Here is a 56,331-nt window from a genome sequence, read left to right on the forward strand (position 1 = left end):
GTGCCTCGCCGGGGTACGCGAGGTCGTACGCCATCGTCTCGCCCACCCCCATGCCGCAGGAGCCGTGCCGGTCGGCTCCCCGGGCGACCTCGCGGGCCCGGTTCGCGGCCCGGTGGTACGGCGTGGTCAGCAGCGCCGCCCCGTCCACGGTGAGCCGGTCGAGCGCGTCCGGCACCCCGACGGCGGCGAGGTGGTCGGCCTCGACGGCCAGCGCCAGCGGGTCGACCACCATGAACCGGGACAGGTGGGTTCGCACACCGGGTCGGAACGTGCCCGCTCCGAACTGCGCGAAGGTGTGCCAGCGGCCGTCGGGCAGGACGACGTTGTGCGCCGCCTGCCCGCCCCCGTTGAAGCGGACCACCGCGTGGACCGGCCGTGTCGCACACAGCCAGTCCACGACGGTGCCCTTGCCGGCGTCCCCGTACCCGAGGTCGACCACGATCACATGGCTCACAGCCGGGTGATCCGATCCGCGTCGGCCCGGACGGCGGGCAGCGGTGACACCGTGGTCGCCCGCCGGTTGGTACCCACCCGGGCGAGTGCCTTCGACACCGTCCTGGTGGTGGCCGAGCCCGCCTCGTCGAGGTCGTGCAGGCCGGTGTCGAGGTCGACGGCACCCTCGGCGAGGCCGATGGTGAGCGCGATCGTCTCGCAGACCGCGTTCAGGTCGTCCAGTTCGAGGACGTTCTGACCGAGCAGGTCCCGCCAGAAGTCCAGCACCCGCGCGTCCCCGGCGTACCCGGTTCCGGCCGGCAGCAGGTAGTAGGTGTCGTACCTACGGGTCACCTCGTGGATCAGGTGGGCCAGCGGAACGGCCTCGGTCAACTCGTCGCCGATCAGCCTGCTCACCTCGCGCGGCTTGACCTCCGGGTAGGCCAGTTCGTCGCCGATGATGAACAGGTAGCCGCGGTGTCCCCGCCGCTCGAAACAGTCGATCGAGGTGTGCCGGGCCATGAAGTACAGGGCCAGCTCGTACGACTCGGTCATCTGCCCGCCGCCGCCGCCCTCCAGCACGATCCGGCCGAGGTCGTCGTCCATCCGGTTGTCGGACTCGAACTGCCCGACCTGGAGCGGTACCCGGTCGCAGGTGGCGTCGCCGATCGCGCCGAACATGATCTGCGGATCGCGGGCGTACCCCTTGCGTTGCAGCAGGCCGAGCAGTTGCGGGAGCTTGGTCTGGAGCACCCGGGGTATGCGACGCATCGAGCCGGTGACGTCGAAGAGGACGGCGATCGCCAACGACTCGGGGTGTTCGGCCGAGTCACGGCTCTCCCGTGCCGCGCCGGACGGGTCGAGCGCCGGGTGGACCGTACGCGCCCCGCTGTCGCTGTAGGCGAAGGCGCTGGTGCCGGTCGACCGCCGATAGCGGTCGGCCGCGTCGTACACGTCGGTGGACCAGGTTCCACTACCCATGTCAGCCTCCAGGTCGGGTTGGGAAGGATCGAATCCAGCGGACTCGAAGTCAGTGGGACGAGTCGGTGGTCAGGGAGAAGGGACGGAAGACGCGCGGTCCGTACAGGCGCTCGAGCACGTCGTCCAGCTCGCCGAGCAGCCGCCAGGCGTCGTCGGGTCGGGCGCGCAGCGCCCGTTGGGTGCAGCCGTCGGCGAAGGCCCGCAGCGCCCGAGGGATGCGGTCGCCCATCAGGTACGTCATGCAGCGCGTCGCCATGGCGATGTCGGTGCCCGGACCGGGCCGGTGTCGCGCCGGCACCTCGGGCGGGTACCAGTCGGCGTACGCCGGTACCAGCGCCGGGACGGTGTCCTCGCCGATCACCGAGTAGCACCAGTCGACGAGCACCACACCGTGCTCGGTGGGCTCGATGAGTACGTGGTCGGGCAGCACCGCGCCGTGCACCACGCCGGCCCGGTGAGCGAGACCGAGCGCGACCAGCAGCCGCCGCCACATCCAGGCCGCGTCCCGGGGGTCGAGTCCGTTCGGGTAGGCCCGGTGGACCTCGGCGAGGCTGTGCAGGTCGGGCGCGGTGGCGACCACGTTGATCACGCGTCGGGCGGCGGTCGCCGGGTCCCGGTGCCGGAACGTCTCGACCAGCCGGGGCACGTACGGCAGATAGCGGGGGTCGCCCCGCTCGGCCAGCGTGCGCAGGGCGGTGGCCTCGCGTTCCATCAGGTCGTTGTTGGTCGGGTCGCGGGGGAGTTTGAGCCAGCGGCCCGACCCGACGTCGTACAGGTCGGTCAGGTCGCCGACGTGTACGACGGCACCGAGGCGGTACGTCCCGACGATGGTGACCGCGTGCCGGGCCCGCCAGCGGGTGGTGACCCGGATGAACGCTTCGGTGGCGGCGGCCCGGTCGGCTGCGGTGGCGGTGCCGAGCCGATCCGGGTGCAGGGCGGTGACCAGCCGGCGGTACTGGCGGTCCGGCGCGACGCCGCCGAACAGTTCCTCGTCGGTGCGGGCCGTCGTGACGTGGCGTAGCGCCTCGACGAGGTTCACCGGATCGTCTCCTCCCGCGCCGGGCGCAGCAGCGCCGGATGCAGGAGTCGGGCGTCGCCGGCCCGGTAGAGCCGGGCCCGGGGGCCGCCGCGCGCCCCACCGCGTTCGGTGGTCACGCCGGTGCTCTCCACGAAGCCGGGCACCGAGAGCACCTTCCGGTGGAAGTTGCCGGCGTGCAGCGCATGCCCCCACACCGTCTCGTAGACGGCCCGCAGCTCACCGATGGTGAACTCGTCACCGAGGAAACGGGTGGCCAACGGGGTGTACTCCAGCTTGGACCGGGCCCGCTCCAGGCCGTCGGCGACGATTCGCTCATGGTCGAAGGCGAGTTGCCGGGTGGGCAGGTCGGCCACGGGTAGCCAGGCCGCGTCCTCGGCGTCGGTGCCGGCGGCGGGATCGGGCAGGTCGGGTGCGAACGCGAGATGGGCGACCGACACCACCCGCATCCGTGGGTCGCGGTCAGGTGCGCTGTAACTGGCCAACTGCTCCAGGTGTACGCGTCGCAGCCGCTCGCCGCCGAGCCCGGTCTCCTCGGCCAACTCGCGCCGTGCGCAGGCGGCCAGGTCCTCGTCCGGCCGTACGAAGCCGCCGGGCAGCGCCCAGAAACCCGAGTACGGCGGTTCGGCGCGACGGATCAGTAGCAGGTGCAGCGCGTCGTCACGGATGGTCAGCGCGACCACGTCGGCGGTCACCGCGACCGGGGGAAACGCCTGTGGGTCGTACGCGGCGAGGAAGTCCTCTTCGGTCACAGCGCCAGTTCTCCTCGTTCTGAGAAAATCTCAAGAAGAGAATAACTGGTGATCGTTTCGGCCACCAGTCCCCGGTACGGTCGACTACCTCGTGAACGGAGACCTCGGAAGCTGCGGCAGGGGTGGCCGATCACCCGCCTCGTCGATGACGGTGATCTGCCACCGGACGACCGGGGCTGCCAGCATCCGGCCGGCGTACCAGCCGAGGGTGCCGGCGGCGATGAGGATCGCCCCGGAGAGGTAGTAGACGGTCAGGTCGCCGAGGTCGACGGTATGGGCGACCCGGTTCAAGATGATCAGCAGCCCATCCCGATCCAGACAGTGCGGACCGCGGACCTCATACCGTCCGAAGTGTGTCAATGCAACCCCCAGGCTGGCACCGGTGCCAGCCTGGGGAAACGCATCCTCAGCGAGGCAGTGGTTCGAGCGCCTCGCCGGCCGACTCTGCTCGCCAGCCGCCAGGGGCCCGTGCCCCGGCACGAGGATGTCGAACACCTCGGACCGCATGCGTGAGCAGACCGAGGGCGGCGCATCCGGGTCGACGGTGCCGCTCCGCCAGCCCTGCCACATTCCGAAGGCCGCGACGATCAGGGCACCGGCGGTCAGCACGGCCAGCCGGGTCCTGCTCTCCGTTCCCATGTCGCCAGTGTCGGAGAGGAAGGCAAGTGTCGATGGAGGGCCGGATCACTCCGTCACTGGCAGGTCGTCCTGACGGATCGAGCCGATCAGGTGCGGTTTGCCGGAGGTCTCGTCGTACAGGGTGAAGTCGCGGTCGGCCGTCGTGCTGAACGCGACCGTGCCGGGCAACGTGATCGGCGTCTTGAACGACACGTCGACCGTGTACGCGTCGGGCAGCCGGCCGGCGAACGCCGCCAGGCACCGGGCCTTGCTCCACATGCCGTGCGCGATCGGGCGCGGGAAACCGAACATCCGGGCTCCCAGCCGGGAGGTGTGGATCGGGTTGTGGTCGCCGGAGACCCGGGCGTAGTCCGTACCCACCCGGCGATCCACCTGCCACCGGGCGGTAGCCGCCGGCGGTGCCGGTCGGTCCGCCGCCGCTGGCCGCTGGCCGTCCGTCGTCCGCTGCTCCCGGCTCAGGTACGTCGACACGCCCAGCCAGGCCACCACCCCGTCGATCGCTGCCGTGGCCACGACGTCGAACTGCTGTCCCCGGTCGTGCGGGCGCAGGTCGACGGCGCGTACCGACAGGTCGACGGGTTGTCCGGCGTCGATCGGCCAGTCCAGACTGATCCGGTTGGCCACATGGACCAGGCCGACCAGCGGGACGGGGAAGTCCGGCGCGGACATCAGTTGCAGGGCGAGGGGAAACGCCATCACGTGCAGGTACGTGGCCGGCAGCGTGTCGGTCAGCCGGAAACCACACACCCGGTCGTACGCGGCCAACCGGTCCCGGTCGACGGTGACGTTCCGGAGCAGGAGTTCGGAGTCGGGCAGGGTTTCGGGCCGGGGTGCCCGACCCGGCCAGGGGAGCAGCCCGACGGCCGCCCGACGGTGGAACGGCCCGGTTGCCGGCATTCTGGTCAGTTCGACAGTGGACATCTAAGCCCCCAGGAGGCTCTGGCCGCAGACGCGGACGACGTTGCCGGTCACGCCCCCGGACGCGGGCGAGGCGAACCAGGCGACGGTCTCAGCCACATCGACCGGCCGCCCGCCCTGCGCCATGCTGTTCATCCGTCGCCCGGCCTGCCGCAGCAGCGCCGGCATCCGGGCGGTCATCGCCGTCTCGATGAATCCGGGCGCGACCGCGTTGATGGTGATGCCCCGACCGACGAGCACCGGGGCCATCGACTGCACCAGCCCGATCACCCCGGCCTTGGAGGTGGCGTAGTTGGTCTGCCCCCGGTTGCCGGCGATGCCCGCGATCGAGGAGACCCCGATCAGCCGGCCGCCCGTCGGGATCAGGTCGCGGGCCAGCAGCACGTCGTTGATCCGCTCCTGGCTGGAGAGGTTGACCTCCAGCACCGAGTCCCACCAGGCCGGGTCCATCCGGGCGATCGTCTTGTCCCGGGTGATGCCGGCGTTGTGGACGACGATGTCCACCCGTCCGTGTCGGCCGGCGAAGTGGTTCGCCAGTCGGGTCGGCGCGTTGGCCGCGGTCAGGTCGAGCTGTAGCGCCGTACCCCGGATGGAGTTCGCGACCTCGGCCAGCGTGTCGCCGACGGGCGGTACGTCCAGCGCGACGACGTGCGCACCGTCGCGGGCCAGCACCCGGGCGATGGCCGCGCCGATTCCCTGCGCCGCGCCGGTGACCAGCGCGATCCTGCCGGCCAGTGGCCGGTCCCAGTCGACGTACGGCTGGTCGGCGGGCTGCCAGCCGACCCGGATCACCTGGCCGGAGACGTAGGCGGACCGGCCGGAGAGCAGGAAGCGCAGCGTCGACTCGATCGCGTACTCCGCGCCCGGGGTGACGTAGACGAGTTGGGCGGTCGTACCGCGCCCGAACTCCTTGCCGATGCTGCGGGTCAGGCCCTCCAGCGCCCGCTGGGCGGTGGCCTCCCGGGGTGACGCGCACACCTCGGGCGGGCTGCCGAGCACGATCACCCGGCCACTCGGTTGCAGGGTACGGGCGTGGGCGTGGAAGAAGTCGTAGAGCGGACGCAGCCCGGTCGAGTCGATGATCCCGGTCGCGTCGAAGATGAGCGCCGCGTTACGCGGCACCTGGTCGGTCCCGGGCTCGGCCGGTGCGATGGCCACCGTGGTTTCCGGACCAGCCGCTGCCGTGGCCTCCGACTCGGCTGATGTCGGTGCCGCCGGATCGGGTGAAGCCGGTGCCGCCGGATCGGTGGGTGTCGTCAGTGGATTCGCGACCGCCATGAGCGGGTCGCGTACCTCGACGCCGGCACCGCCGAGCAGAATGGCGACCGGTGCGCGCATCCGTCCGTTGGGTGCGGCGTCGAGCAGGACCGGGCCGGGGACCAGCGGGTCGCCGGGGCGGTATCGGCGCAGCCGGGGCGGGTCGGGCAAGCCGAGGCGTCTGACCAAGGCACGACCTGATCCGGAGCGGGCAAAGGTCGCGTACCTGTCGCTCATGGGCGTAGCCTACTCGTCAGTAGGGTAGTGGCAACCCGGGTTGGGAAGGGGAAACCGTGCAAACCGTACGTCGTGTCGCGGTCATCGGGGGTAACCGGATCCCGTTCGCCCGCTCGGGTGGACGCTACGCCAACGCATCGAACCAGGACATGCTCGGCGCGGCGCTGGATGGTCTGTTGGCCCGCTTCGGCCTCGCCGATCAGCGGGTCGGTGAGGTGGTTGCCGGGGCAGTGCTCAAACACTCCCGCGACTTTAACCTGACCCGCGAGGTGGTGCTCGGATCGCGGCTCGACCCGCACACCCCGGCGTACGACATCCAGCAGGCCTGCGGCACCGGGCTGGAAGCCGTGATTCTGGTGGCCAACAAGATCGCCCTCGGGCAGATCGAGGTCGGCATCGCCGGTGGCGTGGACACCACATCGGACGCCCCGTTGGCGGTCAACGAGGACTTCCGGCGTGCCCTGCTGAACATCAACCACTCCCGTACGGCCGCTGCCCGGCTCCGGGCCGCCACCCGGTTGCGTCCCACCCACCCGTTCCGGCCGGAGACCCCGCGCAACGCCGAGCCGCGTACCGGACTGTCCATGGGCGAACATGCCGCGATCACCGCCCGACAGTGGGGGATCAGCCGTGAGGCGCAGGACGAGTTCGCGCTGCGCTCGCACCAGCGGCTGGCCGCCGCCTACGATCGCGGCTTCTTCGACGACCTGATGACGCCGTACCTCGGGCTGACCCGGGACCAGAACCTGCGGCCGGACACCAGCCTGGAACGGCTGGCCGCCCTCAAGCCGGTCTTCGGCAACCGGGGGCCGGACGCCGCCCTGGCCACCATGACCGCCGGCAACTCCTCCCCGCTGACCGACGGCGCGTCGACCGTCCTGCTGGCCTCCGAGGAGTGGGCCGCCGAGCACCACTTGCCGGTGCTGGCGTACGTCACCTTCTCCGAGGTGGCTGCCGTCGACTTCGTACACGGCGACGAGGGGTTGCTGATGGCCCCGGCGTACGCCGTACCCCGGATGCTGGCCCGGGCCGGGCTGGCGCTGAGCGACTTCGACTACTACGAGATCCACGAGGCGTTCGCGTCGCAGGTGCTGGCCACCCTCGCCGCCTGGGAGTCGCCCGAGTTCTGCGAGAACCGGCTGGGGCTGGCCGCGCCGCTCGGACCGATCGACCGGAGCCGGCTCAACGTCAACGGCTCCTCCCTGGCCGCCGGGCACCCGTTCGCGGCAACCGGCGGGCGGCTGGTCGCCACCCTGGCCAAGCTGCTGGCCGAGCGGGGCTCGGGTCGCGGACTGATCTCCATCTGTGCCGCCGGTGGCCAGGGCGTGGTGGCGATCCTGGAACGCTGACCCGCGCGGTGGCCCGACTGTCCAACAACTGTTTGACGGTCGCCGGTCGGGCTTCCTAGACTCCCCAACATGTCTTTGGGAGATGGGTCGGCAGAGCGTGATCCGACCGTCGAGTTGCGGGCACTGGCCCATCCTGTCCGGCTGCGGATCCTCTCCCTGCTCACCGCGACGGAGATGACCGCCGCCGAGGTCGCCCGGGAGTTGGACCTCACCCACGCCAACGCCAGCTACCACCTGCGCCACCTGCTCGACGCCGGCGTCATCCAGATCGCTGGCGAGGAGCGCATCCGGGGCGGGGTCGCGAAACGCTACCGGTACGACGCGACGCGCGACTTCGACCGACGCCGGCCGTCGCCGGATGGTGCCGAACCGACCCGCGACCATCGCCTGCTCTACGCGACGCTCGCCACGGAACTGCGCCGTCGCAGCCAGCAGGCCCGCCGTTCGTCGAACAACTTCCTCACCGACGCCGAATTCTGGATCGACCCGGAGACCTGGCAGGCCGTACGGGAACAGATCGCCAACGCCGCCGAGACGTTGCACCGGGCGGCACAACCGCCCCGCGCCCCCGGAGCGGTCCGGGTGAGCGCCACCGTCGCGTTGTTCCAGATGGAGGACTGAGGTGGGCACCATGACATCCACGTTGGCGCCCCTGCGACACAGCGCCTTCCGCTACCTGGCTGCCGGCCGGTTCACCACGATGCTCGGCAACGCGATCGCACCGATCGCCCTGGCCTTCGCCGTACTCGACCTGACCGGCTCCGTACGCGATCTCGGGCTGGTCGTCGGTGCCCGGTCGTTGACCAACGTGCTGTTCCTGCTCTTCGGCGGGGTACTGGCCGACCGGCTGCCCCGGCAGGCGGTGATGGTGGTGGCCTGCACACTGGCCGGGGCCACCCAGGCGGCGGTCGCCACGTTGGTGCTGACCGACACCGCGACGATCCCACTGCTGATCGCGCTCGGTGCGGTCAACGGGGTGGTCACCGCGTTCGCGTTCCCGGCCGCTGCCGCACTGATGCCCCAGACCGTGCCGGCAGACCTGTTGCAGCCGGCCAACGCCCTCAACCGGCTCGGCGTCAACGCGGCCATGATCGGTGGTGCGTCGCTGGGTGGCATCCTGATCGCCGCTGTCGGCCCCGGCTGGGGGCTGGCCGTCGACGCGGCCACCTTCGCCCTGGCCGGGCTGACCTTCGCCCGGATCCGTGTCACCGGTGTCCGGGACCGGTCGACGTCCCGGCCCAGCACCTGGACCCAGTTGCGCGAGGGCTGGACCGAGTTCGCCTCGCACTCCTGGCTCTGGAGCGTGGTGCTCGGCTTCATGCTGATCAACGCGGCGTTGACCAGCGGGGTCAACGTCCTCGGTCCGGCCGTCGCGGACGACACGATCGGCCGACGGTCCTGGGGCATCGTGTTGGCCGTCCAGACCGCGGGCATGGTCGTCGGGGCACTGGTGGCGTTGCGGATCCGGGCCCGCCGACTGCTTCTGCTGGGGGTGGTCTGCATGATTGCCCAGGCGCCGGTGCTGGTGGCGCTGGCCTGGACCCCCCGGCTGGCCGTACTCCTGGTCGTCGGATTCGTCGCCGGCCTGACCATGGAGCAGTTCAGTGTCGCCTGGGAGACCTCGATGCAGCAGCACATCCCGGCTGACCGGCTGGCCCGGGTCTACTCGTACGACGCACTCGGTTCGTTCCTGGCCATTCCGATCGGGCAGATCGCCGTCGGCCCGGTGGCGTTGGCGATCGGCACCGGACCGACCCTGTTGGCCGCCGCTGGTCTCGTGGTACTGGCGGTGCTCGGCATGGTGGCCAGCCCGGGCGTACGTCGGCTGGAGAATGTCGCCCGGCCCAGCGTGACCGATCAGGTGCCGGCAGTAGCGGGAGCCGCCTGATCAGCCCGGCCGTGTCAAGGGTTGGTCACAGGGCGGTTGGTGGGCAGGCGCTGCGAGCAGGGATTTACTACCCTCGTCAGGTGACCACCACGCCACTGCCCCAGCCCGAGCCGGCGTTCATCCCGCCGTCCACCATGGAGCGACCGTCGGCCGTGCCCCGCCCCGGTCTCGGACGGGGCGCGCAGATCGGACTCGGCCTGGCGCTGCTGGCCCCCGCCCTGATCGCCCTGCTCTGGTCGTACGTGATCCCGTCCGTGTCGACCCTGCTCAAGAGCTTCCAGAAGGACAACCTGATCGGGCCGCCGAAATCCGTAGGTACGGCGAACTACGAGCAGTTCGCCGAGATCGGTCTTGGCTCGTTCGGGTTCGGCCTGCTGCTCGGCCTCGTACCGCTGCTGGTGGTGTTGGTCGTCGCGCCGCTACTGGCCTTCGTTGCCGATCGTGCCGGCCGCGTCGGCCGACTGGTCACCCGGGGGCTGCTGGCCGCCCCGCTGGCCTGCTACGCACCCACCGCACTCGCCACTGCGTGGCGGGCGTACCGGCTCGAGCCTGGCGCGTGGATGGAAAGCCCGTACGCCAGCACGCTCAGCATGGCCGCCGCGATGAGCTTCGGCCTGGTGGTCGCGGTCGCCGGCACCCTGTTCCTGAGTGCGGTACGGCGTCGTCCGGCGGGTGGCGGTGGGCGCGGGCTGGCGCTGCTGGCGGTTGGCGCCACCCTCGGCCTCGGGGTCGTCGCCGCTGCGCTGCAGTCCTCCACGTTGCAGTTCACCATCACCGGTGCGGGCACCGAGCGTGAGCTTGCCACGCCCACCTTCCTCGTCATGCAGCACGGCTTCCGGATGCTCAACATCGGACTGGCCGCAGCGGGATCCACCGTGCTCCTCGTGCTGCTGGCGCTACTCGGTCTGGTCGCCGTCGGACTGCTGATCCTCACCCGTACCCGGATCGAGTTCGACGGGTGGCGGGATCGCCCGGCACCGTCGACCGAGGCGGCGGCCGTGCAGCCGGCCGAAACAGCTTCGCAGCCGGCCGGGGTACCGGTGGCGCAGCCGACCGGGATGGTGGCGGTGGGACGCCGGTCCAACCCGGTCGCCCTGGTCCTGCTGGCCCTCGGGCTGGTGGTCTTCCTCGCTGTCGTGGGCTACGCACTGTGGCCGTGGTTGCGAAGTTTCTTCGGTGACACCGCGCCCCTGCCCGACCGGTTCTCGACCGGATCGGTGCTGGTCAACACCTGGGGGCCGACGCTGATCTCGGCGGTGGTCTCGGTGGGCATCGCCGCCCTCGGCGGCTTCGCGATCGGCGGTCTGCGCCCGCTGGGCCGCTTCAGCGAGGCGCTGCTGCTGTTGTTCGCCCCCTGGTTCTTCGTCGGCAGCGGTCCGCTGCTCATCGCCAACTACCTCCGGGCCCGCGATCTCGACCAGATCAACACGTTCATCGGGCTGATCCCGCCAAGCTGGGTGTCCATTCCCGCCCTGGTGGCGTTCACCCTGCTGTTCCGGGGGCAGCAGGCCCGTTGGCGGGCCGGCAGCGGCTTCGTGTCGAGCATGCTGCTGCCCGCGCTGCCGATGCTGGGGCTGGCCGGGCTGCTGACCTGGTTGCTGGCCGCGCAGGACCTGATCTGGCCGTACGCCGTCGCCCAGGCGGCAGAAATGCTGCCGGCACCGGTCGTGCTTCTCCTCACCGGTGGTACGAGTGCGTTCCGTGGTGGCGCGGCATCCGAGGCGATCGGCCTGGCCCTGCCGATTCCGATGGTGCTGTTGCTGTTGGCCGCCTTCGCGGCACTCCAGGTCTTCTACCTGGACCGGCTGGCCATCCGGGCCGGCCGGTCCGAGCAGCGGGCGTAAGGGAACAAGGCCAAGCGGTAACCGGAACGAGGCCAAGTAGTCAGCGGAACGAGGCCGAGACGTAGAAGGATCGACGACGCCAACGGCGAGGCTGCGGCGACGCCGCTATTCGGTGATGCCCCACCACTGTTTGACGTTGATGGCCGCGCCACCGGCGTTGTCCCCGAGGTTCGGGTCGTTGTAGGAGAAGACCAACTGCGAACTCGGGCCGGCACTGGAATAGGACATGCAACCGCTGTCGGTGCCGACCGGGAACCAGGCACCGGCACCGTAGGAGCGGCCGTTGGCGTGCAGCCACACCGATCCTGCGGTGACCTTGGCGATCAGCATGTACCGGGGCTCGCCGGGAGCGGGCCAGCCGCTGCCCGCCACCGGTAGCTCACCCGCGATGTTCTTGGTCGTACCCCAGTAGTCGATCCGGACGGTGCCGGCGGCGGTGATCCGCAGGGCGTCCTCGGTCTCCAGACCGGCCGGTGCCGCCCACGGCGTGTGCAGGTTGCCCGGCGCGAACCACGGTGCCTGGTCGGTGAACTGTGGGGCGAAGCTACGTCGGCAGCGGCCCAACGCCGTCTCGGTTGCCGAAGCTGGTAGGCCACCGCCAACCACAGCCAGTGTGATTGTCAGCGCGGCGGTGGACACCGCCGAGATGGTCGATCTGATCCGCATGGTGCTTCCTCTCGCGTGGGTGGAAGGCAGCCGGTCCTGGTGCCGGACCTGACGCGCTCCTCGCTGTCGGGAGGTAGCGCCCATGCCACATGATGGGGCCCGTGTTCAAGAGGGATCGGGATCGCCGTAGGAAGAAGAAGACGAAGAAGAGCGATGCCTGCGACTACTGCGACTTCTGCGATCCCGGCTGCGGCGACTGCAATCTCGGGCTCTTCGCCGCACTGCTGACCGTGGGATCGGTCACCGCCCGGGTGGCCCCGGTGCCGCTGGCCGACCGGGCCGGCCGGGCCGCGATCCTCGGTTACCGACGGTGGCTGTCCCACCGCTGGCCGGGAACCTGCCGGTTCACCCCGACCTGTAGCGCGTACGGCCTGGCGGCGGTCGAGCGGTACGGGCTGGCCAGGGGCGGACGGTTGGCCGCCGACCGGGTCCGCCGCTGCCGTCCCGAGGTGCCCCGGGGCACCCACGACCCGCTGCCATAGGCGGCCCGAACGGCAGTGGGGAATCCCGGTGGGGAAGAATTCGGTGCGTGACGAGTATCCCGAACGTCCTTGCCAACCGGTACGCCTCGGCAGAACTGGCCGCCCTCTGGTCGCCGGAGGAGAAGATCCGGATGGAACGGCGGCTCTGGCTGGCCGTACTCCGGGCGCAGCGGGATCTCGGCATCGCGCTGCCCGACGGGGTGGTCGAGGCGTACGAGCGGGTGCTCGACCAGGTCGACCTAGCCTCGATCGCGGCCCGGGAGCGGGTCACCCGGCACGACGTGAAGGCGCGGATCGAGGAGTTCAGCGCGCTGGCCGGGCACGAGCACATCCACAAGGGCATGACCTCGCGGGACCTCACCGAGAACGTCGAGCAGCTACAGGTACGCCGCTCGCTGGAGCTGATCCGGGACCGGGTGGTCGCCACCCTGGCCCGGCTGGCCCGCCTGGCCGTGGAGCACTCCGACCTGGTGCTGACCGGCCGGTCGCACAACGTCGCGGCGCAGGCCACCACGCTGGGCAAGCGGTTCGCGTCGGCGGCCGAGGAACTGCTGATCGCGTACGAGCGGCTGGACGACCTGATCGACCGGTACCCGTTGCGTGGCATCAAGGGGCCGGTCGGCACCGCCGCCGACCAGCTCGACCTCTTCGACGGCGACCCGGAGAAGGTCGCCGAGCTTGAGCGCCGGGTCGCCACCCACCTCGGCTTCTCCCGGGTGCTGGACAGCGTCGGCCAGGTCTACCCGCGTTCGATCGATTTCGACGTGGTGTCCGCGTTGGCGCAGACGGCCGCCGCCCCGTCGTCGCTGGCGACGACCATCCGGCTGATGGTTGGCCAGGAGCTGGCCACCGAGGGCTTCAAGCCGGGGCAGGTCGGCTCCAGCGCCATGCCGCACAAGATGAACACCCGGTCCAGCGAGCGGGTCAACGGCTTCGCGGTGATCATCCGGGGTTACCTGTCGATGATCGGCGAGCTGGCCGGTGACCAGTGGAACGAGGGCGACGTCTCCTGCTCGGTGGTCCGCCGGGTGGCGCTACCGGACGCCTTCTTCGCCGCCGACGGGCTGTTCCAGACGTTCCTCACCGTGCTCGACGAGTTCGGCGCGTACCCGGCGGTGATCAACCGCGAGTTGGACCGGTTCCTGCCGTTCCTGGCGACCACGAAGATCCTGGTCGCGGCGGTACGTCGGGGCGTCGGCCGGGAGGTCGCCCACGAGGCGATCAAGGAGCACGCGGTCGGCGTGGCGCTGGCCATGCGGGAGCAGGGGGCGACCGAGAACGACCTGTTCGACCGGCTGGCCGCCGACGAACGGCTGGGCCTGACCCGTACCGAGATCGACAAACTGGTGGCCGACCGGGCCGACTTCGTCGGCGCGGCTCCGGCGCAGGTACGGGCGGTCGCCGGGCGGGTCGCCAACGTGGTCGCGGCGCACCCGGAGGCAGCCGCCTACCAACCCGCCCCGATCCTCTGACCGGGGCCGCCCACCGGGTGGCCGCCAGCTGCGGGGCGTGGGAGTCGGCTGCGCGGTGCGGTCGTCAGCTGCGGGGCGTTGGAGTGGTGGCCGCGCTGCCCAGGTCGGGGGCGCTGGCCGGCTCCGAGATGGCGCCCAGGCTGGAGCTGCTGGCCGGTTGAGCGGTGTCGGTGGCCGCCAGCGGCTGGTCCGGGGGCGGTACGTCCGCCACCGGGTACGCGATCACGGCGGTGCCGTACGCGCACAGCTCCATCCACATCTCGCCGACCTCGCGGTGGTCGAAGCGCATCCCGATCACCGCGTTGGCACCGAGGCGGCGGGCTTCCTCACCGAGTTTGACCACCGAGTCGGTACGCCATCGGGTCAGGTTCTCCGGCGCCTTCGGGTCGTACGCGCCACCGCGTAGGTTCTTGACGCCTTCCCGGTACGGGTTACGCGTCCGAGCCATCGATGACACTACTTCGCCAAGGATCTGGCGGATCTCGTAGCCAGGTAGATGGTCCATCGTCACGACCAGCACGTTGTCGATGTTGTCAGAGAAACTGGTGGCCCATTTGTGAGGTCTGCTCGCGTCGGCGTGTTCTGCGAAACGGCGCGGCGCGGACGCCCGGGGGGTTCCGGGGACGTCCGCGCCGCGACGATCACGAGTGGCTATACGCCGGACACCGAGGTGATCCAGGCCCGGCTGGCGGCGACACTGCCATAGTTCTGGATGCTCTGGCCGTCAGCGGTCGAAGCCACCCCAACCTGCGCACCGTTGTAGAACTCGGGCCCACCCGAGTCGCCCCGCCACGCGTTTCCGTTGATCCGGCTGCTGCGGATGGCCGGCCCGCCGTACGCGTCGGTCGCGCTGGTGCTGGTGACCCGTACGCTGGCGGTCTTGAGCTGGGACGACGCGGAGCAGCCGCTGTAGCAGGTCATGCCCCAGCCGTAGATCGAGTTGGTGGAGCCGATTGGCGGGTTGGCGCTGGCCAGCGTCACGTAGGTGGTGCTGACCGCGCTGTCGAGTTGGAGCAGGGCCAGGTCGTAGCGGGACGACGACGAGACGACGTTGCGGGTCACGCCGCCGGAGGCCCGGTAGACGCTGCCGACGCGTACCGACATGGTTCCGCTGACGCAGTGCCGTGCGGTGAGCACCCAGCGGGACGAGATGATCGTGCCGGAGCAGGTGAACGAGCCGTTGCTGAAGACGGCAGCGGCCCAGGGGGCCGAGGAAACCGTGCCGCCGCCGATGATCGGCTGCGGGCCGGCGGGGGCGGCCGAGGCGGTGGCGGGGGCGGCCAGCACGCCGGCGAGGGCGGTGGCGAACACTGCCGTGACGAAGCGCAAGCGCATGGATGGGCTCCTTCCGAGGGGTGGCACCCGGGGTCTCCGGGTCGGTGAGCCGCCGCAGGCGGTGACTTGTCCGCCGTACGGGTTGACGCAACGGAACGTTCGGCGTGAATGACCGGACGTTCCGACGCCACACGCTAGGACGAGCGCCATCCATTCACAAGTATCAAACAAAAGTTGACCATCCCGGTCGGGTCATACGAGCCGTCGACCGGGTCGTCACCTGGGTCGTCACCTGGGCCGTCGACCGGGCCGTCACCCGGGCTGTCGAGGCGTCGACCGGGTGGCGGAACTGGTGCTTGTTTGGTGGGGAAACAGGCTGTCTGCGTAAAAAGTAGGTAATACTGTTACGGAGGGGCTGGCGTCCCACGTCGCGCTCGTCCCGCACCCGGTCCGGCCGGGAAGGATCCCGATGACGTACGTACTCGTCGCGCTCGGCACGTTCGTCCTGATCCTGCCGGTGGAGCTGCCGGACAAGACCTTCGTCGCCACCCTCGTGCTCAGCACCCGCTATCACCCGTTGCCGGTCTGGCTCGGGGCGGTCACGGCGTTCGGGGTGCAGAGCGTCCTCGCGGTCGCGGCGGGCACCCTGTTCGCCCAACTGCCCCGGCTTCCGGTGGCGCTGGCCGCCGCAGGGCTGTTCGTGATCGGCGGAATGCTGCTGCTGCGCGGCGCGCGACAGGCGGACGCCATGGAGTCCGAGGAGGAACGGCGGTACGCCGACCAGGTTCCCGTGGGCCGGCGGGGCTGGCGGGCGGCCGGCGCGAGTTTTGTGGTGCTGTTCACTGCCGAGTGGGGGGACCTGTCCCAACTGCTCACCGCCGGACTGGTGGCCAGTGGGAAGCCACCGGTGGCCGTGTTCGTCGGATCATGGCTGGCGCTGGCGGTGGTCTCCGGCGCAGCTGTGCTGCTCGGCCGCTGGTTGTTGCGTAGGGTCCGGCTCTCCCTGGTGCGGTATGTCGGGGCCGGACTGTGCTTCGCGCTCGCTATGATCACTGCGTTCGGCGCACTCCGCTGAGCGCGGCGGTGCCCTTCGCCGGGCGCGGTGATGTGACCGATTTGGGGCGACAACCGTACCGCGGAGTAACCGGCTACCTGCCGCGTGCCGGGATGACCGGTGCGTCACCTGCTCTCCCTGCCAGGTACGCTGGCCTTGCTCGCCCCTCGAGGGGCCGGATCCCCAAACTCCGTACACAGTCAGGAGTGCCCCGTGCCTCGCGTCGTCGTCGACGTCATGCTCAAGCCGGAGATTCTTGATCCCCAGGGCCAGGCTGTCGCAAACGCGCTGCCGCGGCTGGGCGTCAACGATGTGTCCTCCGTACGTATCGGCCGCCGGGTCGAGATCGAGTTCTCCGGTGAACCGGACCTCGACCGCGCCCGGGAGATCGCGGACAAGCTGCTGGCCAACCCGGTGATCGAGGACTTCTCGATCCGGTTGGTCGAGGCGGACGACACCGAGGGCGCTCGGTCGTGACCGCCCGCGTCGGTGTGGTGACCTTCCCCGGTTCACTCGACGACGGGGATGCCGCCCGGGCGGTACGGATCGCCGGTGCCGAGGCCGTACGCCTCTGGCACGACGACCCGGACCTGCACGGCGTCGACGCCGTGGTGCTGCCCGGCGGTTTCTCCTACGGCGACTACCTGCGCTGTGGTGCCATCGCCCGGTTCGCCCCGGTCATGCAGACGATCGTGGCCGCCGCCCAGGGCGGAATGCCGGTACTCGGCATCTGCAACGGCTTCCAGATCCTGTGCGAGTCGCACCTGCTGCCCGGCGCGTTGACCCGCAACGAGCACCTGCACTTCCGCAACCGCGACCAGGTGCTACGCATCGAGTCGGCGGGTACGGCGTGGACCAACGTGTTCCAGCCCGGCCAGGAGGTGCTCGTCCCGGTCAAGAACGGTGAGGGGCGCTACGTCGCCGACCAGCGCACCCTGGACGAGCTTGAGGCGACCGGTCGGGTGGTGGCCCGCTACGTGGGCGGCAACCCGAACGGCTCGCAGCGGGACATCGCGGCGATCACCAACGAGGCCGGCAACGTCGTCGGCATCATGCCCCACCCGGAGCACGCCGTGGAGGCGCTGACCGGCCCCTCTCTCGACGGCCTCGGCTTCTTCACCTCGATCCTCAAGCACCTGGCGGGAGCGCCGGCATGACCACTCAGTCCGACATCGGAGCGAGCGAGGCGGCAGAGGTGACCGTGCCGACCGGTGGGCCGGTTCCCACCCCACGAATCCCGGTGCCCACCGGCGAGGCGGCCCCGGTCGCCAACCCGGTCGACGCCGCAGCGGGCGACCTCGCCGACGGCCCGGACACCGTCCAGCGTGCCGTCGGGACGCCTGACGAACTCCAGCCGTACCCGGAGCTGGGTCTCCGCGACGACGAGTACGAACGGATCCGGCAGATCCTCGACCGTCGACCCACCCAGGCCGAACTGGCCATGTACTCGATCATGTGGAGTGAGCACTGCTCCTACAAGTCGAGCAAGGTCCACCTGCGCCAGTTCGGTGAGAAGGCACCGCCCAGCGACCGACTCCTCGCCGGTATCGGGGAGAACGCCGGAGTCGTCCAGATCTCCGACGAGCTGGCCGTGACCTTCAAGGTCGAGTCGCACAACCACCCGAGCTTCGTCGAGCCCTACCAGGGCGCGGCCACCGGCGTCGGCGGCATCGTCCGCGACATCCTGGCGATGGGCGCCCGCCCAGTCGCGGTGATGGACCCGCTGCGCTTCGGTGCGGCCGACCACCCCGACACCGCCCGGGTGCTGCCCGGCGTCGTCGCCGGTGTGGGCGGCTACGGCAACTGCCTGGGCCTGCCCAACATCGGTGGTGAGGTCGTCTTCGACCCCTGCTACCAGGGAAACCCGCTGGTCAACGCGCTCTGCCTCGGGGTGCTGCCGGTCGACCGGCTGCAGAACAAGGCGGCTGCCGGCGCGGGCAACGTCGTCGTGCTGATGGGGGCCAAGACCGGCCGGGACGGCATCGGTGGCGTCTCCGTACTGGCCAGCGCCACCTTCGAGGAGGCCAGCGAGCAGCGGCGTCCATCGGTGCAGGTCGGTGACCCGTTCACCGAGAAGCTGCTGATCGAAGCCTGCCTGGAGCTCTACGACGCCCAACTCGTCGTCGGCATCCAGGACCTTGGCGGTGCCGGCCTGACCTGCGCCCTGACCGAGACCGCCGCCGCAGCCGGCACCGGCATGCGGGTCTGGTTGGAGCGCGTGCCGCTGCGCGAGCCGTCGATGGAGCCGCACGAGATCCTGGCCAGCGAGTCACAGGAGCGGATGCTGCTCGTCGTCGAGCCGGAGAAGCTCGAAGCCGTGCTCAAGACCGCCGAGAAGTGGGGCGTACTGGCCACCGCGATCGGTGAGGTCACCCCGGCCCAGGCCGACGGCCAGCCCGGCCGCCTGCTGGTCACCTGGCGGGGCCACACGGTCGTCGACGTACCACCGGGCTCCCTGGTGGACGACGGACCGGTCTACGCCCGTCCGATGCGGGAGCCAGCGGACCTGATCCTGCTCCAGGCAGACCGGGCCGAGACGCTGCCCCGACCGGCCACTCCGGACGCGCTGCGCGAGACCGTGCTGCGCATGATCGCCTCGCCGAACCTGTGCGACAAGTCCTGGGTGACCGAGCAGTACGACCGCTACGTGCTCGGGAACACCATCCTGGCCCAGCCCGAGGACTCCGGCGTGATCCGGATCGACGAGGAGACCGGCCTCGGGGTCGCGCTCTCCGTCGACGGCAACGGCCGCTACGCCCGGCTCGACCCGTACAACGGGGCGAAGCTGGCGCTGGCCGAGTCGTATCGCAACGTCGCGGTCAGCGGTGCCAAGCCGATCGCCGTCACCAACTGCCTGAACTTCGGCTCGCCCGAGGACCCGGGTGTGATGTGGCAGTTCGCCGAGGCGGTACGCGGCCTCGCCGACGGTTGCGCCGAGCTGGGCATCCCGGTCACCGGTGGCAACGTGAGCTTCTACAACCAGACCGGGGCGGCAGCCATCCACCCGACGCCGGTCGTCGGCGTGCTCGGCGTGCTCGACAACGTCGCGGAGCGGGTGCCGATGGGCTTCGCCCCGACGACCGGTGCGGAGCGCGACCTGATCTTCCTGCTCGGCGAGACCCACGTGGAACTCTCCGGTTCCGAGTGGGCCTGGGTGACGCACCAGCACCTGGGCGGTGTCCCGCCGAAGGTCGACCTCGGCCGGGAGCGGGTGCTGGCCGACACGATCGCCGAGGCGGCCCGCGTCGGTCACCTGCGTTCGGCGCACGACCTTTCCGACGGCGGTCTCGCCCAGGCGCTGGTCGAGTCGACCCTGCGCTACGGCGTTGGCGCCCAGATCGCGCTGCCGGAGGAGTTCAGCAACGGCTCGATGCCGTTCGTCTACCTCTTCAGCGAGACCACCGGCCGGGCGCTGGTGACCGTGCCGCACGGCCGGGAGAAGGCGTTCACGGCGCTGTGCGCCGAGCGGGGCCTGCCCTGGTCGCTGATCGGTGTGACCGACGCCGGCAGCGGTCAGTTGGAGATCCGTGACCAGTTCGCGGTGAGCCTCGACGAACTGCGTACCGCCTTCACGTCGACCATGCCGAACCTTTTCGGAGGTACGGTGACCGGCTCGGTGCCCGAGGTCGAGGTGGCCGAGGTCGAGGTGGCCGAGGCAGCTGAGTCGGCGGATGTCGTCGAGTCGTCGCTACCGGCCGGCTCCGCCGAGGCGGGCACGGCGGACGACGCCGCCGACGCCTGAGGACATGACCGGAACGTCCGCCCGGGGCGAGGGGGTGTACGCCCAGCCCGGGGCGGGCGCTCGGTTCGACTGGGGCCTCGGCGGGGCGGCCGAGCTGGGCCGCGTCTGCGCGGTGCTGGTGGTCGTCGACGTGCTCTCCTTCACCACCGCCGTGCAGGTGGCGGTCGGGCGGGGCATGCGCGTGCACCCGTTCCCGTGGGGTGCCCAGGCCACCGACTATGCCGTACGGGTTGGCGGCGTCGCGGCGGTCGGCCGGAGTGAGGTGACCCGGGACCGACCCTGGTCACTGTCGCCAGCAGCGTTGCAGACCGCCCCGGTGGTGTCGGACCTCGTACTGCCGTCGCCGAACGGCTCAGCGATCTGCGCCGCAGCCGCCGCAACCGGACGCCCGGTGGTCGCGGGCTGCCTCCGTAACGCGTCCGCCGTCGGCCGCTGGCTGAAGCGCCACGGGTACGGCTCACGGGACGCGCCGATCGGCGTGATCGCGGCCGGGGAACGTTGGCCGGACGGCACCCTGCGACCCTCCATCGAGGACCACCTCGGCGCGGCGGCGGTTCTCGACATGTTGTCCGCCGTGCCCGCCGGTCTGTCGGTGGAGGCGGCGATGGCCCTGGCCATGCTGGCCAGCGTCACCGACGTGCCGGCGGCCATCCGAGGGTGTGTCTCCGGGCGGGAACTCGTCGAGCGGGGCTACGCCCAGGACGTCGAGATCGCCGTACGGGTGGACGTCTCGGACGTGGTGCCCGTGCTGCGCCAGGGAGTCTTCGTCGCCGGCTGAGGCCAGTCTGCACAGCCGTACGGGCCAATCTGCACAGCGGTACGGGCCCCGCCCCAAGTGGGCGGTTCCCGACGCCCAAGACGGCCGTGGCGGGCTGATGCCTCACCTGAGGGAGAGACGCCAACCCGCCACCGGGAGTTCTCGTCGGTCACGGGCCAACAGGTCGCCCGTGACCGACGTACTCAGTCGTCCAACCAGTCCAGTGAGCGACGTCCGGACCGGTTCTGCTGCTGCGGCGGACCGTCGATCCGGGTCCGATCATCCTGGGGCGGCTCGTTGTAGTAGCCGCCCTGGTCGTAGCCCCGCGAGTCGTACCCGTCGCCGCGCTGATCAGCCGTCCGGCCGTAGCCGCCCCGATCGTCGTAGCCGCCCCGGTCGTCGTAACCCCGGCCAGCGGTCGGCTGCCCGTAGCCCTCCTGGCCGGAACCGTAGCCCCGCTGGTCGGATCCGCCGGAGCCGTAGCTCTCGGTCGAGTCGTAGCCGCCGCCCGCACTCGGCGCGCCGTAGCCGCCGCCTTGTCCGTAGCCGCCGGCCCGCGGAGCGTCGTACTGACCGGGCTGACCGTAACCGCCGGTCGCCTCGTGACCGCCGCCGGCTCCCGGCTCCCGGCCGTACGACTGGGTCGAACCGTAACCCCGGTCGGCCTCTGCGGACTGACCGAAGGCACCGGTCGCGTAGGGGTCGGCGGGTGCGCCGTATTCGGTGTTGCCGCCGTCGTAGCGGCCGGTCGGCTCGTCGTAGCGCTGCTCGCCGTAGCCGCCGGCCCCACCGCCGTAGCCGCTGCCGGAGGACGGCGCGTTGCCGTAGCCTGCGCCGGACGCCGGGGCGTTGCCATAGCCGCTGCCGGAGGACGGGGCATTGCCGTAGCCCGCGCCGGACGCCGGGGCGTTGCCGTAGGTGCCGCCGTAGCCGCCGGCCCCGGCTTCTGCGCCGTAGCCAGCGGAGGGGGCGTTGCCGTAGCCGCTGCCGGAGGATGGGGCGTTGCCGTAGCCTGCGCCGGACGCCGGGGCGTTGCCGTACGTCCCTGCGCCGTAACCGACCTGGGTGGGCGCGGAGCCGCTGCCGTAGCCGTCGTCGGCCCAGTCCTGCTGCCGGCCAGCACCGTAGCTGGGTGGTTGCGGAGTCTGTTGCGGCAGCGGAGCGCCGTACGGGTCGGGGAACTCGTCGTCGACCAACGGGCGGTTGTGCATCATGGTCGGCGCGTCGGCCAGCGACGGCCGGGCGACCATGGTCGCGTCAGCCCCGGAACGGCTGGCGATCCGAGTCTCGTCAGCATCGCCACGGTAGCCGCCCCGACCGGACGAGCCCCTGCTCGGGCCGTCGTTGTCATCGTCTTCGTCGTCGTCGCTGTTGTCCTTGCGCCGCATCAACAGCAGCACGATCGCGCCGACGCCCAGGGCGACGAGCAGACCGCCGACGATGATCAGCAGCCAGGACACGCCACTGGACTCTTCTTCGTTGCTGGCGGCGTTCTTCTCGCCGGCCTCAGCGTTCTCGGTCGGCTCGGCGCTCTCGTCGGTGCCGGGCTCCTCGGTGGCTTCCTCCGTCGGTGCCGCACTGGGATCTGCCGTTGGCGTCGGTCCGGCCAACCGCAGCTGGATCGTCTGACCCGTCAGTCGCTGTCCGGCGTTGGCGCTGACGTCCTTGGCCTGGCTGATGCCATCCTTGGAGGCGGTGATCCGCATCCGACCGGGGGTGATCGGGTTGCTCTCGCTGCCCGAGAACGAGTACCGACCACTGCTGTTCGTCGTCGTCGTGAAGTTCTTGCCCCGCGCGTCCATGAGGGTGACGTCCGCATCCGCCACGCCACTTCCGCCGGTGGCGGTCACCTTGCCGGAAACCTCGGCCACGGTCTCCACCGCAGGCTTACCGATCAGGGTCACCCGAACGCTGCCCTGCTCGTCCTGGCCGGCGCCGTCGGAGGCTGTGACGGTGATGATCGCCGTCTCGTTGTTCGTGGCGGTGCCAGAGAACCGGAACTTCGCCTCGAAGCTGCCGCTTTCCTCGACGTTGCCCCGGGAGCAGCCGTCGACACAGGTCAGCTTTCCATTGTTGGAGCTGACCGAGATGTTCGCCGATCTTCCCGCGATCGGGTTGAACGAGACGTTGTAACTGACGGTCGTCGTGCCGCCAGCTTCGATCGAGTTCGGGGACGCGGAGACGTTCCCGATCCTCGGCGCGGCCAGGGCGGGTGTGGAGGGGATGGCTAGCAGGGCACTGGCAGCCAGCGCCAGGACCACACCGGCCCGCTTGATCCAGGCTTGTCGGTGTGTTGTCACGTCCACCGCCTTCCGGGCTGGCCTTCCAGCTACGCTGTGCAGCCGGCAGGCGTCACCGTACGAGTACACCGTCGGCAACTATGCCTTGTCCGACTGGATCGGCGCGACCCAGGGGCAGCGTGATTTGCCGCGCCTGTCCGTCGTATTGTCCCGTTGTGTCCTCTCCGCACAAAAATTTTCCAGCCGTGACGACGGCGATGGCGGCGCTCGACTCCGGGTGTACGCCCGATCGGGAAGTGCTACGTGACGCGGTCCGGACGTTGTTGTCGGAGTTGGCTCGACGTGCCCCGGGCCGTTCGGTGGAGGTGCGAGTCCCACCTTACGGTGCAGTTCAATGCGTTGCAGGTCCGCGACACACCCGTGGTACGCCGCCCAACGTGGTCGAGTTGGATCCGGTCACCTGGCTCAGGTTGGCCAGCGGCCGACTGGGGTGGCTGGAGGCCGTGGCGCAGGGGAGCGTCCGGGTCAGTGGTACCCGAGCGGATCTGTCCGACTACCTTCCGCTGCAAATATCGGACAGGTAGCCATTGGAGTCGCGTTAAGTGGTCAAATCGTGACTCTTCGTGCCCGCTGCGGCCTCGCGTACACTGTTGAAGCGACGGCGGCCCCGGTTATGGTGCGGGATTGCGGCCAAATAGACCAGCATGAGGGAGCGGCAGGTGCCCCGAGGCGACGGCCGGTTGAGTCATGAACTAGACCCCCAACGGCCCGGCCCGCAAGATGCGTGCGGCGTGTTCGGAGTCTGGGCACCCGGCGAAGAAGTGGCGAACCTCACCTATTTCGGTCTCTACGCTCTCCAGCACCGAGGCCAGGAGGCGGCGGGGATCGCGGTCAGCGACGGCTCCAGCGTCGTCGTCTACAAGGACCTGGGCCTGGTGGCGCAGGTCTTCGACGAGCCGACCCTGGCGAGCCTGCGTGGGCACCTCGCCATCGGGCACACCCGTTACTCGACGACCGGTGGGTCCACCTGGGAGAACGCCCAGCCGACGATCCGGTCCACGACCGCCGGCACGACCATCGCCCTGGCGCACAACGGCAATCTCGTCAACAGTGCGGACCTTGCCAGGGAGATCAGCGAGCGGGGCCTGGAGGCGGACAGTTCCACCTCCGACACCTCGCTGGTGACCACGCTCCTGGCCAGCCGTCCGGATCTCTCCGTCGAGGCAGCCGCGCTGGAGCTGCTGCCGACGCTGCGTGGCGCGTTCAGCTTCGTCTTCATGGACGAGACGACCCTCTACGCGGCCCGGGACCCCTACGGCGTACGCCCGCTCGTGCTCGGGCGTCTGGAGCGCGGCTGGGTGGTGGCCAGTGAGACCGCCGCCCTCGACATCGTCGGCGCCAGCGTGGTCCGCGAGGTGGAGCCCGGTGAGCTGATCGCCATCGACGAGGACGGTCTGCGTTCGGCCCGGTTCGCCGCGCCGGAGCCGAAGGGCTGCCTCTTCGAATACGTGTACATCGCCCGGCCGGATGCGACCATCGCCGGCCGTAACGTGTACGCCTCCCGGGTGCAGATCGGGCGGCAGCTCGCCAAGGAACACCCGGTCGAGGCCGACCTGGTGATCCCGGTGCCGGAGTCCGGAACGCCCGGCGCGATCGGCTACGCCGAGGAGTCCGGCATCCCCTACGGTGCCGGCCTGATGAAGAACCCGTACGTCGGGCGTACCTTCATCCAGCCCTCGCAGACCCTGCGTCAGCTGGGCATCCGCCTGAAGCTGAACCCGCTGCGGCAGAACGTGCGGGGCAAGCGGATCGTCGTGGTCGACGACTCGATCGTGCGGGGCAACACCCAGCGGGCGATCGTCCGGATGCTCCGCGAGGCCGGTGCACTGGAGGTGCACGTACGCATCTCCTCCCCACCGGTCAGGTGGCCGTGCTTCTACGGCATCGACTTCGCGACCCGGGCGGAACTGCTGGCCAACGGGCTGGACAACGACGGGATCCGCCGGTCCATCGGGGCAGACACGCTGGGATACGTCTCGCTGGCCGGCCTGATCGCGGCCACCGAGCAGCCGAAGACCCGGCTGTGCCGGGCCTGCTTCGACGGGGAGTACCCGATCGACCTGCCGGCCGGGAACCTGATCGGCAAGCACGTGCTCGAAGGCGTGGAACGCCGGGTCTCGGGTCAGTCGTCGGCGGCTGCGGAGCAGGACGCCGGGGCCGGTGCGGACCTTCCTGATTTTGATGACCAATCACTCGTCGCCAGTCCGAGCGGCGCCGATGCCACATCTCGCCGGTAACACCGACCGGTGCGGCCCATTCCCGTGGGCTGCAAGCTCCGCCCGGTCTGCCGGCCGGGCGGTAACCGCAACCAATCGTCGAGCCATCCTCGACCGCTACCCCACGCGGTCCACCGCGTGAAACACAAAAGGGGAGAACCGTGACGCACGTGACTGAGCGCAGTGGCACAGGAAGCGGGCCGGTTGGCGGCTCCGGCTCGACCGGGGAGGCGGGCCACCAGCCATGGACGGCCGGATCCGGCCGCGTCGGCCGCAAGCGCAGTGTGTCGTACGCGGACGCCGGGGTCTCCATCCACGCTGGTGACCGCGCGGTCGAGCTGCTCAAGTCGAAGGTGCGTCAGACCCGTCGTCCCGAGGTGATGGGGGATCTTGGCGGGTTCGCCGGTCTGTTCCGACTGGACACCAAGAAGTACCGCAACCCGATCCTCGCCTCCTCCACCGACGGCGTGGGAACCAAGCTGGTCATCGCCCAGCAGCTCAACATCCACGACACCGTGGGCATCGACCTGGTCGCGATGGTCGTCGACGATCTGGTCGCCTGCGGTGCCGAGCCGCTCTTCCTGCTCGACTACATCGCCACCGGCGAGGTCGTGCCGGAGAAGGTCGCCGAGATCGGTGCGGGTATCGCGGACGGCTGCCGTTACGCCGGCTGCGCGCTGCTCGGCGGTGAGACCGCGGAACACCCGGGCGTGCTGCGCCCGGACGAGTACGACATCTCCGCCACCGGTGTCGGTGTGGTGGAGGAGGAGGACATTCTCAGCCCGGAGCGGGTCGAGGTCGGCGACGTCGTCATCGCGATGCGCTCCTCCGGGTTGCACTCCAACGGCTACTCCCTGGTCCGGCACGTCCTGCTGGGCGCCGGCCGGATGCGGCTGGAGACGGTGATCGAGGAGTTCGGGCACCAGCGCACGCTCGGCGAGGAACTGCTGACGCCGACCAAGATCTACGCTCAGGACTGCCTGAAGCTGATCGCCGAGACCGAGGTACGGGCACTGTCCCACATCACCGGCGGCGGGATCCCCGGCAACCTGGTCCGGGTCCTGCCCGAGAACGTCGACGCGGTGGTCAACCGGGCCACCTGGAAGCCGCAGCCGATCTTCGACCTGATCCAGGCCAAGGGCCGGATCGAGGACCCGGAGATGGAGTCCACCTTCAACATGGGGGTGGGCATGTTCGCGATCGTCTCCGCCGAGGACGCCGACCGGGCGCTGGCGACCCTCACCGGGCGTGGCGTCGAGGCCTGGCAGGCCGGCGAGATCATCGAGGGCACCGGCCAGGTCCAGATGGTCGGTCAGCACACCCGGGGCTGAGCAGCGTGCGGTGATCATCCGCTTACTTGATCAGGTCTTCACCGGAGTGGCCATCGCGACCTAGCCTGGGAACATCCCAGTACGGGAGGAGAGCCGATGGCTGTCCCACGACAGGTGTTCTCCGGAATGCGTGGCATCGCCAAGGTGCCCGGTTACGTCGTCATGCAGCCGACGACGTTGTGCAACCTCGACTGCGCGTACTGCTATCTGCCGTTACGGTCTGCCGACCAGCGGATGCCGGTGTCCGTCGCGACAGCGGTGGCTGCCCCGGTGAACGCCTGGGCGGGCAGTGGACGCTTCTCGGTGGTGTGGCACGGCGGCGAGCCCCTGGCCGCTGGCCGCGACCATCTGGCGGCGCTGCTGGCACCGTTCGAGGAGAGCGTCGAGCACCATGTGCAGACCAACGCGACCCTGATCGACGACGCGTGGTGCGAGTTCTTCGCCACCCATCGGATGCGGGTGAGCGTCAGCGTGGACGGCGCGCGGCCGCGTAACGCGGACCGGGTGACGAGGGGCGGGCGGCCCGCGTACGACCGGATCATGCGGGGCGTCGAGGCCCTGCGACGGAACGGGATCAACTTCTCCGCCCTGTGCGTGGTGACCCGGCCGGAGCCGGGCCTGGCGGCCGAGCTCTACGACTTCTTCCTGGACCTCGGCTGCGACGTGCTCGGCATCAACATCGAGGAGCAGGAGGGAGTAAACACCCGGGACAACGGTCACCCGGCCGCGCCGGTGATCGGCTTCTGGGCCGAACTGGTTGCCGCCTGGCGACGTGAGCCGCGGATCCACCTGCGGGAGATCGAGTGGTCGTTGCGGTACGCGGCGGCCGTCCTCGACGACGTGGCGGACGAGGTCCTGCCCCGCCAGCTCGACCCCATTCCGACCATCGGGTACGACGGCTCGGTGGTCCTGCTGTCTCCGGAGCTGGCAGGTTTCAGCGATCCGCGTTACGGCGACTTCAGTAGCGGAAACGTGCTGACCACACCCTTGGCGGAGATCCTCCGCTCGGCTTCCGGCACCCCGTGGGTCGCCGAGTTCCTCACCGGGGTGGAGGCCTGCCGCGCACATTGCCCCTACTTCGGCTTCTGTGGGGGTGGGCATGCCGCCAACCGCTATTTCGAACATGGGCGCTTCGACGGTACGGAAACCAACCACTGCCGTAACAGCAAGATCCGCCTACTGGAGGGAGTGCTGGAACATGCCCGGAACCAGGAAGGTCCATCGACCTGATCCAGTCGAGGCAACCTGCCCCGACCCGGTCACCGAACGGCTACGTGGGGCCCGAGCCGGCCTGATCACGCTGCTGAGCGAGGCTGAGCGAGCCCGCCGTCAGCGTACGGAGGTGGAATCGTCCGAGGGAGGCGCGGTTTGCGCCTGGAACCACTTCGAGAACATTCCGACGTTCTACAACTGGAACAACCGTCCGCGCTGAGAAACGTCGGTCCCGTCCGTCCCGAGCCTCGGGCAGCGGTCGACCCGTCCGGGTGGGTGATGTGGTCCCGTCGAGCGCCACGTCGAGCGGCGGTCGGCCGCCTGCGGGGCTGCACGGCACACCGCGTCTCCGGGTCGGGACCCGTACGGTGTGCCGGACGGAAGCCGGTACCGACCGGTGGGCTGTCCTTACCAACGCTCCGTGACCGACGGAGACCGATTACACCGGGTAACTGTTCAAGGACCTGCCGCCTGATTTGATCAACCGATCAACTGCGGCAGGTCCTTGAACAGCAATGTGTATCGACGCTCCACGCGCACAGGTCTGCGCACGCGGGGGTAATCCGCGTGCGCAGCTGTGAGCAGTGGTCAGCGGGCTGGAGGCGCCCAGTTACCCGGACGGTCGTCCGCGTCGTGGTCCTCGTCATCGTCGTCGACATACTCTTTGTAGTCGTCGTCGAAGTCGCGGTCCGACTTACCGCTGCCGCCGAGTTCTCGCTGCAAGGCGGCGAGGTCGGTGTTCGGGGAGTGGTACTTCAACTCCCGGGCCACCTTTGTCTGCTTGGCCTTAGCACGGCCGCGCCCCATGGCTCGACCCCCTCGCACAGAATTCGGGGCAGCCCGAAGGCGGGCCCCGATGACGTCAGGCATCTCTCGTGGCTCTTACGGTACATGGGAGTGCCCTGGTTCGGCACCTCGGGTTACCGCCGGACGGGCCAGCGCGTCGCGCGTGACTCCGACCGCGCCAAATTCTACCCGGTAAGGACCACTTGCCTAGCCTGGTCGTGACTCTGAGTAGGCCTTTGTGGCGGCGTGTCCCTTCACCAAGTTACTTCCCGGGAGTTCGGGGACAAAACATGGCGGATTGGTGTGTCGGAAGCGGGCAGGAGGGCAGCTTTCCGGGCGTTCACCCAGCTCCGGATCCTGGCAGAGGACGAGATTGCTGAGGGGTTTGCCACCTTCGTACCCGGAAGTCATTTTGATAAACCGGACCGGAGCCGTCGACCGTAACTGACAGTGATCTGGGTTACGCTGCGCCGCGTCTGCGGTCACGCTCGGCTGAACCGGCTGGGGCAAGAGCGGCAGCGCGGGATGATTCCGACGATCATCCCGCACCACCGCATGGCTCGCAGAGGGTGCGACAAGCAGCCGCTCGACAGGTTCAGAGGTGAATGGTCCGAAGTCGGCCGACCTCGGCCATCCGACGCTCGGCCAGCCGGTCTGCGGCAACCGCCGGAGGCACCCCCTCGGCGTCGGCCAGGCGCAGGATCCGGCGGGTGGTCTGGAAGATCTGGGTGGCCCGTAGCTTGGCCCGCTCGAAGTTGAAGCCCTCGATCTCATCCGCGACCTGGATCACCCCGCCCGCGTTGACGACGTAGTCCGGTGCGTAGAGCACACCCCGGTCGGCCAGCATCTTCTCGATGCCGGGGTGGGCGAGTTGGTTGTTCGCCGCACCGGCCACGACCTTGGCCCGCAGCACGGGCACCGTCTCGTCGTTCAGGGCACCGCCGAGTGCGCACGGCGCGTACACGTCGAGATCGGCGGCGACCAGCGCGGCGTTGTCCGGAACCAGGTCGATCTGCGGGTAGGTAGTCCGGGCCCACTCCAGGGCCTGCTCGTTCACGTCCGTCGCGACCACCGAGGCGCCGTCGTCGATCAGGTGGCCGGTCAGGTACTTACCGACCTTGCCGAGCCCGGAGACCCCGACCCGGCGCCCGGCCAGCGACGGCGTGCCCCAGGCATGCTCCGCCGCGGCCCGCATGCCCTGGAAGACGCCCCATGCGGTGAGGATGGAGGAGTCACCGGCACCGCCGTGCTCCACGCTCCGGCCGGTGACGTAGCGGGTCTCCCGGGCGATGTGGTCCATGTCAGCCACGTACGTGCCGACGTCACAGGCGGTGTAGTAACGGCCGGCCAGGGACTGGACGAACCGTCCGTAAGCCCGCAGGAGGGCCTCGGACTTGATCTGCTCCGGGTCGCCCCAGATGACCGCCTTGCCGCCGCCGAGGTCGAGGCCGGCAATTGCGTTCTTGTACGCCATCCCCCGGGACAGGTCGAGCACGTCGTGCAGCGCGTCAGCCTCGGTGGCGTACGGGTAGAAACGGGTGCCGCCGAGGGCGGGGCCGAGGGCCGTCGAGTAGATCGCGATGATCGCCTTGAGGCCGGACTGCTTGTCCTGGCAGAAGACGACCTGCTCGTGCCCGGTTGTCTCCCGGTCTTCGGTGCTGGCGAATACGCCCATTGCTGCTCCTGAAGCGGTGGGCACCCTTGTGGGATGCGGACCTGCGGTGACCGGCGGGGTGGCGCCGGTAGTGGTGAGCCTAATATCGCTCGCGTTTGCCGCGATCCGCGCGCTCGGCTGCCGTTGTCCCGACTGACGGACGCCCGACCGACTGGCTGGTCCGACCAATGGACGCCGGGCTCCCTGGACCCGCTCGACGCCGTACCGCTGCCCCGCCGGCCCGGTGACCGGCCTGGCGGGGCGTACGCCGATCAGAGATGCTGGCGGAAGCGAGGTTCCGTTTCATGGGAGGATCGCGCCGTGCCGTCGCTCTTCGCTTCGTACCTGCGGGTGTACGAGCCGCTGACCGCCTTCGACCGGGACCGCCAGATCTTCTGGCGGCGTTACTTCCGGGAAGGGCGGGCGGTCGCGCCCCTGGAGGGGCCGGTACGCCAACGCACCTCCGTCATCGAGGCGCTCGGTGCCGGCTGGACCCGGCTACCCGATCTGCCGGACGAGGCCTACGTCCTGGAGACCGACGACACGCTGCTGGTCTGCCCGTGGAATCTGCGTGTCCGGGTGGCCGAGGCGGCGCTGAACGCCCGGGACGGCGTACCACCGGTGCTGGCCGACGCCTTCGTCCCACCGGTGCTGGCTGGCCAGGCGAAGGCGGTGGTCGAGGACTGGCGCAGTGGGGCGAAGGTGCTTGAGCAGGGCGTTCCACGGGTGCACGAGCAGGTCGCGACCTGGGGGGTGCCGCTACGTTGGTTCGTGTTCGTCGAGGCGGGCGAACGTGAGCTGACCACCCGGCCGGATCGACGGGTGCTGCGCTACCGGACGGAGATCTCCAAGGCTCGCCGCCGGGCCTCGCGGGGGTTGTCGGTGTTGCGCAAGTCGGTGGGCGATGCGCCGATCACCGAGGCGGTCGAGGAAGCCGCCCGATGGCTGGAGGAGTTCCACCCCCGCTCCGTCGTCGAACTCGACTACGGCGGTCTGGTCGATCTGTTGCCGGACGAGGCATTGGCAGAGGACGATTCGCCCGGTCTGGTCGCGTCGGGTCTCGCCGGGCTGTCCCGGGGGGACGCGGAGGCCGCCACCGAGGCGTACGAGAAGCTGGTCACCCGCTGGCGCGCGGTGCAACTTCTGGAACGTTGTAACTGATCACAGCCCCGGGGCGGATGTCCGGGCGGCCCGTTCGTGGATCATTGGAAACGTTTCCAAGGTGAAGTCGACTCGTAGTTATCGAGTCACGAAGCGTGAGTATGAGTCCGAATAAGGTAGCTTCTTGGCTATAAAAGCAGTATAAATCGGTCATGCTTCATCCGTCCATCCAGGGACGTTCGGCCGTTCGGCCCATGTCGGACATCGGGGACTAGCCGGACCATGGGAGACGCGTCGGCCGGCGGGACCCCGGCCGATGTCTATAGGTACATGTGGAGGAGTGACCGATGGCATCGCGAACGCACGAACCAGAGCCGCTACTCACACCGGCCGAGGTCGCGTCGATGTTCCGTGTCGACCCGAAAACCGTGACCCGGTGGGCGAAGGCGGGAAAGCTCAGCGCTATTCGGACGTTGGGCGGCCACCGCCGCTACCGTGAGTCGGAGGTTCGCGCTCTGCTGCAGGGGCAGATCCCCCAGCAGCGTCAGGGCGACTGAACAGCCGCTCGTAGTCCGGCCTGACCAGGGGCGGAGGAGGTGCGCAACTGTGCCGCCACCGCCCCTGAATCGTGCCCGGGTCCGGGTGGCCCGGGTCCGGGAACGAGCCGGTACGGCGAAGTCCGTGCCGGTAGCCGGATAGCTTCTGTCACATGACTGGAGAGCCTCGCCTCGGCGACGTGTTCGGTGAAGTGGTACGCGACGCGCTGGCGGTGGCAACCGGTAGTGGCCCACGACCACTCGCCGGTGGTCGGCTGCCCCGACCGGTGATCGAGATCATCGAACGGGACGACGGCCTGGTGAACGGGGCTCCGGCGGACCACTACCTGGCCGGTCCGGCGGACTGGCAGCCGTACGACCGTCGCGCGGTCGACCGGGTCCGGGGCGAGACCCTCGACATCGGGGTCGGTGCCGGCCGGATCGCGCTGGAGTTGCAGGAGCGCGGGGTGCCGGTGACCGGGCTGGATGTTTCACCCGGGGCGCTGGCCGTCTGCCGCAGACGGGGCGTACGGAACCTGGTGTGCCAGACCGTCGATGAACACCCGGCGCACGGTCGTCGGTACGACACCTTTCTTCTTCTGGGCAACAACCTCGGGCTGGTCGAGGGGCGGGACCGGGCGCCGGTCTTCCTGGCCGCCCTGGCCGCCATGGCGCGACCGGGAGCACAGGTCATCGCCCAGGGCACCGACCCGTACGGCACGACGGACCCGGTGCAGACCGCCTATCACGAGCGGAACCGCCGACGTGGCCGACTGGGCGGTCAGCTTCGCCTGCGGCTGCGCTACCGCGAACTGGGCACACCCTGGTTCGACTATCTGGTGTGCACTCCGGACGAACTGGGGGGACTCGTCGCCGGCACGCCCTGGCAGTTGGTCGACGTGGACGACCACGACGCCCCCTACTATCTGGCGACGCTGCGCCTGCGCGACTGACCGCATCTGCCAGCGTGACTGACCACCTGGGCCTGCGCGACTGACCGCCGCCTGGGGATGACCGGTCCACCCGCCCGGCGGTGCTGTACGGCCCGGGCGGGCGGGTGGCCGACACCGGTTCCGGCAGCCGGTGGGGCCGGATACCGGTTCAGGTACACCGGCGGGGCCGGATACCGTTCAGGCAGTCGGTGGCAGGCCGCCGTCGCCGTCCACCACCTCGTCCGGCGTGCCGTCCTCGTCCAGGTCGACCATGGTGATGTCCACTTTGCCGTCACCGTCGGTGTCGAACTGGAACACGTCGGGGGTTCCGTCGCGGTCGGTGTCGACCACCCACACGTCGGTCCTGCCGTCGTTGTTGGCGTCCGCCGTCAACAACTCGACCCGGTCGTCGCCGCGGGTCTCGACGGTCTCGGTCTCCTGGGAGTCGCTCACGTAACCTTCCCCTCCTGTTGGTGAAGTTCGTTGGTAGCCCGTACCCGGGTTCGTCACCGTAGGAAACCCCACAGGTGGGGTGAACCCAACACTCGGCCGCCCCCATGCAAGCAGCCTGCGGCAATCCCGCATAGGGTCGCCCCCATGAGCGAGCGGTTTGTGGTCATCGGAGCAGGAACGATGGGCCTCGGCATCGCCTACTCGGCGGCCGGGGCCGGCTACGCGGTAGATCTGATCGAGGTCGACGCCGGCCGGGCCGAGGCGGCGGTCGGCACCCTGCACGGGCTCTGGGACCGAGCCGTCGAGCGAGGCAAACTCAGCCCGGAGGCGGCGGCCGACAGCCGCGACCGGCTGACCGTACGGCGGGACCTGGGCGAGGTGGCCGAGCAGCCCGACGTGATCGTGGAGGCGGTGCCGGAGCGCGCCGACCTCAAGCGGACCGTGCTGGCCGCCGCCGAGGCCCGGCAGCCGGCCCTGCTGGCCACCAACACCTCCAGCCTGCCGATCGGCGGCCTCGCCCGGGAGTTGGCCCGGCCGCAGCGGTTCCTCGGGCTGCACTTCTTCAACCCCGTCTGGGCGATGCCGCTGCTGGAGATCGTGGTCGGGCCGGACACCGCCGAGGAGACCACCGCGGCAGCGGTCGCGCTGGCCGGTCGGCTGGGCAAGGACCCGATCGTCGTACGGGACATGCCCGGGTTCGCGACCTCGCGGCTGGGCGTGATGCTCGGCCTGGAGGCGATCCGGATGGTCGCCGACGGGGTCGCCAGCCCGGCTGACATCGACAAGGCGATGGTGCTCGGCTACCGGCACCCGGTCGGTCCGTTGGAGTTGACCGACCTGGTTGGACTCGACGTACGGCTGGACATCGCGCGGGCTTTGCAGGAGGCGTACGGGGACCGGTTCGCGCCGCCGCCGCTGCTGGAGTCGATGGTCGCCGAGGGGCGGCTGGGGAAGAAGTCGGGCCACGGCTTCTATCGCTGGGAAGGCGGGGTGAAGCAGTGAGTCTTCGGGTCGAGGAACTGCCCGACCGGCTGGTGGTGACCCTGGACCGGCCGGAGAAGCGCAACGCGGTCGACTCGGATCTGGTGGCCGCGCTGCACGAGGTGTGCGGCCGGCTGGAGCGGGAGCCCCGACTGCTGCTGCTCACCGGCGGTACGGATGGGATCTTCGCGGCCGGCGCGGACATCGGGCAGCTACGTGAGCGGGGCCGACTCGACGCGTTGGCGGCGATCAACTCTGCGCTGTTCGGCCGGATCAGGGCGTTGCCGATGCCCACCGTGGCCGCGATCGACGGTCCGGCGCTGGGCGGTGGGGCCGAGTTGTCGTACGCCTGTGACCTGCGGGTTTGTACGGCCCGGGCGTCCTTCGGTCAGCCGGAGGTACGGCTCGGCATCATCGCCGGCGCCGGGGCCACGCACCGGCTGCCGGCCCTGGTGGGCGAGGCACGGGCCAAGGAACTGCTGTTCACCGGGCGGCGGATCGACGCAGCAGAGGCGTTGCGGATCGGCCTGGTCAACCAGGTCGTGGACGAGCCGGGTGAACTGTTGGCGACCGCCCACGCGCTGTTGGACCAGATCGCGAAGGGCTCGGCGCTGGCACTGCGACTGACCAAACTGGCGGTGGACGCTCCGGCCGCCGCGCATCCACAGCTCGACCTGGTCAGTCAGGCGGTCCTCTTCGAGGACGAGGAGAAGCGGCAACGGATGACCGCTTTCCTCGACCGCAGGAAGTGACGGCCGCCCCGACCGGTGGGTGCCGGCCGCGACAGACGGTCGTCGTTCGCATCGTTCGTGCTGCGTGGCCGTCCGACGGAGGGCGTGCCCGCACGTGAGATGAGGCCTGCGGGCCAACGGCGGCCCGGTGGGGTGGTCGCCGCTGGCCCGCAGGTCCGCTCCGGCCCGAGGGGCCGAGCGGATCAGTGCCGGACGTACGGGTTGGAGTCCGGATCGGAGTAGGTCACCCGGTCCGGAACACCGTCGTAGTCGGTGTCCCGCTCGATCCGGTCGGCGCGGCCGTCCTCGTCCATGTCGACCTTGGTGTAGTCGGCCCGCCCGTCGTGGTTGGTGTCCCGGACCCAGGTGTCCGGCCGACCGTCGTGATCGGTGTCGGAGACGACCAGGTCGAAGCGGCCATCGTTGTTCCGGTCGTACGCGGTGGAGTCGGTCTTGCCGTCCCCGTTGCTGTCGATGAACATCCGGTCGACGGTGCCGTCGTCGTCGTAGTCCCGCAGGATCGTGTCCAGCCGACCGTCCTGGTCCCCGTCGAGGTACACGGTGTCAGGGACCCCGTCGCCATCGTCGTCGTGCCGGACGATGTCAGCCTGCCCGTCGTTGTCGGTGTCGACGATGACGTCTATCGACCCGTCGAGGTTGCGTACGGTGATCGAGTGCGGGTCGTACGGATCCGGCTCGTGTCCCGGGTCGGTTTCCGGACCGAAACCCTCCTCACCGGCCGAGTCGCCCTCGGTCAGGCTCGGGTCGGTGTAGTCCTCACTCATGATCAGTTTTCCCTCCGGATTGCCCTGCGGCTATGGCACGAACCTACGGGGAGATCACGGGCCGGGAATCCCGGAAACGTGCCACACCGGGCAGGGGCGGCCACACCGACACCGGCCAGGGGCGATGCCAGCCAGGGGCGGGCGAGGCCGGTCGGCTCGGACGCCGCGTTCAGTGGCCGAGGCGTACGCCGGCGTCGACGAGCGCTTCGATGGCCTGAGCCGACTCGCCGTAACCGATCACCAACACCGCGTCGACACCGGCTTTCTGGATCTCCCGAGCGCCTGCGGTGAAGTCGATCCGCGTTCCGGGACCGCTCGTCGGCACCTCGTAGGTGAGCAGTCTGATCCGGTCCCCGCTGATGCCGGCCCGCTCCAGTTCGCTTCGGACGTGCCCCTGGAGACCCTCGCCGTACGGATCCCGGCGCGCGACGATGGCGATCCGGCTGGGCCCGTCACGGAGGATCACATCGGCCAACGCCCGGCCCTGGAGGAGGTCGGAGGGGGCGGTACGGAAGTAACGTCCCTGGTCCTCGATCGTGCTCAGGCCGGCGTCGGTGTTGCTCGGGGAGAACAGGACCAGCCCGGCGGCCAGCACGTCGGGCAGCACCGCGCGGGCGATGCCGGAGGCACCACCGGCGATGACGACCTGCACGCCCTGGGCGATGTGCCGGGCGACGACGGCCTTCGCGGTCGCCGGGTCGGTGCCGTCGTCACCGGCGATCCAGACCACCGGCCGGCCGAGCACCCCGCCGGCGGCGTTGACCTCCCTGATCGCCAGCGTCGAGGCGGCGGCCATCGCGGGGTAGCCCAGGGAGAGCGCACCGGTACGGGACAGCAGGCCACCGAGCTTCAGCGGTCCGCCGGTGGTACGGCTGCTGGCCGTGTTGACGGCGGTACGGGGCTTGGGAGGTACGGCGGTGCTGGCGGCCGACTCGTCACCGGCGCCGACGAACTCGGTCTTGCTCGGGTTGAGCAGGCCGTTCCCGTCGAAGTGCAGGGTGGCGTAGGTCGCGGTGGAGGGCTCACCGACGTCGGTGAGCCCGCCCCGGGTGATCGAGACGCCACGGTACTCGATGTCGAGGCCGCTGCGGGCCTGCTGGAGGCAGACCGCGACCGAGCTGCACCGGGCACCGGTGTTGGTGACGCCGACGATCTGTTTGGCGATCTCCCCGGGCTCGGTGGAGCCGGCGAGTTGAGCGGCCAGGGCGGTGATCACGATCGCGTCGTACATCTCACCGGTGTAGAGGAAGTCGTCGAGCTTCGGGTCGACCGAACGCAGCCGGCTCTTGAAGTCGTCGGACAGCGGGGTCTGTGGCGTGGTGCCCTTCATCCCGTCCAGTAGGCCAGCGGGTTTGCTGAACTCCCTGGCGAAGTTGTTCTGCATGTTTCCGTCGGTGCCGTAGAGCCGTACCGGTCGGGTAGCGGGTTCCTTCGGCTGTTCTGATTCGCAGGCGGTAGCCATGCCCAACAGAAGCGCGGCGCAGGCGGCCAGGGCAGCGCTGCGCGAGCCGCGTGATCCGAACATGGGTCGTCCTTTCCTCCCCAAAGATTCGCTGCGGACATTAGTCGCTATCGACGTCTGGTGTGAGGTCACCCGGCCGGACACCTCGGTAGATCATCGGCTGGGCGGGGCCGGACACCTCGGTAGATCATCGGCTGGGCGGGTCGGCGGCGAACCCGGGCGATCCGGTCGGGAACCCGATTTCCGCAGTTGCGGGGACGACGCTTGACCTGGCGGCATACCCTTCCGCACGTGACGGACGTACCGCAGGAGACCCTCGCCGACGCCACCGCAGTGCTGCATTCAGCGCTGGCCGGCGACAGTGATGCCGTTGTCGGTACGTTCGATGCGGTGGTCGACCGGTCGGGTGTGGCCGGGGCGTACGACGTCGCCTGGTGCCTCGCCGCGACGATGGTCGGCGACCGGGTGCCGCGTGGCGCATGGACGCTGGACTTCCCCGGCATCGACGACGCGGCGTATGACGCACGTTGGGTGGCCCGGTTCGTCAGCGCATACGTCAACCGGGACGTCGACACCGGGGAAGCCCTGTTCGGCGCGGCGCTGGCCGACGGACAACTGCCCGACTGCCTACTGACCCTGGCCGGGTCCACCGTCGCGACGTTGCGCCGCCGCGCCGGCTAGGCCCGCTGGGTGGTCCCGACCGTGGTTCGTAACGTCGACACCACTAGGCGGCGGCCCATGAGATCAGCGGGTCGTATTCGAAGAAGCTGTTCGAGAATCGGACCTTGAAACGGACCCCGTCGCGTACGTTGGTGGCGACCACGTACCACGAGGACCGAGCCGGAATGTACGTCCAGTAGTTGCAGTTGCCGGTCTGGTCGATGAAGACCACGCAGGCGTACGTGGCGTACATGCTGTCATTGCGGACGTTGATGTCACGGCACCGGCTGGTGGTCCGGAAGGGCCCGGCATCGCCACCCCAACCACCCATCTGGAAGTACGACCTGAGGGCACCGCTGTAGCACGAGGCCTGGGTTCCGAACTGGTTCTCAATCCCGGCGGGCAGTGTTTCCGTCGGGCTGGCCTGCGCCGGTGACCCGCCCACAGCGCCTGCTGTGACCAGGGCGAGTGCCGTGCCGGCGAGTTGCCGGCCAAGCTTTCGGACCATCTGTACCTCCAACCGTGGCAGTAGCCGCCGGTAGTAGACGGACGACAAACGAGGTGATCGTAACCATCAATGTCTGTCGGTGTTGGCCCGTTGTCCTGGTGAATCCGGCGTACGTGATCGCCGTATTCGGTCGGCCGGCATTGTCGGGGGTTGCCGCATGCGTCGGCGGCGAAACCCACGGCGGTCAGCGGCGGTTGGTGTCGACCGCGAGCGTGTAGCGGGACAACAACTCCTGCCATCCGGCAGTGAGTGCCTGACGATAGCCCTCGGCAGCTTCTCCGTGCCGGTCGAAGTGGCGATGCTCCACCTCGACCCGGGTACGGGCGTCCTCCGGCGTGAACGTTATCTCCACCTCGCTGGCCCTGGCCGGATCCGGTACCGGTGCCCGGTCCGGGCCGATCTGCCAGGCGAACACCAGTCGGGCGGGGGGCTGCCAGTCCAGGACCCGACCCCAGTCACAGCGGAAACCGTGTGGCCCGATCTCGTACGCCAGGCCACCCGCGCGTGGCTCGATGCCGATATCGGCGAGGGCGTCGGGACCGGACCAGGTGTACTCCTTCACCCACCACTCGGCAAGGCCACTGGTGAATACGGTGAATGCGAGTTCCGGCGGTGCGGACACATGCAGGGTGCTGCGTAGGGAGTACCTCGACACGTCCTGCTGGATGCCGTCCGGATTGATGGTCTCCTGTCCCATGAATCGGAACACTACTGGTGGGTGGCTGTTTCCGCAGCCGGGATGATCGCAGTTTCGGCCGTTGAGGCGGGTGGTGTCCGTCCGTAGCCGAACCGCGTCGGCCGGGAAGGTCGACGAACGCTCTCCGGCGTGGTCAGTCAGCGCCACTTCGGTGCGGGTCCTTCGGTATCGCCGACTCGATCCCGTCCAGCAGAACCGTCAGCCCGACCTGGAACGTCTCCCGGGCCTCCTGCTCCATGTACGGCGCGGACTCGTCATCGTGCCGGAACGAACCTTCGGCCGACAGCCAGGCCAGCACCGGGAACCGTTCGGCGAAGTCGGGGGCCACCTCGTCCAACAGGGCCGAACGGGCCAGCCACCACTGATCTTCGGACATCTCGGTGGTGGCCACGGCCTGCCTCGACTCCGTGACCATCCGCGCGGCTCCGCGTACGAGGTGGAAGAGCGTGCTGGCGACGTGATTCAGGGACCGGGCGCTCAGTCCGGTGTCGCGGAGGATGCGGAGCAGCGCCTCGAGGACGGCGTACTCGTTGGGTCCCAGCACCGGCCGCGCCTGCGACACCTGCAGCATCCATGGGTGGCGGAGGTAGAACGTCCACAGATCCTCGGACCAGGCGGTCACGGCCGCCCGCCAGCCCGCGGTCGGTTCGTAGTCGGTGGGTAGTTCGGCCAGCACGTGGTCGTGCATGAGGTCGACCAGCTCGTTCTTGCTGGGGACATAGGTGTAGAGGGCCATTCCCGTACGACCGAGCCGCTGGCCGACCGCGTTCATGGACAGGCCGGCCATGCCCTCGGTGTCGGCCACCACGATCGCCGCCTCCACGATCATCTCGACGGTCAGACCCGGCTTGCGCCCCGGTCCGGTCCGGCTTTCGTCACCGGCGGTACGCCACAGCAGTGTCATCGAGCGACGCGCGTCGCCCTGCCCGGCGAAGACGACCACTTGCAACTCCTTATGACGTAAAGTAATCTCCCCCAGATTACTTTACGTCATAAAGATACGGGGAGGAAGGCATGGGAAGCCAGGCAGCCAGCGGCCCAGCGACGGGTGCTGGCCAAGGTGTCCAGGGGCAGGACCGGACTGCTGCGGACAGCCACGACGTCATCGAGGTTCGAGGTGCCCGGGAGAACAACCTCGCCGACGTGTCGCTCGACGTACCCAAGCGGCGGCTCACGGTCTTCACCGGGGTCTCCGGGTCCGGGAAGTCATCCCTGGTCTTCGGCACCATCGCCGCCGAGTCGCAGCGGCTGATCAACGAGACCTACACCGCCTTCATCCAGTCGTTCATGCCCAGCCTCGGGCGTCCCGACGTCGATGCCCTACGCAACCTCAGCGCGGCGATCGTCGTCGACCAGGAGCGGATGGGAGCCAACTCCCGGTCGACGGTCGGTACGGCGACCGACGCGCAGACCATGCTGCGGATCATCTTCAGCCGGCTCGGCAATCCCCACGTCGGTACGTCGAGCGCCTTCAGCTTCAACAACGCCGAGGGCATGTGCCAGGCGTGCGAAGGACTGGGCCGGGTCTCGGACATCGACATCGACGAGCTGGTGGACCGCGACCGTTCCCTCAACGAGGGAGCGATCACCGTACCCAACTTCACCGTCGGGTCGTGGTACTGGCAGACGATGGTCAACTCGGGCCTGTTCGACCCGGACGTCAAACTGAAGGACTTCAGCCCGGCCCAGTGGGAGGACTTCCTCCACAAGCCGGCCACCACGCTGAAGGTGGGCACCCTCAAGGTCACCTATGAGGGACTGGTGGTCAAGGTCCAGCGGCTCTACCTCGCCAAGGACCGGGAGCCGACGCAGACCCACATCCGGGCCTTCGTCGACCGGGCCGTGACCTTCACCGGTTGTCGGTCCTGCCACGGCACCAGGCTCAATCCCGCCGCGCTGGCTTCGCTGGTCAACGGTCGAAACATCGCGGAATGCTCGGCGATGCAGATCAGCGACCTGGCCGACTTTGTCCGAGGCATCGAGGACCCGTCGGTACGGCCGCTGGTCGACAGCCTGTGCCACACCCTGGACTCACTGGTCGAGATCGGCCTGGGCTATCTGAGCCTGGACCGCGAGTCAGGCACCCTCTCCGGCGGCGAGGCCCAGCGGGTGAAGATGGTCCGGCATCTCGGATCCAGCCTCACCGACGTCACCTACGTCTTCGACGAACCGACCGTCGGGCTGCACCCACACGACATCCAGCGGATGAACAACCTGTTGCTCCGGCTGCGGGACAAGGGCAACACCGTACTCGTCGTCGAGCACAAGCCCGAGACGATCGAGATCGCGGACCATGTGGTCGACCTGGGACCGGGGGCCGGCTCGGCCGGGGGACAGATCTGCTACACCGGGGACGTCGCCGGACTGCGTCGGTCGGGCACGCTGACCGGGCGACACCTCGACCACCGTGCCCGTCTGCGTCCGCAGGTACGCCAGCCGGTGGGACAACTGTCGATCACCGGGGCCAGCCTGCACAACCTCAGGAACGTCGACGTCGACATTCCACTCGGGGTGCTGACCGTGGTCACCGGGGTGGCCGGCTCGGGTAAGAGTTCGCTGATCCACGGCTCGTTGCCCCGTCGGGACGGTGTGGTCGTCGTCGACCAGTCCGCGATCCGTGGTTCCCGGCGCAGCAACCCGGCCACCTACACCGGGCTGCTCGACCCGATCCGTACGGCCTTCGCCAGGGCCAACGGGGTCAAGGCCGCCCTGTTCAGCGCGAACTCCGAGGGGGCGTGCCCGAACTGCAAGGGGATCGGGCTGGTCTACACCGACCTCGCCATGATGGCCGGGGTGGCGTCGGTCTGCGAGCAGTGCGAGGGGAAGCGGTTCACTCCGAAGGTGCTCACGTACAAGTTGCGTGGCAAGGACATCAGCGAGGTCCTGGGGATGTCCGTGGCCGAGGCCCGGGACTTCTTCGCCACCGGTGGAGCCCGGGCCATCCTCGACCGGCTGGCCGACGTGGGACTGGGCTACCTCAGCCTGGGCCAGCCACTGACCACGCTGTCCGGAGGCGAACGGCAGCGGCTCAAGCTGGCCATCCACATGGCCGAGAAGGCCGCGACCTACGTACTGGACGAGCCGACCACCGGTCTGCACCTCGCCGACGTGGACCAGCTGCTGGCGTTGCTGGACCGTCTCGTGGACCACGGCAACACGGTGATCGTCATCGAGCACCACCAGGCCGTGATGGCCCACGCCGACTGGCTCATCGACCTTGGACCCGGGGCAGGCCAGGACGGCGGTCGGGTGGTGTTCACCGGTACGCCAGCCGAGTTGGTCGCCCACGGGGACTCGTTGACCGCCCGCCACCTGAGGACCTACCTCCAGTCGGCCGGGGCTCAGCCCGACCCGGCCGGCAGCTGAGGGGGCACGGTCAGGACGGGCCACCCGGAGGGGCGACTCCGGGTGGCCCGGTGCCGCCGTACCCTCGCCGGACTCGTGGAGCTGACCCGAGTCAGGGCGCGGTCAGGCCCGCCGGCGATCCGGGCGGGAGGACCGTCGGGTGCACGAACGGGGCAGGTCGACAGGAACCGCTCGGCCACCATCTTCGGTGTGGCAGTCTGCGGAAAAACAGAAGCGGTGACCTGTGTTTCCGCAGGTCACCGCTTCTGTAAGCCCGGCGAAAGGCTATGTGGCCAGAGGCGGGGTCGAACCGCCGACCTTCCGATTTTCAGTCGGACGCTCGTACCAACTGAGCTATCTGGCCTGGTACTCGTCTCATGCTACCCGGCTTTTGGCTAGGTCGCCGAGCGGGTGGTCTGAGCCGCAGACGCAGAACGCCGCGCGTTGGTACGCGCGGCGAGCGGCGCTGGCGGTCCTGACGGGACTTGAACCCGCGACCTCCGCCTTGACAGGGCGGCGAGCACTCCAACTGCTCCACAGGACCTTGCTCCGGCTAGGCCGGTCCGTGCGTGCCCCCAACGGGATTCGAACCCGTGCTACCGCCTTGAAAGGGCGGCGTCCTAGGCCGCTAGACGATGAGGGCGGCCCCGCCATCATTACATATCGCAACTTTGGCGGCTGGTGCTCCCATCCGGCCCCGCCGGAGGCATCAGAAGCATACGTGATCCCGCGTCGCAGAACCAAATTGGTATCCCCTCGGGGCTGCCTCGCTGTAAAGGGGCAGCTCAGGAGCCACTTTGAGCTGCCCGGGTCACTTCAGTCGCGCGATGCCGTACTTGCTCTTGAGGGCCGCGATGATCCCCGGACAGGCGGCGACGGTGTTCGTGCGGTCGCCCCCGCCGTCGTGCAGCAGCACGATCGAGCCGGCCCGGGCGTGGTCGACGACGCGGGTACGAATGGTTCCTGCGCTCGGTTTGTCCCAGTCTCGGGGGTCTACGTCCCAATGCAGCGGCGTCATGCCCAGTTCCCGGGAGATCTTGGTCACGCTCGCGGTCCACTTGCCGCCTGGCTGACGGTAGTAGGGGATCTTCGCGTCGGGGATGATCCGACGGATCTCCCGATTCGTACGTTCGAGGTTGGCCCGGATCTCGGCCTCCGACTTCTTGCCGAGTTCGAGGTCGTGCTGCCAACTGTGGTTACACAGTGAGTGACCTTCCCGCACGATCCGGGCGACCAACTCGGGATGCCGCCGGACCTGGGTGCCGACCAGGCAGAACGTGGCCTTCACCTTCGCCGCGCGAAGCTGGTCGAGCACCTTCGGTGTCCAGACCGGGTGTGGTCCGTCGTCGAAGGTGAGCGCGACCGCCTTGACCCCGGTCACGCGTTTGGTGTTCAGCGGCCCGCTCTTTCCACCCGACCCCGGTGATCGCTTCGGGGTCTTCGTGGGGCTCGGCGTGGTCGGCCTGTTCGTGGGTGGCACGGCCGGATCGGTGCCGGGAGCCGGGGCGGTTGGGCTGGGCTCAGGCGGCGAACCGGGCGCGGTGGGTGGCTGAGCTCCTCGCTGGCCGTCGCTGGCGCAGCCGGTGAGCAGGGTGAGCAGGACCAAGAGGGCCGCCGCAGCGGCACGTCCGAACATCGTTCAACTCCCGAGGGGGCACCGGGACAGGAAAGCTCACGCTAGCTGACTTGAGCGACGCTCGCGTTCCTGGAGAAGTCGGATATCGGGGACCGTTGGGGCAATCCCGCGTCATCGGTCGGGCAGTGCCCGTACGGATGTGAGCATGGCCACCGCCTCGCCGAGGCTGGCCGGGCACAGCACCCCGGCCGGGAGTGCCGTGGGCTGCCAGCCCGGTCCAACCGCCAGGGCGAGCAACGGCCGCCGTGGCCCGGCCAGCAGGGCGGTGATCTGGTCCGGATCGGCGGTCGCCGGGGCGTGTGACCAGACGACGACCGCGGCCGGCCCGGTCCGGTTGACCGCGTCGACCAGGGCCCGCGCCGGTACCCGGGCACCGAGTAGCCGGCAGGCCACGCCCACCTCAGCCAGCGCTGCGGCAAGTGCCTCCAACGCCAGGGTGTGCTGCTCTTCGTCGGCGCAGGCCAACAGGATCCGGGGTGGGGCCGTCCCGGCGGGCGGACGGGCCACGGCGGCCAGGGCCTCGGACACGCACCGGGAGACGAGGTGCTCCACTTCGATCAGTCCGGAGGTGGCGGCGTGACGTTCACCGATGCCCACCAGCACCGGCCTGACCATCCCATCCCAGGTCGCGATCACCCCGTCGGTGGCGATCGCCCGGCTGATCGTGTCCCGCAGGCCCACCGGGTCGAGTCGCATCGCCGCCCGGGCCAGACCACGCGCACCCGGTCCGGACCGGCCGACCGGAATCGTGGTGCCGCCACCGGCGCGGGCCGGTGGCGGTTGGCGGCGAGGCGTTCCGGCCGGCTTGCCGACCCGTACGTCGTTCGGCGCCCGGCGCGCCCACCGGGCGGCCTCGGCCGGGGTCACCCCCTCGGCGGTGAGTCGCCGCATGACCTCCAGCCGGGCGAGGTCGTCGGTGGTGTAACGCCGGTGGTGGCCGGGAACGTGCTGGCTCGGTCCCAGGCCGTAGCGCTGATGCCAGGTCCGCAGCGTGGTGACCGCCACACCCAGTCGGCGGGCGACCGCCCCGGCGCTCAGGGCATCATCGCCCACCCGACCGCTCCGCAGCGTTGCCGGCGGACAGTAACCGGTCGAGTACCCCACCGAGCCAGGGCGCGTACCGGAGTGGATCGGCGTCCAGCGCGGCCATCAGGTCCAGCGGCTCGACCCAGCGCAGATCGGCCACCTCGGCCGGGTCCGGGAGTAGCGGATCGTCCGGTGCGAGTTCCCCGCGCAGCACGTGGTCGTACTCGTGCTCGACCCGACCGGTGGCGGGGTCCTCGGCGCGGTAGAGGTACGTGCCGACCTTGGTCAGGATGATCGGGCCGATGCCCAACTCCTCCCGTAGCCGGTCGTTGGCAGCCGCCTCCGGAGTCTGGCCCGGGGCCGGGTGCCCGCAGCAGGCGTTCGCCCAGCGCAGTGGGAACCGGGTCTTCACCGCCGCCCGCTGTTGCAGCAGGAGCCGGCCGTCCGGGGCCAGCAGCAGTACCGAGAAGGCGCGGTGCAGCCGACCGGGGAGTTGGTGTGCGTCGGCCACGGTGGTTTCCCCGATGGCCTGCCCGTTGGAATCGACCAGTTCGACGAGGTGTGTCTCCCGGACCGTCATCGCGCACCTCCGGTCACCCGGGCCGCGGCGAGCTTCCCGGAGATCAGGACCATCGGTACGCCTACGCCTGGCTGCGTACCGGATCCGACGAAAACCACATTGGACAGTGTGCGGTGCAGATTGGTCGGACGGAACGGCCCGGTCTGGAAAAGGTCGTGTGCGGCGGCGAACGGCGTGCCGGCGGCCATCCCCGCATCGGCCCAGTCGGCCGGCGTGACGACCCGCGAGACCTCGATTCCGTCGCCGAAGCCGACGTAACCCCGGCTCTCCAGGGTGCTGACCAGCTCGTCCGCGTACCGGTCGGCCAGGCCGTCGCGCCAGGGCAGGTCGGCCCGGTCGAGGTTGGGCACCGGTGCCAGTACGTAGTAGGAGTGTCGACCGGCCGGTGCCACCGACGGGTCGCTCCGGCTGGGATTGGTCACCAGCAGGGACGGATCGGACATCAGTCTGCCGCGTTTGATGACCTCGTCGAAGGTGCCCTGCCAGGCCCGGCCGAAGTGGATGTTGTGGTGGGCGATCCGGCTGTACGCCTGGCGGGAACCGACGTGCAGCACCACGCAGGACGGCGAGTAACGGATCCGGCGGGTTCGGGTGGGGGGCAGCAGCTCCTGGTAGGCGGTCGGCAGATCGGGGTTGAGCACCACGACGTCGGCGGGGACGCGCTCGCCGTCCGTGGTCCGTACGGCGGCCGCCCGCCCGGCCGAGGTCTCCACCTTGTCGACGGTGGTGCCGTAGCGGATCTGGACCCCGTGTTTCTCGGCGGCCCCGGCCAGTGCCCGGGACACCGCGTGCATGCCACCGCGCGGGAAGTAGACCCCGGCGACCGAGTCGAGGTAGGCGATGACGGTGTAGATGGCGAGGGCGTCGTGCGGGGCGAGCCCGGCGTACATGGCCTGGAAGGAGAAGATCCGGCGGGTGCGGGGATCGGCGAAGAACTGGTCGACCTTGGTCTGCAGCCGACGGAACGCGCCCGCCGCGACCAGTCGTAGCAGGTTGCCGGTGAGCAGGTCGATCGGCGAGTCGAGATTACGGTCGATGAAGTCGCGGCGCTCCAACTGCCACAGGTTGCGGGCGTAGTCGACGAAGCGCAGGTAGCCGTCCGCCTCCCGGGGCCCGCAGACCCGGGAGACCTCGGCGGCCATCCGGGCCGTGTCCGCGATCACATCCAGCGTCGATCCGTCCGGATAGTGCGCCCGGTACGTCGGATCGAGCGGGCTCAGCTCCAGCCAGTCGGTCAGTTCCTCACCGACCGCGCCGAGCGCCTCGGCGATCAGGTCGGGCATGGTCAGGACCGTCGGTCCGGTGTCGAACTCGTATCCCTCGATGCTGAGTCGACCGGCCCGGCCACCCGGCACCGGCTCGCGTTCCAGCACGGTGACCTGCCGACCACTGCCGGCCAGGTGCAGCGCGCAGGCGAGACCACCCAGGCCGGCGCCGACGATCACCACCCGATCGGTGCGTCCGGTTACCGTCCGCACGCGCTCACCTCCACCGTCCTCGTGGTCGCAACCGCTACCGCAGTCGGCTACGACCCGGGCCGAGCGTACCCTAGGCTTACGAGTTGCATCGATTGCTGCGTCGATTATCCGAGGGGGGATGGTGTCCGCCGATCTCACCGCAGCCTATGAACGCTGCCGTGAGCTGCACAAACGGCACGGGCGCAGCTACTATCTCGCGACTCGGCTGCTGCCGGCGTGGAAGCGACGGCACGTGCACGCGCTCTATGGTTTCACCCGCTACGCGGACGAGATCGTGGACCGGACCGGCGACCTGACGCCCGGGGCGCGGAAGGCGCAGCTCACGGAATGGGCCGACCGGTTCACGACCGGCCTGCGCGGTGAGCCGGTGGACGACCCGTTGCTGCCCGCCGTCCTGCACACCATCGCTGTCTTCGACCTCGATCGTCGTGACTTCGTGGCGTTCCTCCAGAGCATGGCGATGGACCTGACCGTCACCTCGTATCCGACCTATGCTGACCTGCTCGACTACATGGAGGGCTCGGCTGCGGTCATCGGCACGATGATGCTGCCGATCCTCGGTAGCCGGGACCCGGAGGCCGCCCGGGAACCGGCTCGACAGCTCGGTTTCGCCTTCCAGCTCACCAACTTCATCCGGGACGTCGCCGAGGACCTCGAACGCGGCCGGACGTACCTGCCGGATGCGGATCTGGCCGCGTTCGGCCTGACCCGGGAGGACCTGGTCGCTGCCGCCGCGCGCCGTCGCGCCACGCCGCGCATCCGGGAACTGATCGAGTACGAGGTGACCCGGGCCCAGGCGCACTACGCGGCGGCGGCTCCGGGCATCGTGCTGCTGGATCCCGGATCGCAGTCCTGCATCCGGACCGCCTACGCGGTCTACGGCGGGATCCTCGACGAGGTGGCCGCGCAGTCGTACGACGTCTTCGCCAAGCGGGCCACCGTGCCGGGTCGGCGTCGGTTGGCGGTCGCCGCCCGGCACCTGCTGGCCCCGGCGGGTGCCCCGGTCGCCGTACCCGGCCCACCGACCGATCCAGCGGCGATCAGCTGACGACCAGGGCATCTCGCCAGTCGGGTGGCCCGGGTGACGGGTCTGCGGGATGCTGGCGGGATGGCGGAGCCGGAACTGGTGGATGTGGTCGTCGTCGGCCTCGGGGTCGGTGGTGAGGAGGTCGCCGGTCGGCTGGCTGAGGCTGGTCTGTCCGTGGTCGGCATCGAACGGGGTCTCGTCGGCGGGGAGTGCCCGTACTGGGGCTGTGTCCCGAGCAAGATGATGATCCGGGCGGCGAACGCGCTGGCCGAGGCCCGGCGAGTCGACGAACTGGCCGGTACGGCGCAGGTCCGGCCGGACTGGGGGCCGGTGGCGCGCCGGATCCGCGAGGAGGCCACGGACCACTGGGACGACCGGGTCGCGGTCGAACGGCTCACCGGTAAGGGCGTACGAATGGTCCGCGGTCACGGGATCCTCGCCGGTCCCGGGCAGGTACGCGTTGGTGACCACGTCTGTCAGGCTCGCCGAGGCATCGTGATCGGCACCGGCACGTCAGCTGCCGCTCCACCGATCGAAGGGCTGGCGGAAACGCCGTACTGGACCAACCGGGAGGCGATCGCGGTCGAGAAGCTGCCCGACTCGCTGGTGGTGCTCGGAGGTGGGGCGATCGGTCTGGAACTCGCCCAGGTCTTCGCCCGGTTCGGCGTACGGGTGAGCGTGGTGGAGGTGGCTGACCGGTTGCTGGCCATGGAGGAGCCCGAATCGTCCGCACTGGCCGCCGAGGCGTTGCAGGCCGACGGCGTGGAGATCCAGACCGGTGTACGCGCCGAACGCGTCAGCCACGACACGCGCGGATTCGCCGTACACCTGTCGGGTGGTGTGGTGGTCGGCGGCGACCAACTGTTGGTGGCCACGGGGCGGCGGGCGCGGCTGGCCGAACTGGGAGTGGAGACGGTCGGGCTGGATCCAGCGCAACGGTTCCTGACCGTCGACGACCGGATGCGGGCCGGTGACGGTATCTGGGCGGTCGGCGACGTGACCGGTCACGGTGCGTTCACCCATGTGGCGATGTACGAGGCCGCGATCGCCGTTCGGGACATCCTGGCAGGCCCGGGCTCGGGTGCCGGTCCACGCGCCGAGGGCGGGCCGCCTACCGGACCCGGGCCCCGAGCCGACTATCGGGCGCTGCCCCGGGTGACCTTCACCGACCCGGAGATCGGCGCGGTCGGCCTGACCGAGCAGCAGGCCCGTGACCAGGGACTGAACGTGCAGGTGGGGTTGGCCCGACTGTCCAACTCGGCACGGGGATGGATCCACAAGGCCGGCAACGAGGGGTTCGTCAAGTTGGTGGCCGATGCCGGGCGGGGAGTCCTGGTCGGCGCGACCTCCGCCGGCCCGGCCGGAGGCGAGGTACTCGGCGCGCTGACCGTGGCGGTACACGGCGAGGTGCCGCTGGCCACCCTCTGCAACATGATGTACGCGTACCCGACCTTCCACCGGGCGATCGAGGACGCGCTCCGCGACCTGGGCGGTTCCGCCCCCGGCTAGCCGTTGCCCGGTCCTGACCTGCCAGCGCCCGCGATCCGAGCTGCGGAACCCGGAAAACGTCGGCCCGGTCGGAAATGATGACGGACGATGTAGTTGGCCGACTGGCCGACTGGCCGAGGTGAGGAGACCGAGATGGTGGAGAAGGAGCCGGTGGGCGAGCTGGACCCGCGGTTCAGCAGTGAGGGCGCGACCGCGATCGAGTGGGCGCAGGCGCGGGAGCACCTGGTCGACGCGGAGGTGTACTGGCTCTCGACGGTCCGACCGGAGGGGCGCCCGCACGTCACACCACTGTTGGCCCTCTGGCACGACGACATGCTGTATTTCTGCACCGGCCCGACCGAGCGCAAGGCGAGGAACCTCGCGGCCAATGCACACTGCGTGCTCACCACCGGGTCCAACATGTTGAACAAGGGGCTCGACCTCGTGGTCGAGGGCGAAGCCGTGCAGGTGGACGACGACGGCAGGCTGCGGCGGATCGCCGCCGCGTACGAGTCGAAGTACGGCAGTGACTGGCACTTCGAGGTACGTGACGGCGTTTTCCACAACGCCGCCGGCGGCACGGCCCTGGTGTACGAGGTCGCGCCAACCACCATCTTCGGCTTCGCCAAGGGCGAGTACGGGCAGACCCGCTGGCGCTTCTCCGCGTGACCAGGGACTGACCGACTCCGGCGTGTCGTCGGCGTGTTTCGACAGAACTCCCTGGTCACGCGGATCAACTAGCAGGCCTCGCCCACAGTCAGAAGGCCTCGTCCAGGGAGACCGAACCGGAGACGGCCACCTGGTACGCCGACACCCGCCGCTCGAAGAAGTTCGTCAGCTCCTGGACGTCCTGCAACTCCATGAACGGGAACGGGTTCTCCGAGCCGTACCGGGGTGGCAGCCCGAGCCGGGTGAGCCGGGCGTCGGCGACGTACTCCAGGTAGCGCTGCATGTCCGCGGTGTTCATGCCGGGCAGCCCGTCCCCGCACAGGTCCCGGGCGAAGGCCAGCTCAGCGGCGACCGCCTCCTTGATCATGCGGGTCACCTGGGCGGACAACTCGTCGTCGAACAGGTCCGGCTCCTCCCGGCGGACCGTGTCGACCACCGCGAAGGCGAACTCCATGTGCATCGACTCGTCGCGGAACACCCAGTTGGTGCCGGTGGCCAACCCGGAGAGCAGGCCGCGTGAGCGCAGCCAGTAGACGTACGCGAAGGCGCCGTAGAAGAACAGCCCCTCGACGCAGGCGGCGAAACAGATCAGGTTGAGCAGGAACGCCCGCCGGTCGGCCCGGGTCTCCAGCCGGTGCAGCGAGTTGATCGAGTTGATCCAGCGGAAGCAGAAGTCCGCCTTGTCCCGGATCGACGGGATGTGTTCGACCGCCGCGAACGCCTTCGCCCGCTCGTCGTGGTCGGGCAGGTACGTGTCCAGCAGGGTCAGGTAGAACTGGACGTGCACCGCCTCCTCGAAGAGTTGCCGGGACAGATAGAGGCGGGCCTCCGGTGCGTTGACGTGCTGATAGAGGTTGAGCACCAGGTTGTTCGCCACGATCGAGTCACCGGTGGCGAAGAACGCCACCAGTCGGTGTACCAGGTGCCGTTCCTGATCCGACAGCTTCGCCAGGTCGGGTACGTCCGAGGCCAGGTCGACCTCCTCCACCGTCCAGGTGTTACGGATGGCCGCCCGGAACCGTTCGTAGAAGTCCGGGTAGCGCATCGGACGCAGGGTCAGGTCCATGCCGGGGTCGAGCAACATCTGACTGGTCACTGGCATGCCTCGCAGATCTCCGGGTTTTCCAGGGAGCAGGCCACGGCGTCCGCCGCCTCGGCCGCTGGGGTGTCGGGAAGGGCCCCTTCCAGGGCAGACAGCGATAGCAGGGGACCCTTTCTGACGGTGGTCTGGGCGATCCGCGTCGCGGGACGGGAACGCAGGTAGTACGTCGTCTTCAGCCCGGCCCGCCACGCGTAGGCGTACATCGAGGAGAGCTTGCCGATGGTCGGGGCGGCCTGGAACAGGTTCAGCGACTGCGACTGGTCGACGTACGGCGTACGCGCGGCGGTCAGATCGATCAGCGCCTTCTGGGGCAGTTCCCAGGCGGTCCGGTAGAGCGTCTTCAACTCGTCCGGAATGTCCAAGGTGGCCACCGACCCGTCGGCGGTCTTGATCGCGTCCCGGGTCGCCGGGGTCCACCGGCCGAGCCGCTTGAGGTCGGCCACCAGATGCCGGTTGACCTGGAGGAACTCGCCGGACAGGGTCTCCCGCTTGAAGACGTTGGAGACCAGCGGCTCGACGCACTCCGAGCAGCCCGCGATCGAGGCGATGGTGGCGGTCGGTGCGATCGCGACCAGCAGCGAGTTGCGCAGACCGTACCGGGCGACCTTCTCCCGTATCGCCGCCCAGGCGTCCGGTCGTACCGGCGAGGCGGACGGGTAGTGGTCGAGGTGCAGCACGCCACCGGCCGCCCGGGTCTGTCCGTACGCCGGGTGCGCGCCCCGCTCGGCGGCCAGCGAGGCCGACGTGTCGTACGCGGCGAGGGCGATCTCCTCGGCGATCCGGGTGGAGAGCGCCAGTGCCCCGGGCGAGTCGAACGGCAGCCGCAGCGCGGCGAAGACGTCGGCCAGTCCCATCACTCCGAGACCGATCGGTCGCCAGCGTCGGTGCGCGGCGGCGGCCTGTTCGGTCGGGAAGTAGTTGCGGTCGATCGCCCGGTCGAGGGCGGCGACCGCGATCCGGACGGTGTCGGCCAGCGCGGCGAAGTCGACCTCGCCGTCCACGAGGTGGGCGGCCAGGTTGACGGAGCCGAGGGTGCAGACGGCGGTCTCCCCGTCGCTGGTCACCTCCAGGATCTCGGTGCACAGATTGGACAGGTGCACCACGCCGCCACCGTTGCCCACCTGGTTGCAGGTACGGTTCGCCGCGTCCTTGAAGGTCATCCAGCCGTTGCCGGTCTGCGCCAGGGTACGCATCATCCGGGCGTACAGGCTCCGGGCCGGCAGGGTCTTCACAGCCTTGCCTGCGACCTCGGCCGCCCGGTAGGCGGTGTCGAACTCGTCGCCCCACAGGTCGACCAGTTCCGGTACGTCCTTCGGGTCGAACAGCGACCAGTCCGCGTCCGCCTCGACCCGCCGCATGAACTCGTCCGGGATCCAGTTGGCCAGGTTCAGGTTGTGCGTACGCCGGGCCTCGTCACCGGTGTTGTCCCGTAGCTCCAGGAACTCCTCGATGTCGGCGTGCCAGGTGTCCAGGTAGACGCAGGCCGCCCCCTTGCGCCGGCCGCCCTGGTTGACCGCCGCCACGCTGGCGTCCAGGGTGCGCAGCCACGGCACGATCCCGTGCGAGTAGCCGTTGGTGCCCCGGATCAGCGAGCCGCGCGAGCGTACCCGGGACCAGGAGACACCGATCCCGCCGGCGTACTTGGACAGCTTCGCCACCTGCGTGTAGCGCTCGTAGATCGATTCGAGCTCGTCCTTCGGCGAGTCGACCAGGAAACAGGAGGAGAGCTGCTGGTGCCGGGTACCGGCGTTGAACAGCGTCGGCGAGCTGGGCAGGTAGGCCAGGCTGGCCATCCGTCGGTACAGGTCGGCGGCCTGCTCGACCGTTTCGGCCAGGCCGGTGGCGACCCGTAGGAAGAAGTGCTGCGGGGTCTCCAGCACGTTCCGGCTCTCCGGGTGCCGCAACAGGTAGCGGTCGTAGACCGTACGGAGGCCGAAGAACTCGAAGGCATCGTCGGCCGTGGGGTCGACCAGGGCGTCGAGTTCGGCGGCATGCGCGGCGACGAAGGTGACGAAGCCGGGATCCAGCAACCCCTGTCTGGTTGCTGCCGCGACGGATTCGCTGAACGTGCGTACGCCCTGGTCAGCGGCCTCCTGTCGGATGCGCTCGGTGAGTAGTCGAGCGGCCAGCCTGGCGTACTGCGGCTCCTCGGCGATCAGCCCGGCGGCGGCGGAGATGGCCAGTTGGAGCAGCTCGTCCTGGCCCGCACCCGGGGTCCGCCCGGATCGGACCAGGGCCAGCACCCGCTCGGCATCGGTGTCGGGCAGATCGTGCCGGTGCCGCTCGACGGCGGTACGCAGCCCGTGGTCGGGCTGTTGCTCAGGCTCCGCTGCTGGCGGGGCGGTGGTCACGGCTGCCGTCATGTTCGCTCCTCGTCGTCTCGGCCGGACCGGAGACTCGCGAGGGGACACGTCGGCACGCCGGATCACCGCCGGTCGGTGTTCCGGCAGTCACCCGTACGTCTCGACGGCCCTCCCGCGAGGCCCCGAGGTGGTACGCGCGTCGGACGGGTCGGTGCCCGACACGCATTACTGGCAGGTCTTCGGACTTGCGGGCAGGGCGCGTTGCCGCGCTTGCCTACTGGCCGTCGCTTCCCAGATCCGGCTGGCCTGTCCAGACCGAAAGGCTTCCGGCCGGACACCGTGATCCAGTGCTGTTGACGGCGGTCGTTCCCGCTCACCGCTGCGGGGCAGTCCCGGATTCACACCGGGTTCCCTCTTTGGCCGCGACATCTGGATGGATGCCGAAGCCTGGCCACCCGCCTGGAGGGGCAAGGGTGGACCAGCAATGAACCGATCCTAGATGTAGTGGCTGGGGGTACGTCAACGCACCAGATGGTGTGGCGTGTCGCGGTTGACGGGAGTGGATCTGGATCATCGTGGGCGGTCGTTGTCTGCCCGTCAGCTCCGGCAGGTCAGCCACGCTCCCGGCACCCAGCCGGCGTGCCGGTGGCGGTTTGGCCACCGTACGGCCGGGAAGTAGCCGGGAGTGCGGACGATGATGGTGCGGAACATGATGACGAAGCTGGAGCGGGCCGCCCGGCTCGACCGGCTGGGTGACCGGCTGCAACACGGCGTCTTCTCGGTCCTGCCGAACCAGCGGGTCCGGGACTTCCTACACGGGGTGAACCTCGGTCATCCGCTGCATCCGGCGCTCGTGCAGTTGCCCATCGGTGCCTGGGTCAGCACCGCCATCCTGGACCTGATCCCCGGCCAGCGACGGGCCGCGACGGTGCTGGTGGCGGTGGGCACCGCGAGTGCGCTGCCGGCGGCGATCGCCGGGGCCAACGACTGGGCGTCGCTCTCCCGGGAGCAGCGACGGGTCGGCCTGGTCCACGCGATGGCCAACGCGATCGGCACGACCCTGTACGCCGGCTCGGTGGCTGCCCGGTTGAGTGGACGACACGGTGCCGGCCGGATGCTCGGCTTCCTCGGGTTGGCGGCGGCCAGTGGCGGGGCGTACCTCGGTGGGCACCTGGCCTACAAACAGGCCGCCGGGGTCAACCAGGGCGTCCAGGAACTGCACCTGATCGAGGACGGGTGGCATCCGATCGCCGACATCGCCAGCCTGCCCGACGCCACGTTGCTGACCCGGGAGGTCGACGACGTGTCGGTGGTGGTGTACCGGGACGGTGATGAGGTCACGGTGATGTTGGAGCGGTGCGCCCACCAGAGCGGTCCGCTCGGCGAGGGCAGGGTCACCCGGGTCGACGGGCGTACCTGTGTGGTCTGCCCCTGGCACGGGAGCACCTTCCAGCTCAACGGCGGTGAGGTCGTACACGGGCCGGCCGGTACCGACCAGCAGGTGCTACCCACCCGGGTGGTGGACGGCGTGCTACAGACCCGGCTGCCCTGACCCGACCACCTGGCGTGGTCGGCGGGACTGGGCAGCCGGGCTGCGTGGTCGCGCTCAGTCGCAGGTCACTGCGGGTTGGGCCCGGGTGACGAGGTTCGTGTAGCCGGTGGTGCCGTCCAGCCAGACCACCCGACGGTTCTCGTCGGAGGCGTGCACACCCTGGTCACCCCGGTTGCACGAGAACCGGACGGGAGCCCCACCGCGCACCGGGACCTGGTACAGCTTCGGTAGCGCGGCGTTGGTGAGCTGGCTGCTCGGCTGGGACGTGAACGTCACGTACCGGCTGTTGGCGTCGAGCGCGGGCACCCTCGCCAGGCCCGACGCCTCGGTCACGACATCGGTGACGCCGGTGCCGTCCAGGGCCGCCCGTTTGATCGCGCTGATCCCGTCGATGCCGGTGTCGTGCACCCAGTAGACCGCGTCGGCGGTGACGACGACGTCCTTGACGAAGACGCGCTCGGTCCCGACCGGGATGACGGTCTTCGTCCCGGTGCGCAGGTTCCACACCACCGGGTTGTAGTGCCAGCCGGTCGCGTCCTGCACGATCTGCGCGTAGGCCAGCACATCGCCGTGGAGCGACGCCCACGAACCCTGCGTACCCACCTCGGGCGTCAGGTTGACCGTCGACCCGTCCGGCCTGCGTACCACCACGTCGCTCTCGAAGAGGTCGTACGAGAAGAGGGTCCAGGCGGCGGTACGGCCCGACACGATCGGGTTGCTCAGATCCTCGTTCCGGCCGGTCACCGTCGCGAGGCTGGTCACCGGCCCGCCGGTCAGCGCCCGTTGGTAGACGTCCACGACGAGTTGACCGTCGACGACCGCGGTGCCGGTCCACACCCCCGTGCGGCCGTCGGTGGCCGGCTGCTCGTGCGTGCGCTCGTCGGCCGGCGAGAGCTGTCGGGCCTTCCCACCGTCGGTGGCACCGGTCCAGATCGAGGTCGCCCCCGACTCCGCCGTCGGTGCCTGGCTCACCACGTACCGGCCGCCGGCGGCGTCGAG

At 69.7% G+C, this 56,331-nt stretch carries 52 protein-coding genes, 3 tRNA genes, 1 pseudogene and 1 riboswitch (2 of these 57 running past the window's edge); of the genes and pseudogenes, 27 read left to right on the plus strand and 29 right to left on the minus strand.

Features of this window, described 5'->3' with window-relative positions; translation table 11 throughout:
* From ACFQ4H_RS13465 to ACFQ4H_RS13495, 7 genes are all read right to left on the minus strand, one after another.
* Positions 1–454 carry the beginning of an adenylosuccinate synthetase gene (locus tag ACFQ4H_RS13465; RefSeq protein WP_377570644.1) on the minus strand. Its footprint begins 857 nt before the window's first position, so 454 of the gene's 1,311 nt are visible here — the first part of the coding sequence; its start codon is at positions 452–454; the stop codon falls past the left edge of the window.
* Positions 451–1,413 carry a hypothetical protein gene (locus tag ACFQ4H_RS13470; protein ID WP_377570646.1) on the minus strand — a complete coding sequence of 321 codons (963 nt, stop codon included), beginning with the start codon at positions 1,411–1,413 and terminating at the stop codon, positions 451–453. Before ACFQ4H_RS13470 ends, ACFQ4H_RS13465 begins: the two co-directional genes overlap by 4 nt.
* 49 nt (positions 1,414–1,462) lie before the next feature.
* Positions 1,463–2,452 carry a serine/threonine protein kinase gene (locus ACFQ4H_RS13475; RefSeq protein WP_377570648.1) on the minus strand — a complete coding sequence of 330 codons (990 nt, stop codon included), beginning with the start codon at positions 2,450–2,452 and terminating at the stop codon, positions 1,463–1,465.
* The gene (locus tag ACFQ4H_RS13480) at positions 2,449–3,201 is read right to left on the minus strand and encodes an NUDIX hydrolase (protein ID WP_377570650.1); all 753 of its coding nucleotides are present in this window, start codon (positions 3,199–3,201) and stop codon (positions 2,449–2,451) included. Before ACFQ4H_RS13480 ends, ACFQ4H_RS13475 begins: the two co-directional genes overlap by 4 nt.
* An 84-nt stretch (positions 3,202–3,285) precedes the next feature.
* Positions 3,286–3,840, minus strand: a complete 555-nt coding sequence (locus ACFQ4H_RS13485; protein WP_377570652.1) for a hypothetical protein — start codon at positions 3,838–3,840, stop codon at positions 3,286–3,288.
* 45 nt (positions 3,841–3,885) lie between these two features.
* Positions 3,886–4,761, minus strand: a complete 876-nt coding sequence (locus ACFQ4H_RS13490) for a MaoC/PaaZ C-terminal domain-containing protein (protein ID WP_377570654.1) — start codon at positions 4,759–4,761, stop codon at positions 3,886–3,888.
* Positions 4,762–6,252, minus strand: a complete 1,491-nt coding sequence (locus tag ACFQ4H_RS13495) for a 3-oxoacyl-ACP reductase (RefSeq protein WP_377570656.1) — start codon at positions 6,250–6,252, stop codon at positions 4,762–4,764.
* Between the two features lie 56 nt (positions 6,253–6,308).
* Here ACFQ4H_RS13495 and ACFQ4H_RS13500 point away from each other — a divergent pair, with 56 nt between their 5' ends.
* From ACFQ4H_RS13500 to ACFQ4H_RS13515, 4 genes are all read left to right on the plus strand, one after another.
* Positions 6,309–7,601: an acetyl-CoA C-acetyltransferase gene (locus ACFQ4H_RS13500; RefSeq protein WP_377570658.1), complete on the plus strand. Its 1,293-nt coding sequence runs from the start codon at positions 6,309–6,311 to the stop codon at positions 7,599–7,601.
* Between the two features lie 69 nt (positions 7,602–7,670).
* Positions 7,671–8,222: an ArsR/SmtB family transcription factor gene (locus ACFQ4H_RS13505; RefSeq protein WP_377570660.1), complete on the plus strand. Its 552-nt coding sequence runs from the start codon at positions 7,671–7,673 to the stop codon at positions 8,220–8,222.
* Positions 8,223–8,232: 10 nt separating this feature from the next.
* The gene (locus tag ACFQ4H_RS13510; RefSeq protein WP_377570662.1) at positions 8,233–9,489 is read left to right on the plus strand and encodes an MFS transporter; all 1,257 of its coding nucleotides are present in this window, start codon (positions 8,233–8,235) and stop codon (positions 9,487–9,489) included.
* Between the two features lie 80 nt (positions 9,490–9,569).
* Positions 9,570–11,333, plus strand: a complete 1,764-nt coding sequence (locus ACFQ4H_RS13515) for an ABC transporter permease family protein (protein ID WP_377570665.1) — start codon at positions 9,570–9,572, stop codon at positions 11,331–11,333.
* Positions 11,334–11,438: 105 nt separating this feature from the next.
* Here the strand turns inward: ACFQ4H_RS13515 and ACFQ4H_RS13520 are convergent, their stop codons facing one another.
* Positions 11,439–11,999: a hypothetical protein gene (locus ACFQ4H_RS13520; protein ID WP_377570668.1), complete on the minus strand. Its 561-nt coding sequence runs from the start codon at positions 11,997–11,999 to the stop codon at positions 11,439–11,441.
* Positions 12,000–12,091: 92 nt separating this feature from the next.
* Between ACFQ4H_RS13520 and yidD the strand changes: the two genes are divergently transcribed.
* Together yidD and purB are read left to right on the plus strand one after the other, a co-directional pair.
* Entirely contained in the window at positions 12,092–12,481 is a 390-nt protein-coding gene (gene yidD / locus ACFQ4H_RS13525) for a membrane protein insertion efficiency factor YidD (RefSeq protein ID WP_377570758.1), read from the plus strand.
* A 47-nt stretch (positions 12,482–12,528) separates the two neighbouring features.
* A complete protein-coding gene (purB, locus tag ACFQ4H_RS13530) occupies positions 12,529–13,953 on the plus strand; it encodes an adenylosuccinate lyase (RefSeq protein WP_377570671.1) in 1,425 nt (474 codons plus the stop codon).
* A gap of 64 nt (positions 13,954–14,017) precedes the next feature.
* Here purB and ACFQ4H_RS13535 read toward each other — a convergent pair.
* Positions 14,018–14,564, minus strand: a pseudogene (locus tag ACFQ4H_RS13535) (YbjQ family protein); the annotation flags it as partial.
* A 40-nt stretch (positions 14,565–14,604) separates the two neighbouring features.
* Positions 14,605–15,288, minus strand: a complete 684-nt coding sequence (locus tag ACFQ4H_RS13540; RefSeq protein WP_377570673.1) for a S1 family peptidase — start codon at positions 15,286–15,288, stop codon at positions 14,605–14,607.
* 409 nt (positions 15,289–15,697) lie between these two features.
* Here ACFQ4H_RS13540 and ACFQ4H_RS13545 point away from each other — a divergent pair, with 409 nt between their 5' ends.
* The 5 genes from ACFQ4H_RS13545 to ACFQ4H_RS13565 all read left to right on the plus strand — a co-directional run bounded on the left by ACFQ4H_RS13545 (position 15,698) and on the right by ACFQ4H_RS13565 (position 20,802).
* The gene (locus tag ACFQ4H_RS13545; protein WP_377570675.1) at positions 15,698–16,303 is read left to right on the plus strand and encodes a TMEM165/GDT1 family protein; all 606 of its coding nucleotides are present in this window, start codon (positions 15,698–15,700) and stop codon (positions 16,301–16,303) included.
* Positions 16,304–16,495: 192 nt separating this feature from the next.
* On the plus strand, positions 16,496–16,759 hold the full coding sequence (gene purS, locus ACFQ4H_RS13550; RefSeq protein WP_377570677.1) for a phosphoribosylformylglycinamidine synthase subunit PurS: 264 nt from the start codon (positions 16,496–16,498) through the stop codon (positions 16,757–16,759).
* Entirely contained in the window at positions 16,756–17,439 is a 684-nt protein-coding gene (gene purQ, locus ACFQ4H_RS13555; protein ID WP_377570679.1) for a phosphoribosylformylglycinamidine synthase subunit PurQ, read from the plus strand. Before purS ends, purQ begins: the two co-directional genes overlap by 4 nt.
* Entirely contained in the window at positions 17,436–20,024 is a 2,589-nt protein-coding gene (purL, locus tag ACFQ4H_RS13560) for a phosphoribosylformylglycinamidine synthase subunit PurL (RefSeq protein ID WP_377570681.1), read from the plus strand. Before purQ ends, purL begins: the two co-directional genes overlap by 4 nt.
* Positions 20,025–20,028: 4 nt before the next feature.
* Positions 20,029–20,802 (plus strand): 2-phosphosulfolactate phosphatase, encoded by a 774-nt coding sequence (locus ACFQ4H_RS13565; RefSeq protein WP_377570682.1) that lies wholly within the window; start codon positions 20,029–20,031, stop codon positions 20,800–20,802.
* 182 nt (positions 20,803–20,984) lie between these two features.
* Here the strand turns inward: ACFQ4H_RS13565 and ACFQ4H_RS13570 are convergent, their stop codons facing one another.
* Complete coding sequence (locus ACFQ4H_RS13570; protein WP_377570684.1) at positions 20,985–23,081, minus strand: carboxypeptidase-like regulatory domain-containing protein; 2,097 nt, start codon at positions 23,079–23,081, stop codon at positions 20,985–20,987.
* A gap of 197 nt (positions 23,082–23,278) precedes the next feature.
* Between ACFQ4H_RS13570 and ACFQ4H_RS13575 the strand changes: the two genes are divergently transcribed.
* From ACFQ4H_RS13575 to amcA, 5 genes are all read left to right on the plus strand, one after another.
* Positions 23,279–23,605 carry a sterol carrier family protein gene (locus ACFQ4H_RS13575; protein ID WP_377570760.1) on the plus strand — a complete coding sequence of 109 codons (327 nt, stop codon included), beginning with the start codon at positions 23,279–23,281 and terminating at the stop codon, positions 23,603–23,605.
* Between the two features lie 135 nt (positions 23,606–23,740).
* Positions 23,741–25,318: an amidophosphoribosyltransferase gene (gene purF, locus ACFQ4H_RS13580; RefSeq protein ID WP_377570686.1), complete on the plus strand. Its 1,578-nt coding sequence runs from the start codon at positions 23,741–23,743 to the stop codon at positions 25,316–25,318.
* A gap of 140 nt (positions 25,319–25,458) precedes the next feature.
* On the plus strand, positions 25,459–26,628 hold the full coding sequence (gene purM / locus ACFQ4H_RS13585; RefSeq protein ID WP_377570688.1) for a phosphoribosylformylglycinamidine cyclo-ligase: 1,170 nt from the start codon (positions 25,459–25,461) through the stop codon (positions 26,626–26,628).
* Between the two features lie 126 nt (positions 26,629–26,754).
* On the plus strand, positions 26,755–27,858 hold the full coding sequence (amcB, locus tag ACFQ4H_RS13590) for a cyclophane-forming radical SAM peptide maturase AmcB (RefSeq protein WP_377570762.1): 1,104 nt from the start codon (positions 26,755–26,757) through the stop codon (positions 27,856–27,858).
* Positions 27,827–28,060 carry a multiple cyclophane-containing RiPP AmcA gene (gene amcA, locus ACFQ4H_RS13595; RefSeq protein WP_377570689.1) on the plus strand — a complete coding sequence of 78 codons (234 nt, stop codon included), beginning with the start codon at positions 27,827–27,829 and terminating at the stop codon, positions 28,058–28,060. The genes amcB and amcA overlap by 32 nt, the downstream gene beginning before the upstream one ends.
* Positions 28,061–28,428: 368 nt before the next feature.
* Here the strand turns inward: amcA and ACFQ4H_RS13600 are convergent, their stop codons facing one another.
* A complete protein-coding gene (locus ACFQ4H_RS13600) occupies positions 28,429–28,647 on the minus strand; it encodes a DUF3073 domain-containing protein (protein WP_377570691.1) in 219 nt (72 codons plus the stop codon).
* Between the two features lie 574 nt (positions 28,648–29,221).
* Positions 29,222–30,301: a Glu/Leu/Phe/Val family dehydrogenase gene (locus ACFQ4H_RS13605; protein WP_377570693.1), complete on the minus strand. Its 1,080-nt coding sequence runs from the start codon at positions 30,299–30,301 to the stop codon at positions 29,222–29,224.
* A 300-nt stretch (positions 30,302–30,601) separates the two neighbouring features.
* Between ACFQ4H_RS13605 and ACFQ4H_RS13610 the strand changes: the two genes are divergently transcribed.
* The 3 genes from ACFQ4H_RS13610 to ACFQ4H_RS13620 all read left to right on the plus strand — a co-directional run bounded on the left by ACFQ4H_RS13610 (position 30,602) and on the right by ACFQ4H_RS13620 (position 32,870).
* Positions 30,602–31,441: a hypothetical protein gene (locus ACFQ4H_RS13610; RefSeq protein ID WP_377570695.1), complete on the plus strand. Its 840-nt coding sequence runs from the start codon at positions 30,602–30,604 to the stop codon at positions 31,439–31,441.
* Between the two features lie 287 nt (positions 31,442–31,728).
* Complete coding sequence (locus ACFQ4H_RS13615; protein WP_007073996.1) at positions 31,729–31,938, plus strand: BldC family transcriptional regulator; 210 nt, start codon at positions 31,729–31,731, stop codon at positions 31,936–31,938.
* 152 nt (positions 31,939–32,090) lie between these two features.
* Entirely contained in the window at positions 32,091–32,870 is a 780-nt protein-coding gene (locus ACFQ4H_RS13620) for a class I SAM-dependent methyltransferase (RefSeq protein ID WP_377570697.1), read from the plus strand.
* 177 nt (positions 32,871–33,047) lie between these two features.
* Here ACFQ4H_RS13620 and ACFQ4H_RS13625 read toward each other — a convergent pair whose 3' ends face one another.
* Positions 33,048–33,302, minus strand: coding sequence for a hypothetical protein (locus ACFQ4H_RS13625; protein ID WP_377570699.1), 255 nt, complete (start codon positions 33,300–33,302; stop codon positions 33,048–33,050).
* A gap of 144 nt (positions 33,303–33,446) precedes the next feature.
* Here ACFQ4H_RS13625 and ACFQ4H_RS13630 point away from each other — a divergent pair, with 144 nt between their 5' ends.
* Positions 33,447–34,304 (plus strand): 3-hydroxyacyl-CoA dehydrogenase family protein, encoded by an 858-nt coding sequence (locus tag ACFQ4H_RS13630; protein WP_377570700.1) that lies wholly within the window; start codon positions 33,447–33,449, stop codon positions 34,302–34,304.
* Positions 34,280–35,035: an enoyl-CoA hydratase/isomerase family protein gene (locus ACFQ4H_RS13635; RefSeq protein ID WP_377570764.1), complete on the plus strand. Its 756-nt coding sequence runs from the start codon at positions 34,280–34,282 to the stop codon at positions 35,033–35,035. Before ACFQ4H_RS13630 ends, ACFQ4H_RS13635 begins: the two co-directional genes overlap by 25 nt.
* A gap of 182 nt (positions 35,036–35,217) precedes the next feature.
* Here the strand turns inward: ACFQ4H_RS13635 and ACFQ4H_RS13640 are convergent, their stop codons facing one another.
* Together ACFQ4H_RS13640 and ACFQ4H_RS13645 are read right to left on the minus strand one after the other, a co-directional pair.
* The gene (locus tag ACFQ4H_RS13640; RefSeq protein WP_377570702.1) at positions 35,218–35,799 is read right to left on the minus strand and encodes a hypothetical protein; all 582 of its coding nucleotides are present in this window, start codon (positions 35,797–35,799) and stop codon (positions 35,218–35,220) included.
* A gap of 169 nt (positions 35,800–35,968) precedes the next feature.
* Positions 35,969–37,324: an ABC transporter substrate-binding protein gene (locus ACFQ4H_RS13645; protein ID WP_377570704.1), complete on the minus strand. Its 1,356-nt coding sequence runs from the start codon at positions 37,322–37,324 to the stop codon at positions 35,969–35,971.
* A 228-nt stretch (positions 37,325–37,552) separates the two neighbouring features.
* On the opposite strand from ACFQ4H_RS13645, the gene ACFQ4H_RS13650 reads away from it, so the two are divergent.
* Positions 37,553–37,942, plus strand: coding sequence for a hypothetical protein (locus ACFQ4H_RS13650; RefSeq protein WP_377570707.1), 390 nt, complete (start codon positions 37,553–37,555; stop codon positions 37,940–37,942).
* A 43-nt stretch (positions 37,943–37,985) separates the two neighbouring features.
* Here the strand turns inward: ACFQ4H_RS13650 and ACFQ4H_RS13655 are convergent, their stop codons facing one another.
* The 3 genes from ACFQ4H_RS13655 to ACFQ4H_RS13665 form a co-directional block, all read right to left on the minus strand.
* Positions 37,986–38,429 (minus strand): hypothetical protein, encoded by a 444-nt coding sequence (locus ACFQ4H_RS13655; protein ID WP_377570709.1) that lies wholly within the window; start codon positions 38,427–38,429, stop codon positions 37,986–37,988.
* A gap of 184 nt (positions 38,430–38,613) precedes the next feature.
* Complete coding sequence (locus tag ACFQ4H_RS13660; protein ID WP_377570711.1) at positions 38,614–39,126, minus strand: SRPBCC family protein; 513 nt, start codon at positions 39,124–39,126, stop codon at positions 38,614–38,616.
* A 133-nt stretch (positions 39,127–39,259) separates the two neighbouring features.
* Complete coding sequence (locus tag ACFQ4H_RS13665; protein WP_377570713.1) at positions 39,260–40,069, minus strand: TetR/AcrR family transcriptional regulator; 810 nt, start codon at positions 40,067–40,069, stop codon at positions 39,260–39,262.
* A gap of 71 nt (positions 40,070–40,140) precedes the next feature.
* Here ACFQ4H_RS13665 and ACFQ4H_RS13670 point away from each other — a divergent pair, with 71 nt between their 5' ends.
* Positions 40,141–42,492 carry an ATP-binding cassette domain-containing protein gene (locus tag ACFQ4H_RS13670; RefSeq protein WP_377570716.1) on the plus strand — a complete coding sequence of 784 codons (2,352 nt, stop codon included), beginning with the start codon at positions 40,141–40,143 and terminating at the stop codon, positions 42,490–42,492.
* A 269-nt stretch (positions 42,493–42,761) separates the two neighbouring features.
* Here the strand turns inward: ACFQ4H_RS13670 and ACFQ4H_RS13675 are convergent.
* From ACFQ4H_RS13675 to crtI, 7 genes are all read right to left on the minus strand, one after another.
* Positions 42,762–42,835: transfer RNA gene (locus ACFQ4H_RS13675), tRNA-Phe, on the minus strand.
* 103 nt (positions 42,836–42,938) lie between these two features.
* Positions 42,939–43,015: transfer RNA gene (locus ACFQ4H_RS13680), tRNA-Asp, on the minus strand.
* 26 nt (positions 43,016–43,041) lie between these two features.
* Positions 43,042–43,114: transfer RNA gene (locus tag ACFQ4H_RS13685), tRNA-Glu, on the minus strand.
* A 168-nt stretch (positions 43,115–43,282) separates the two neighbouring features.
* On the minus strand, positions 43,283–44,107 hold the full coding sequence (locus ACFQ4H_RS13690; protein ID WP_377570719.1) for a polysaccharide deacetylase family protein: 825 nt from the start codon (positions 44,105–44,107) through the stop codon (positions 43,283–43,285).
* A gap of 111 nt (positions 44,108–44,218) precedes the next feature.
* The gene (locus tag ACFQ4H_RS13695; RefSeq protein ID WP_377570720.1) at positions 44,219–45,160 is read right to left on the minus strand and encodes a MerR family transcriptional regulator; all 942 of its coding nucleotides are present in this window, start codon (positions 45,158–45,160) and stop codon (positions 44,219–44,221) included.
* On the minus strand, positions 45,150–45,713 hold the full coding sequence (gene idi / locus ACFQ4H_RS13700) for an isopentenyl-diphosphate Delta-isomerase (protein ID WP_377570722.1): 564 nt from the start codon (positions 45,711–45,713) through the stop codon (positions 45,150–45,152). Before idi ends, ACFQ4H_RS13695 begins: the two co-directional genes overlap by 11 nt.
* Positions 45,710–47,191: a phytoene desaturase family protein gene (gene crtI, locus ACFQ4H_RS13705; protein ID WP_377570724.1), complete on the minus strand. Its 1,482-nt coding sequence runs from the start codon at positions 47,189–47,191 to the stop codon at positions 45,710–45,712. Before crtI ends, idi begins: the two co-directional genes overlap by 4 nt.
* A 121-nt stretch (positions 47,192–47,312) precedes the next feature.
* Here crtI and ACFQ4H_RS13710 point away from each other — a divergent pair, with 121 nt between their 5' ends.
* From ACFQ4H_RS13710 to ACFQ4H_RS13720, 3 genes are all read left to right on the plus strand, one after another.
* On the plus strand, positions 47,313–48,239 hold the full coding sequence (locus tag ACFQ4H_RS13710; protein WP_377570767.1) for a phytoene/squalene synthase family protein: 927 nt from the start codon (positions 47,313–47,315) through the stop codon (positions 48,237–48,239).
* A gap of 60 nt (positions 48,240–48,299) precedes the next feature.
* On the plus strand, positions 48,300–49,727 hold the full coding sequence (locus ACFQ4H_RS13715) for a dihydrolipoyl dehydrogenase family protein (RefSeq protein ID WP_377570769.1): 1,428 nt from the start codon (positions 48,300–48,302) through the stop codon (positions 49,725–49,727).
* 132 nt (positions 49,728–49,859) lie between these two features.
* Positions 49,860–50,375, plus strand: coding sequence for a pyridoxamine 5'-phosphate oxidase family protein (locus tag ACFQ4H_RS13720; RefSeq protein ID WP_377570725.1), 516 nt, complete (start codon positions 49,860–49,862; stop codon positions 50,373–50,375).
* A gap of 88 nt (positions 50,376–50,463) precedes the next feature.
* Here ACFQ4H_RS13720 and ACFQ4H_RS13725 read toward each other — a convergent pair whose 3' ends face one another.
* Both ACFQ4H_RS13725 and ACFQ4H_RS13730 read right to left on the minus strand, forming a co-directional pair.
* A complete protein-coding gene (locus ACFQ4H_RS13725) occupies positions 50,464–51,477 on the minus strand; it encodes a ribonucleotide-diphosphate reductase subunit beta (RefSeq protein WP_377570728.1) in 1,014 nt (337 codons plus the stop codon).
* On the minus strand, positions 51,468–53,840 hold the full coding sequence (locus tag ACFQ4H_RS13730) for a ribonucleoside-diphosphate reductase subunit alpha (protein WP_377570730.1): 2,373 nt from the start codon (positions 53,838–53,840) through the stop codon (positions 51,468–51,470). Before ACFQ4H_RS13730 ends, ACFQ4H_RS13725 begins: the two co-directional genes overlap by 10 nt.
* A gap of 153 nt (positions 53,841–53,993) precedes the next feature.
* Positions 53,994–54,254, minus strand: a riboswitch (cobalamin riboswitch).
* A gap of 226 nt (positions 54,255–54,480) precedes the next feature.
* Between ACFQ4H_RS13730 and ACFQ4H_RS13735 the strand changes: the two genes are divergently transcribed.
* Entirely contained in the window at positions 54,481–55,332 is an 852-nt protein-coding gene (locus tag ACFQ4H_RS13735) for a Rieske (2Fe-2S) protein (RefSeq protein WP_377570770.1), read from the plus strand.
* A gap of 54 nt (positions 55,333–55,386) precedes the next feature.
* Here the strand turns inward: ACFQ4H_RS13735 and ACFQ4H_RS13740 are convergent, their stop codons facing one another.
* Positions 55,387–56,331, minus strand: the 3' portion of a protein-coding gene (locus ACFQ4H_RS13740) for a M4 family metallopeptidase (RefSeq protein WP_377570731.1). The gene runs 1,713 nt beyond the window's last position; only the last 945 of its 2,658 coding nucleotides appear in the window; its start codon lies beyond the right edge, outside the window; it ends in the stop codon at positions 55,387–55,389.

It is taken from the genome of Micromonospora sonneratiae (assembly GCF_042679305.1).
Classification (GTDB): domain Bacteria; phylum Actinomycetota; class Actinomycetes; order Mycobacteriales; family Micromonosporaceae; genus Micromonospora_H; species Micromonospora_H sonneratiae.

Coding starts and splice junctions, on each gene's coding strand:
- amcA (WP_377570689.1), top strand. CDS start 27,827: ATGCCCGGAACCAGGAAGGTCCATCGACCTGATCCAGTCGAGGCAACC.
- purL (WP_377570681.1), top strand. CDS start 17,436: ATGACCACTCAGTCCGACATCGGAGCGAGCGAGGCGGCAGAGGTGACC.
- ACFQ4H_RS13670 (WP_377570716.1), top strand. CDS start 40,141: ATGGGAAGCCAGGCAGCCAGCGGCCCAGCGACGGGTGCTGGCCAAGGT.
- ACFQ4H_RS13655 (WP_377570709.1), bottom strand. CDS start 38,429: ATGGTCCGAAAGCTTGGCCGGCAACTCGCCGGCACGGCACTCGCCCTG.
- yidD (WP_377570758.1), top strand. CDS start 12,092: ATGGGGCCCGTGTTCAAGAGGGATCGGGATCGCCGTAGGAAGAAGAAG.
- ACFQ4H_RS13565 (WP_377570682.1), top strand. CDS start 20,029: ATGACCGGAACGTCCGCCCGGGGCGAGGGGGTGTACGCCCAGCCCGGG.
- amcB (WP_377570762.1), top strand. CDS start 26,755: ATGCGTGGCATCGCCAAGGTGCCCGGTTACGTCGTCATGCAGCCGACG.
- ACFQ4H_RS13725 (WP_377570728.1), bottom strand. CDS start 51,477: ATGCCAGTGACCAGTCAGATGTTGCTCGACCCCGGCATGGACCTGACC.
- ACFQ4H_RS13690 (WP_377570719.1), bottom strand. CDS start 44,107: ATGTTCGGACGTGCCGCTGCGGCGGCCCTCTTGGTCCTGCTCACCCTG.
- ACFQ4H_RS13545 (WP_377570675.1), top strand. CDS start 15,698: ATGACGTACGTACTCGTCGCGCTCGGCACGTTCGTCCTGATCCTGCCG.
- ACFQ4H_RS13510 (WP_377570662.1), top strand. CDS start 8,233: ATGACATCCACGTTGGCGCCCCTGCGACACAGCGCCTTCCGCTACCTG.
- idi (WP_377570722.1), bottom strand. CDS start 45,713: ATGACGGTCCGGGAGACACACCTCGTCGAACTGGTCGATTCCAACGGG.
- ACFQ4H_RS13600 (WP_377570691.1), bottom strand. CDS start 28,647: ATGGGGCGCGGCCGTGCTAAGGCCAAGCAGACAAAGGTGGCCCGGGAG.
- ACFQ4H_RS13470 (WP_377570646.1), bottom strand. CDS start 1,413: ATGGGTAGTGGAACCTGGTCCACCGACGTGTACGACGCGGCCGACCGC.
- ACFQ4H_RS13520 (WP_377570668.1), bottom strand. CDS start 11,999: ATGCGGATCAGATCGACCATCTCGGCGGTGTCCACCGCCGCGCTGACA.
- ACFQ4H_RS13660 (WP_377570711.1), bottom strand. CDS start 39,126: ATGGGACAGGAGACCATCAATCCGGACGGCATCCAGCAGGACGTGTCG.
- ACFQ4H_RS13490 (WP_377570654.1), bottom strand. CDS start 4,761: ATGTCCACTGTCGAACTGACCAGAATGCCGGCAACCGGGCCGTTCCAC.
- ACFQ4H_RS13640 (WP_377570702.1), bottom strand. CDS start 35,799: ATGAGTGAGGACTACACCGACCCGAGCCTGACCGAGGGCGACTCGGCC.
- ACFQ4H_RS13620 (WP_377570697.1), top strand. CDS start 32,091: ATGACTGGAGAGCCTCGCCTCGGCGACGTGTTCGGTGAAGTGGTACGC.
- ACFQ4H_RS13645 (WP_377570704.1), bottom strand. CDS start 37,324: ATGTTCGGATCACGCGGCTCGCGCAGCGCTGCCCTGGCCGCCTGCGCC.
- ACFQ4H_RS13485 (WP_377570652.1), bottom strand. CDS start 3,840: ATGGGAACGGAGAGCAGGACCCGGCTGGCCGTGCTGACCGCCGGTGCC.
- ACFQ4H_RS13605 (WP_377570693.1), bottom strand. CDS start 30,301: ATGGGCGTATTCGCCAGCACCGAAGACCGGGAGACAACCGGGCACGAG.
- ACFQ4H_RS13575 (WP_377570760.1), top strand. CDS start 23,279: ATGGCGGCGCTCGACTCCGGGTGTACGCCCGATCGGGAAGTGCTACGT.
- ACFQ4H_RS13615 (WP_007073996.1), top strand. CDS start 31,729: ATGGCATCGCGAACGCACGAACCAGAGCCGCTACTCACACCGGCCGAG.
- ACFQ4H_RS13720 (WP_377570725.1), top strand. CDS start 49,860: ATGGTGGAGAAGGAGCCGGTGGGCGAGCTGGACCCGCGGTTCAGCAGT.
- ACFQ4H_RS13540 (WP_377570673.1), bottom strand. CDS start 15,288: ATGCGCTTGCGCTTCGTCACGGCAGTGTTCGCCACCGCCCTCGCCGGC.
- ACFQ4H_RS13505 (WP_377570660.1), top strand. CDS start 7,671: ATGTCTTTGGGAGATGGGTCGGCAGAGCGTGATCCGACCGTCGAGTTG.
- ACFQ4H_RS13730 (WP_377570730.1), bottom strand. CDS start 53,840: ATGACGGCAGCCGTGACCACCGCCCCGCCAGCAGCGGAGCCTGAGCAA.
- ACFQ4H_RS13715 (WP_377570769.1), top strand. CDS start 48,300: ATGGCGGAGCCGGAACTGGTGGATGTGGTCGTCGTCGGCCTCGGGGTC.
- ACFQ4H_RS13630 (WP_377570700.1), top strand. CDS start 33,447: ATGAGCGAGCGGTTTGTGGTCATCGGAGCAGGAACGATGGGCCTCGGC.
- ACFQ4H_RS13495 (WP_377570656.1), bottom strand. CDS start 6,252: ATGAGCGACAGGTACGCGACCTTTGCCCGCTCCGGATCAGGTCGTGCC.